The 53249-nt window shown below is 60.1% G+C and carries 64 protein-coding genes and 5 pseudogenes (2 of these 69 only partly in view); 32 read left to right on the top strand and 37 right to left on the bottom strand.

Going from position 1 to position 53249, the window contains the following annotated elements; all coding sequences use genetic code 11:
• The 3 genes in view from ASC86_RS10880 to ASC86_RS10870 are tightly spaced (at most 11 nt apart) and all read left to right on the top strand, a layout consistent with a single transcriptional unit that may run on beyond the window.
• A protein-coding gene (locus ASC86_RS10880; RefSeq protein ID WP_056320417.1) for a cytochrome c oxidase subunit 3 crosses the window boundary here: on the top strand, nucleotides 1-682 show its 3' portion. 26 nt of this gene lie to the left of the window's left edge; the window shows 682 of its 708 coding nt (coding positions 27-708); the start codon falls outside the window, past its left edge; its stop codon occupies nucleotides 680-682.
• Between the two features lie 11 nt (nucleotides 683-693).
• Nucleotides 694-1413, top strand: a complete 720-nt coding sequence (locus tag ASC86_RS10875) for a heme-copper oxidase subunit III family protein (protein ID WP_056320413.1) — start codon at nucleotides 694-696, stop codon at nucleotides 1411-1413.
• Nucleotides 1414-1424: 11 nt separating this feature from the next.
• Nucleotides 1425-1769 (top strand): cytochrome C oxidase subunit IV family protein, encoded by a 345-nt coding sequence (locus ASC86_RS10870; protein WP_056320411.1) that lies wholly within the window; start codon nucleotides 1425-1427, stop codon nucleotides 1767-1769.
• 39 nt (nucleotides 1770-1808) lie between these two features.
• On the opposite strand, the pseudogene ASC86_RS10865 reads toward ASC86_RS10870, so the two are convergent.
• Nucleotides 1809-2162 (bottom strand): annotated as a pseudogene (locus ASC86_RS10865) (DUF2189 domain-containing protein); the annotation flags it as partial.
• A gap of 273 nt (nucleotides 2163-2435) precedes the next feature.
• On the opposite strand from ASC86_RS10865, the pseudogene ASC86_RS27030 reads away from it, so the two are divergent.
• The 4 genes and pseudogenes from ASC86_RS27030 to ASC86_RS10850 form a co-directional block, all read left to right on the top strand.
• Nucleotides 2436-2664 (top strand): annotated as a pseudogene (locus ASC86_RS27030) (recombinase family protein); the annotation flags it as partial.
• A gap of 200 nt (nucleotides 2665-2864) precedes the next feature.
• A complete protein-coding gene (locus ASC86_RS10860; protein WP_056320408.1) occupies nucleotides 2865-3068 on the top strand; it encodes a hypothetical protein in 204 nt (67 codons plus the stop codon).
• 193 nt (nucleotides 3069-3261) lie between these two features.
• On the top strand, nucleotides 3262-3495 hold the full coding sequence (locus ASC86_RS10855; RefSeq protein ID WP_056320405.1) for a hypothetical protein: 234 nt from the start codon (nucleotides 3262-3264) through the stop codon (nucleotides 3493-3495).
• A 306-nt stretch (nucleotides 3496-3801) separates the two neighbouring features.
• Nucleotides 3802-4032: a hypothetical protein gene (locus ASC86_RS10850; protein WP_056320403.1), complete on the top strand. Its 231-nt coding sequence runs from the start codon at nucleotides 3802-3804 to the stop codon at nucleotides 4030-4032.
• Nucleotides 4033-4040: 8 nt separating this feature from the next.
• Here ASC86_RS10850 and ASC86_RS27025 read toward each other — a convergent pair whose 3' ends face one another.
• The 4 genes from ASC86_RS27025 to ASC86_RS10835 all read right to left on the bottom strand — a co-directional run bounded on the left by ASC86_RS27025 (nucleotide 4041) and on the right by ASC86_RS10835 (nucleotide 6561).
• Complete coding sequence (locus ASC86_RS27025; protein WP_348270766.1) at nucleotides 4041-4202, bottom strand: hypothetical protein; 162 nt, start codon at nucleotides 4200-4202, stop codon at nucleotides 4041-4043.
• A gap of 15 nt (nucleotides 4203-4217) precedes the next feature.
• Nucleotides 4218-4403 (bottom strand): hypothetical protein, encoded by a 186-nt coding sequence (locus ASC86_RS27020; protein WP_348270765.1) that lies wholly within the window; start codon nucleotides 4401-4403, stop codon nucleotides 4218-4220.
• Between the two features lie 262 nt (nucleotides 4404-4665).
• Nucleotides 4666-6126, bottom strand: a complete 1461-nt coding sequence (locus ASC86_RS10840) for a DUF1254 domain-containing protein (RefSeq protein WP_056320400.1) — start codon at nucleotides 6124-6126, stop codon at nucleotides 4666-4668.
• A gap of 216 nt (nucleotides 6127-6342) precedes the next feature.
• Nucleotides 6343-6561, bottom strand: coding sequence for a hypothetical protein (locus ASC86_RS10835; RefSeq protein ID WP_056320395.1), 219 nt, complete (start codon nucleotides 6559-6561; stop codon nucleotides 6343-6345).
• Nucleotides 6562-6845: 284 nt separating this feature from the next.
• Here ASC86_RS10835 and ASC86_RS10830 point away from each other — a divergent pair, with 284 nt between their 5' ends.
• Together ASC86_RS10830 and ASC86_RS10825 are read left to right on the top strand one after the other, a co-directional pair.
• Nucleotides 6846-7079, top strand: a complete 234-nt coding sequence (locus tag ASC86_RS10830) for a hypothetical protein (protein ID WP_082510066.1) — start codon at nucleotides 6846-6848, stop codon at nucleotides 7077-7079.
• A gap of 503 nt (nucleotides 7080-7582) precedes the next feature.
• Nucleotides 7583-7825, top strand: a pseudogene (locus ASC86_RS10825) (IS21 family transposase); the annotation flags it as partial.
• A gap of 69 nt (nucleotides 7826-7894) precedes the next feature.
• Here the strand turns inward: ASC86_RS10825 and ASC86_RS10820 are convergent.
• Nucleotides 7895-8167 carry a DUF2934 domain-containing protein gene (locus ASC86_RS10820; RefSeq protein WP_056320388.1) on the bottom strand — a complete coding sequence of 91 codons (273 nt, stop codon included), beginning with the start codon at nucleotides 8165-8167 and terminating at the stop codon, nucleotides 7895-7897.
• 264 nt (nucleotides 8168-8431) lie between these two features.
• On the opposite strand from ASC86_RS10820, the gene ASC86_RS25735 reads away from it, so the two are divergent.
• Nucleotides 8432-8851 carry a hypothetical protein gene (locus tag ASC86_RS25735; RefSeq protein ID WP_156387000.1) on the top strand — a complete coding sequence of 140 codons (420 nt, stop codon included), beginning with the start codon at nucleotides 8432-8434 and terminating at the stop codon, nucleotides 8849-8851.
• 34 nt (nucleotides 8852-8885) lie between these two features.
• Here the strand turns inward: ASC86_RS25735 and ASC86_RS25140 are convergent, their stop codons facing one another.
• Together ASC86_RS25140 and ASC86_RS25730 are read right to left on the bottom strand one after the other, a co-directional pair.
• Nucleotides 8886-9092, bottom strand: a complete 207-nt coding sequence (locus ASC86_RS25140; protein WP_056393161.1) for a hypothetical protein — start codon at nucleotides 9090-9092, stop codon at nucleotides 8886-8888.
• On the bottom strand, nucleotides 9055-9228 hold the full coding sequence (locus ASC86_RS25730; RefSeq protein ID WP_156386999.1) for a hypothetical protein: 174 nt from the start codon (nucleotides 9226-9228) through the stop codon (nucleotides 9055-9057). Before ASC86_RS25730 ends, ASC86_RS25140 begins: the two co-directional genes overlap by 38 nt.
• 300 nt (nucleotides 9229-9528) lie before the next feature.
• Between ASC86_RS25730 and ASC86_RS10810 the strand changes: the two genes are divergently transcribed.
• Together ASC86_RS10810 and ASC86_RS10805 are read left to right on the top strand one after the other, a co-directional pair.
• Complete coding sequence (locus tag ASC86_RS10810; RefSeq protein ID WP_056320381.1) at nucleotides 9529-10506, top strand: L,D-transpeptidase; 978 nt, start codon at nucleotides 9529-9531, stop codon at nucleotides 10504-10506.
• Nucleotides 10507-11018: 512 nt separating this feature from the next.
• A complete protein-coding gene (locus ASC86_RS10805; RefSeq protein ID WP_006472567.1) occupies nucleotides 11019-11222 on the top strand; it encodes a CsbD family protein in 204 nt (67 codons plus the stop codon).
• Nucleotides 11223-11403: 181 nt separating this feature from the next.
• Here ASC86_RS10805 and ASC86_RS26240 read toward each other — a convergent pair whose 3' ends face one another.
• Nucleotides 11404-11556, bottom strand: coding sequence for a hypothetical protein (locus ASC86_RS26240; RefSeq protein WP_200943802.1), 153 nt, complete (start codon nucleotides 11554-11556; stop codon nucleotides 11404-11406).
• A gap of 565 nt (nucleotides 11557-12121) precedes the next feature.
• Here ASC86_RS26240 and ASC86_RS26395 point away from each other — a divergent pair.
• The 5 genes from ASC86_RS26395 (at nucleotide 12122) to ASC86_RS10785 (ending at nucleotide 15058) form a co-directional block, all read left to right on the top strand.
• Entirely contained in the window at nucleotides 12122-12400 is a 279-nt protein-coding gene (locus ASC86_RS26395) for a hypothetical protein (RefSeq protein ID WP_056393159.1), read from the top strand.
• An 11-nt stretch (nucleotides 12401-12411) separates the two neighbouring features.
• Nucleotides 12412-12726, top strand: a complete 315-nt coding sequence (locus tag ASC86_RS10800; protein WP_056320379.1) for a hypothetical protein — start codon at nucleotides 12412-12414, stop codon at nucleotides 12724-12726.
• Between the two features lie 48 nt (nucleotides 12727-12774).
• Nucleotides 12775-13071, top strand: a complete 297-nt coding sequence (locus ASC86_RS10795) for a DUF3175 domain-containing protein (RefSeq protein ID WP_056320375.1) — start codon at nucleotides 12775-12777, stop codon at nucleotides 13069-13071.
• Nucleotides 13072-13295: 224 nt separating this feature from the next.
• Nucleotides 13296-13703 (top strand): MFS transporter, encoded by a 408-nt coding sequence (locus ASC86_RS10790; RefSeq protein WP_200943801.1) that lies wholly within the window; start codon nucleotides 13296-13298, stop codon nucleotides 13701-13703.
• Nucleotides 13704-13990: 287 nt separating this feature from the next.
• A complete protein-coding gene (locus ASC86_RS10785; RefSeq protein WP_244477589.1) occupies nucleotides 13991-15058 on the top strand; it encodes a Fic family protein in 1068 nt (355 codons plus the stop codon).
• Between the two features lie 169 nt (nucleotides 15059-15227).
• On the opposite strand, the gene ASC86_RS26615 is transcribed toward ASC86_RS10785, so the two are convergent.
• From ASC86_RS26615 to ASC86_RS10745, 8 genes are all read right to left on the bottom strand, one after another.
• Nucleotides 15228-15539 carry a UTRA domain-containing protein gene (locus ASC86_RS26615; RefSeq protein ID WP_244477588.1) on the bottom strand — a complete coding sequence of 104 codons (312 nt, stop codon included), beginning with the start codon at nucleotides 15537-15539 and terminating at the stop codon, nucleotides 15228-15230.
• 427 nt (nucleotides 15540-15966) lie between these two features.
• A complete protein-coding gene (locus tag ASC86_RS10775) occupies nucleotides 15967-17220 on the bottom strand; it encodes an amidohydrolase family protein (RefSeq protein ID WP_244477586.1) in 1254 nt (417 codons plus the stop codon).
• 42 nt (nucleotides 17221-17262) lie between these two features.
• Nucleotides 17263-17901 carry a flavin reductase family protein gene (locus ASC86_RS10770; RefSeq protein WP_056320494.1) on the bottom strand — a complete coding sequence of 213 codons (639 nt, stop codon included), beginning with the start codon at nucleotides 17899-17901 and terminating at the stop codon, nucleotides 17263-17265.
• A gap of 148 nt (nucleotides 17902-18049) precedes the next feature.
• Nucleotides 18050-19057, bottom strand: coding sequence for an ABC transporter ATP-binding protein (locus tag ASC86_RS10765; RefSeq protein WP_056320368.1), 1008 nt, complete (start codon nucleotides 19055-19057; stop codon nucleotides 18050-18052).
• Nucleotides 19054-20046 (bottom strand): ABC transporter ATP-binding protein, encoded by a 993-nt coding sequence (locus tag ASC86_RS10760; RefSeq protein ID WP_056320365.1) that lies wholly within the window; start codon nucleotides 20044-20046, stop codon nucleotides 19054-19056. The genes ASC86_RS10765 and ASC86_RS10760 overlap by 4 nt, the downstream gene beginning before the upstream one ends.
• Nucleotides 20039-20947 (bottom strand): ABC transporter permease, encoded by a 909-nt coding sequence (locus ASC86_RS10755; RefSeq protein WP_056320363.1) that lies wholly within the window; start codon nucleotides 20945-20947, stop codon nucleotides 20039-20041. The genes ASC86_RS10760 and ASC86_RS10755 overlap by 8 nt, the downstream gene beginning before the upstream one ends.
• Complete coding sequence (locus ASC86_RS10750; RefSeq protein WP_056320360.1) at nucleotides 20938-21873, bottom strand: ABC transporter permease; 936 nt, start codon at nucleotides 21871-21873, stop codon at nucleotides 20938-20940. Before ASC86_RS10750 ends, ASC86_RS10755 begins: the two co-directional genes overlap by 10 nt.
• Nucleotides 21874-21885: 12 nt before the next feature.
• On the bottom strand, nucleotides 21886-23466 hold the full coding sequence (locus tag ASC86_RS10745) for a nickel ABC transporter substrate-binding protein (protein WP_056320358.1): 1581 nt from the start codon (nucleotides 23464-23466) through the stop codon (nucleotides 21886-21888).
• Nucleotides 23467-23958: 492 nt separating this feature from the next.
• On the opposite strand from ASC86_RS10745, the gene ASC86_RS10740 reads away from it, so the two are divergent.
• Entirely contained in the window at nucleotides 23959-24135 is a 177-nt protein-coding gene (locus ASC86_RS10740) for a twin-arginine translocase TatA/TatE family subunit (protein ID WP_056320356.1), read from the top strand.
• On the opposite strand, the gene ASC86_RS10735 is transcribed toward ASC86_RS10740, so the two are convergent.
• Nucleotides 24128-25066 (bottom strand): LysR family transcriptional regulator, encoded by a 939-nt coding sequence (locus tag ASC86_RS10735; RefSeq protein WP_056320353.1) that lies wholly within the window; start codon nucleotides 25064-25066, stop codon nucleotides 24128-24130. The genes ASC86_RS10740 and ASC86_RS10735 overlap by 8 nt on opposite strands.
• Before the next feature lie 188 nt (nucleotides 25067-25254).
• Nucleotides 25255-26607 carry an IS1182 family transposase gene (locus tag ASC86_RS10730; RefSeq protein ID WP_244477595.1) on the bottom strand — a complete coding sequence of 451 codons (1353 nt, stop codon included), beginning with the start codon at nucleotides 26605-26607 and terminating at the stop codon, nucleotides 25255-25257.
• Nucleotides 26608-26823: 216 nt separating this feature from the next.
• On the opposite strand from ASC86_RS10730, the gene ASC86_RS10725 reads away from it, so the two are divergent.
• From ASC86_RS10725 to ASC86_RS10715, 3 genes are all read left to right on the top strand, one after another.
• Nucleotides 26824-27621, top strand: a complete 798-nt coding sequence (locus tag ASC86_RS10725; RefSeq protein WP_056320350.1) for a phytanoyl-CoA dioxygenase family protein — start codon at nucleotides 26824-26826, stop codon at nucleotides 27619-27621.
• Between the two features lie 332 nt (nucleotides 27622-27953).
• On the top strand, nucleotides 27954-28235 hold the full coding sequence (locus ASC86_RS10720) for a metal-sensing transcriptional repressor (protein ID WP_056320348.1): 282 nt from the start codon (nucleotides 27954-27956) through the stop codon (nucleotides 28233-28235).
• 9 nt (nucleotides 28236-28244) lie between these two features.
• The gene (locus tag ASC86_RS10715; protein WP_056320345.1) at nucleotides 28245-29561 is read left to right on the top strand and encodes an MFS transporter; all 1317 of its coding nucleotides are present in this window, start codon (nucleotides 28245-28247) and stop codon (nucleotides 29559-29561) included.
• Nucleotides 29562-29659: 98 nt separating this feature from the next.
• Here ASC86_RS10715 and ASC86_RS25120 read toward each other — a convergent pair.
• The 3 genes and pseudogenes from ASC86_RS25120 to ASC86_RS26900 form a co-directional block, all read right to left on the bottom strand.
• Nucleotides 29660-29776, bottom strand: a pseudogene (locus tag ASC86_RS25120) (DUF1403 family protein); the annotation flags it as partial.
• A 221-nt stretch (nucleotides 29777-29997) separates the two neighbouring features.
• Nucleotides 29998-30396: an IS5 family transposase gene (locus ASC86_RS26905; protein ID WP_280136977.1), complete on the bottom strand. Its 399-nt coding sequence runs from the start codon at nucleotides 30394-30396 to the stop codon at nucleotides 29998-30000.
• Nucleotides 30348-30779 carry an IS5 family transposase gene (locus tag ASC86_RS26900; protein WP_056320339.1) on the bottom strand — a complete coding sequence of 144 codons (432 nt, stop codon included), beginning with the start codon at nucleotides 30777-30779 and terminating at the stop codon, nucleotides 30348-30350. The genes ASC86_RS26905 and ASC86_RS26900 overlap by 49 nt, the downstream gene beginning before the upstream one ends.
• A 302-nt stretch (nucleotides 30780-31081) precedes the next feature.
• Between ASC86_RS26900 and ASC86_RS10700 the strand changes: the two genes are divergently transcribed.
• Complete coding sequence (locus ASC86_RS10700) at nucleotides 31082-31420, top strand: hypothetical protein (protein ID WP_156386997.1); 339 nt, start codon at nucleotides 31082-31084, stop codon at nucleotides 31418-31420.
• 239 nt (nucleotides 31421-31659) lie between these two features.
• Here the strand turns inward: ASC86_RS10700 and ASC86_RS10695 are convergent, their stop codons facing one another.
• Nucleotides 31660-32688: an IS110 family transposase gene (locus tag ASC86_RS10695; protein WP_056320334.1), complete on the bottom strand. Its 1029-nt coding sequence runs from the start codon at nucleotides 32686-32688 to the stop codon at nucleotides 31660-31662.
• A 139-nt stretch (nucleotides 32689-32827) separates the two neighbouring features.
• Between ASC86_RS10695 and ASC86_RS26895 the strand changes: the two genes are divergently transcribed.
• Together ASC86_RS26895 and ASC86_RS10690 are read left to right on the top strand one after the other, a co-directional pair.
• Nucleotides 32828-33145 carry a transposase family protein gene (locus ASC86_RS26895; RefSeq protein ID WP_156386996.1) on the top strand — a complete coding sequence of 106 codons (318 nt, stop codon included), beginning with the start codon at nucleotides 32828-32830 and terminating at the stop codon, nucleotides 33143-33145.
• A gap of 84 nt (nucleotides 33146-33229) precedes the next feature.
• On the top strand, nucleotides 33230-34180 hold the full coding sequence (locus tag ASC86_RS10690; protein WP_162244992.1) for a transposase: 951 nt from the start codon (nucleotides 33230-33232) through the stop codon (nucleotides 34178-34180).
• Between the two features lie 343 nt (nucleotides 34181-34523).
• Here ASC86_RS10690 and ASC86_RS26600 read toward each other — a convergent pair.
• From ASC86_RS26600 to nirK, 5 genes and pseudogenes are all read right to left on the bottom strand, one after another.
• A pseudogene (locus ASC86_RS26600) lies at nucleotides 34524-34696 on the bottom strand (pseudoazurin); the annotation flags it as partial.
• A 1-nt stretch (nucleotide 34697) separates the two neighbouring features.
• Nucleotides 34698-35070, bottom strand: a 373-nt coding sequence (locus ASC86_RS10685) for a pseudoazurin (protein ID WP_244477585.1), incomplete at its 3' end; no start/stop codon positions are given.
• 105 nt (nucleotides 35071-35175) lie between these two features.
• Nucleotides 35176-35871: a Crp/Fnr family transcriptional regulator gene (locus ASC86_RS10680; protein ID WP_056320331.1), complete on the bottom strand. Its 696-nt coding sequence runs from the start codon at nucleotides 35869-35871 to the stop codon at nucleotides 35176-35178.
• A 70-nt stretch (nucleotides 35872-35941) separates the two neighbouring features.
• Nucleotides 35942-36847: a formylglycine-generating enzyme family protein gene (locus tag ASC86_RS10675; RefSeq protein WP_056320326.1), complete on the bottom strand. Its 906-nt coding sequence runs from the start codon at nucleotides 36845-36847 to the stop codon at nucleotides 35942-35944.
• A 72-nt stretch (nucleotides 36848-36919) separates the two neighbouring features.
• A complete protein-coding gene (nirK, locus tag ASC86_RS10670; RefSeq protein WP_056320323.1) occupies nucleotides 36920-38056 on the bottom strand; it encodes a copper-containing nitrite reductase in 1137 nt (378 codons plus the stop codon).
• A gap of 183 nt (nucleotides 38057-38239) precedes the next feature.
• On the opposite strand from nirK, the gene ASC86_RS10665 reads away from it, so the two are divergent.
• The 7 genes from ASC86_RS10665 to ASC86_RS10635 all read left to right on the top strand — a co-directional run bounded on the left by ASC86_RS10665 (nucleotide 38240) and on the right by ASC86_RS10635 (nucleotide 44224).
• Nucleotides 38240-39463: an NnrS family protein gene (locus ASC86_RS10665; RefSeq protein WP_056320321.1), complete on the top strand. Its 1224-nt coding sequence runs from the start codon at nucleotides 38240-38242 to the stop codon at nucleotides 39461-39463.
• 167 nt (nucleotides 39464-39630) lie between these two features.
• The gene (gene napE, locus ASC86_RS10660) at nucleotides 39631-39816 is read left to right on the top strand and encodes a periplasmic nitrate reductase, NapE protein (protein ID WP_056320490.1); all 186 of its coding nucleotides are present in this window, start codon (nucleotides 39631-39633) and stop codon (nucleotides 39814-39816) included.
• Between the two features lie 4 nt (nucleotides 39817-39820).
• The gene (gene napF, locus ASC86_RS10655; RefSeq protein WP_056320318.1) at nucleotides 39821-40312 is read left to right on the top strand and encodes a ferredoxin-type protein NapF; all 492 of its coding nucleotides are present in this window, start codon (nucleotides 39821-39823) and stop codon (nucleotides 40310-40312) included.
• Complete coding sequence (locus tag ASC86_RS10650; protein WP_056320314.1) at nucleotides 40305-40577, top strand: chaperone NapD; 273 nt, start codon at nucleotides 40305-40307, stop codon at nucleotides 40575-40577. Before napF ends, ASC86_RS10650 begins: the two co-directional genes overlap by 8 nt.
• Nucleotides 40552-43056 carry a periplasmic nitrate reductase subunit alpha gene (napA, locus tag ASC86_RS10645; RefSeq protein WP_056320313.1) on the top strand — a complete coding sequence of 835 codons (2505 nt, stop codon included), beginning with the start codon at nucleotides 40552-40554 and terminating at the stop codon, nucleotides 43054-43056. Before ASC86_RS10650 ends, napA begins: the two co-directional genes overlap by 26 nt.
• On the top strand, nucleotides 43026-43520 hold the full coding sequence (locus ASC86_RS10640; RefSeq protein WP_056320310.1) for a nitrate reductase cytochrome c-type subunit: 495 nt from the start codon (nucleotides 43026-43028) through the stop codon (nucleotides 43518-43520). The genes napA and ASC86_RS10640 overlap by 31 nt, the downstream gene beginning before the upstream one ends.
• The gene (locus tag ASC86_RS10635; RefSeq protein ID WP_082510064.1) at nucleotides 43520-44224 is read left to right on the top strand and encodes a NapC/NirT family cytochrome c; all 705 of its coding nucleotides are present in this window, start codon (nucleotides 43520-43522) and stop codon (nucleotides 44222-44224) included. The genes ASC86_RS10640 and ASC86_RS10635 overlap by 1 nt, the downstream gene beginning before the upstream one ends.
• 5 nt (nucleotides 44225-44229) lie before the next feature.
• On the opposite strand, the gene ASC86_RS10630 is transcribed toward ASC86_RS10635, so the two are convergent.
• From ASC86_RS10630 to ASC86_RS10615, 4 genes are read right to left on the bottom strand one after another with little or no spacing between them, the layout of a single operon-like run.
• Entirely contained in the window at nucleotides 44230-44517 is a 288-nt protein-coding gene (locus tag ASC86_RS10630; protein WP_056320303.1) for a metal-sulfur cluster assembly factor, read from the bottom strand.
• Entirely contained in the window at nucleotides 44514-45026 is a 513-nt protein-coding gene (locus ASC86_RS10625; protein ID WP_056320300.1) for a DUF2249 domain-containing protein, read from the bottom strand. The genes ASC86_RS10630 and ASC86_RS10625 overlap by 4 nt, the downstream gene beginning before the upstream one ends.
• 12 nt (nucleotides 45027-45038) lie before the next feature.
• On the bottom strand, nucleotides 45039-46379 hold the full coding sequence (locus tag ASC86_RS10620; protein WP_056320297.1) for a hypothetical protein: 1341 nt from the start codon (nucleotides 46377-46379) through the stop codon (nucleotides 45039-45041).
• Between the two features lie 17 nt (nucleotides 46380-46396).
• A complete protein-coding gene (locus tag ASC86_RS10615; RefSeq protein WP_056320293.1) occupies nucleotides 46397-46663 on the bottom strand; it encodes a DUF2249 domain-containing protein in 267 nt (88 codons plus the stop codon).
• 156 nt (nucleotides 46664-46819) lie between these two features.
• Between ASC86_RS10615 and hemN the strand changes: the two genes are divergently transcribed.
• Nucleotides 46820-48169: an oxygen-independent coproporphyrinogen III oxidase gene (hemN, locus tag ASC86_RS10610; RefSeq protein ID WP_056320291.1), complete on the top strand. Its 1350-nt coding sequence runs from the start codon at nucleotides 46820-46822 to the stop codon at nucleotides 48167-48169.
• Nucleotides 48170-48243: 74 nt separating this feature from the next.
• Here hemN and ASC86_RS10605 read toward each other — a convergent pair whose 3' ends face one another.
• From ASC86_RS10605 to ASC86_RS10585, 5 genes are all read right to left on the bottom strand, one after another.
• The gene (locus ASC86_RS10605) at nucleotides 48244-50139 is read right to left on the bottom strand and encodes a VWA domain-containing protein (RefSeq protein ID WP_056320288.1); all 1896 of its coding nucleotides are present in this window, start codon (nucleotides 50137-50139) and stop codon (nucleotides 48244-48246) included.
• 7 nt (nucleotides 50140-50146) lie between these two features.
• Nucleotides 50147-50953: a CbbQ/NirQ/NorQ/GpvN family protein gene (locus ASC86_RS10600; protein ID WP_244477593.1), complete on the bottom strand. Its 807-nt coding sequence runs from the start codon at nucleotides 50951-50953 to the stop codon at nucleotides 50147-50149.
• Nucleotides 50954-51012: 59 nt separating this feature from the next.
• On the bottom strand, nucleotides 51013-52356 hold the full coding sequence (locus tag ASC86_RS10595) for a cbb3-type cytochrome c oxidase subunit I (RefSeq protein WP_056320283.1): 1344 nt from the start codon (nucleotides 52354-52356) through the stop codon (nucleotides 51013-51015).
• A gap of 22 nt (nucleotides 52357-52378) precedes the next feature.
• Entirely contained in the window at nucleotides 52379-52831 is a 453-nt protein-coding gene (locus tag ASC86_RS10590; RefSeq protein ID WP_056320280.1) for a cytochrome c, read from the bottom strand.
• 142 nt (nucleotides 52832-52973) lie between these two features.
• Nucleotides 52974-53249, bottom strand: the 3' portion of a protein-coding gene (locus ASC86_RS10585) for a cytochrome C oxidase subunit IV family protein (protein ID WP_056320277.1). Its footprint extends 15 nt past the window's final position; 276 of the gene's 291 nt are visible here — the last part of the coding sequence; the start codon falls outside the window, past its right edge — the gene reads right to left on this strand; its stop codon occupies nucleotides 52974-52976.

Raw genomic sequence — 53249 nt, 5'->3', positions numbered from 1 at the left:
CGTCATCCTTGCCATCATCGCCTGGTGGATGGCGGGGCAGCGCCTGGCCTCAAAGCCTTGGCTTGAATCCAGTTCGGCGCAAACGGCCACCGACCGGGAACGTCCATTCGTTCCCGCGATAAACCTTGGGCTTTATGTTTTCCTCGGCGTCGTCGCCGCCCTCTTCAGCCTCTTCATCAGCGCCTATTTCATGCGCATGGCGTCCTCGGATTGGTGGGGAATACCGGTTCCCCGCCTGCTGTGGTGGAACACCGCCGTTCTCGCCGCCAGCAGCCTTGCGCTGCAATGGGCAACGAAGGAAGCGCAGCGTGGCCGGATGGAAAGCCTGCGGGCGACACTTGCCGCTGGTTTCCTTCTGGCGACCCTCTTTCTGGCAGGACAAATCCAGGCCTGGCGGGAACTGAACGCGGCCGGCTACGTGCTTGCCGACAACCCGGCCAACAGTTTCTTCTATATATTGACCGGCCTGCACGGCCTGCACATTTTCGGCGGGCTTGTCGTGCTCGGCCGCACGACCGGCCGGGCCTTTGCGACGAACGTTCCTCCTGAGAGGCTGCGCTCGAGCCTTCATCTTTGCGCCGTCTATTTCCACTTCATGCTCGCAGTATGGCTTATCCTCCTCGCGGTCTTTGCCGGGTGGGCGAATAGCTTCGCTGATCTCTGCCTTCAACTGCTCAACTAGGAGGCTGACCGATGACACAACCGATCCAGATCCATAGTGATGCCCCTTCCCGTCCCCCGGGCCTGCGCGGCGTGGCAGCAGATTTCAGCTCCGATCAACGCTCCTTTAAAACGGCCTCCTGGGGCAAGGCGATGATGTGGATCTTTCTTCTCAGCGACACCTTCGTCTTCGGCTGTTTCCTCATTGCCTACATGACCGCCCGCATGTCGACGCCCGTCGCCTGGCCCAATCCGAGCGAGGTCTTTGCGTTGCATATTGCCGGGCAGGACGTTCCGCTGATCCTGATCGCGATCATGACCTTCGTGTTGATCTCCAGCAGCGGCACCATGGCGATGGCGGTCAACTTCGGCTATCGCCGCGAACGCGGCAAGACGGCCGGCCTGATGCTCGCGACAGCCCTTCTCGGCGCGGGCTTCGTCGGCATGCAGGCCTTCGAATGGACAAAGCTTATAACGGAAGGCGTGCGCCCGTGGGAGAACCCGTGGGGAGCCGCGCAATTCGGCTCGACCTTCTTCATGATCACCGGTTTTCACGGCACCCATGTCACCATCGGCGTCATTTTTCTCCTCATCGTCGCCCGCAAGGTCTGGCGGGGCGATTTCGACGTCGAACGGCGCGGCTTCTTCACCAGCCGGAAGGGCCAATATGAGGCAGTCGAGATCATGGGCCTCTACTGGCACTTCGTCGATCTGGTCTGGGTCTTCATCTTCGCATTTTTCTACCTGTGGTGAGGAGCATCGTCATGAGCGATACAACCGAGCATACGCACGCGCAAAGCGGCCAACAACATCCGATCCGGCTCTATCTGGTCGTCTGGGGCCTACTTTTTTTCCTCAGCGCCTGCTCGTACCTGGTCGATTATCTCGGCGTTCAGGGTTATGCGCGATGGACGCTGATCCTGCTCTTCATGCTGCTGAAGGCCGGGCTGATTGTCGCCGTCTTCATGCATATGGCATGGGAACGGCTGGCGCTGGTCTACGCCATCCTTCTACCTCCACTGCTGGTGCTGGTGTTCGTCGCGCTGATGGTCTCGGAAGCACACTATACGATCTTCACCCGCCTGGCCTTCTTCGGCGCCGCGCCATAGCCCCGTTGGAAGCGATGCGCGGCGACCGAAGAAATACCTTTAGGGCCTGCCAGCGCTGCCGCGTTGCATGCCGGGTTCGGGTGCCACGATCTTCCGATAGAGGTGCCATGTCGCATGCCCGAGCACAGGGATCACAACGGCAAGGCCGGCGAAGGCCAGGGCGAAGCCAATAGCCAGAAGCACCGCGACAATCAGCCCCCACAGCACCATTTCGACGGGGTTGACGGCGACGGCTTTCATCGAAGTGTAGACCGCGACAGCGACGCCGGCATCGCGATCGAGGAGGAGAGGAAAGGCGATGACCGTCGTGCACAACACCGCGAGCGCAAACAGGAAGCCGATGGCGTTGCCATAAAGGATCAGCCGCCAGCCCGCACCGGTGGTCAAAACCTGACGGGGGAGCCGATATTTGCACGCATGAGAAACATACACCCATACAAGAAACGTGGCTAGCAAAGGATCATGCGCATCCAGACCGGGACGCATTCATTTCGAGGCGGCATTATGGAGCTGTTGCCACAAGATTCGGACGAGGGCTGATGCTGTCTCCTGATGTACCCCCGGAGTTTTACGTATGGTGGAACTCGTTGACCAATTGAACGTTAAATCGAGCGAGATCGATACGCAGATCGAGTTGCTGCGCCGGACGATCGCCGCTCTCTACGATCAATGACCATGACCGTGCTCAATGCAGTTGCCGAGTTCGACCGAATGATGGAGCGGACGCTTTCCGGCCTCAAAGTGCGAAATCGGAAGGCAAGGCGCTCGGTCGCACCTCAACGCTGAGTGACAACAGAAGCAGGATGTGCGTGATGACCTGGCAACAGGGATGAGCGTTTCGGCGATTGCGAGGAAATTTGCCAGCAGCCGACAGACTTTTATGCGGGTTCGCGACGTAAGTTCGTGCTCCGTTCCACATACGATTTCGCACTGCTCTTGTTCTGACCCGGCGATGGCCTGGCCTCTAGGCACGATCAAGGCTTGAGAGCAGAATCGCCGCCGGCCGGATCGCACCGCATGCTTTTGCTCAAAATGATCGAGTACGCCGTGGTGGCGCGCGCACGCGCGAAAGGCATAAGCCGTTAGAGGGCTAGTTTGGCAAAAGCCAACAACATGCGCGCCGCCTTCATCTTCCACAGCCCGGACCGTGCGCGTCTGGGCAAGATGACCGTAGAGATTGCTGCTGCGGGCATGAAGGTGCTGATCGGGCGGACGGGGGCACTGAACGACATCGCCGCGACCTTCGAGTATCAGGCGGCCGGCCGCGCGCACGACAAGATCATCCTGGCCACTTCATAGAACGTGAGGGCCGGCTATGCCCCTCCTTTGCTTCCCCAATTGTGTGGTAAGGAAGCCGGGCCGTCGTCTCTGATTTTGGAAGATAGGAGGCGGCGGCTCCCGCCGTCAGCCCGGCAGTACAACTTCTCCGCACTTGTTTTGGAACGCCCTTTGGGCAATTCTAATTCAGCGATTGTTTAGGGGAGTAGAGCCGATGCCGAAGTGGCATTCGACAAGCCCGCCCGAAGGCGAAGAGATCGAATATCGCCGCGACGGAAGCGATCAAGTTTACACCGGCAAGGTGCAGCGTACACCGATCTCGGAAGGCGTCTATCGCGACGCAAAGCGCCTTTTCGTTGCCGAAGGAACAAGCGGGCCGACCTTCACTATTTCGAGCTGGCGCCGCCGGCCAGAGATCGGCACGATGTTCTTCAGCCTCGGGCACTAGGCCGAGGGCGGCGCGCGTCGGGGGAGTTTCCCGGATGGAATATCACCCTCTCTATCAGTGGCAAGAAACATGGCCGTGATGCGGAGAGTTCATCGGCCGGATACCTCTGGAAATTGGCGGCCCGCTCGGTGGTAAGTGGCAATGGAGTAGCATTGAACCGATTGTCAGGGAACGAGTCCTACCGCATCAGGGTTATGTTGAAACTGCGCGCGGCGCATCAAGCATAGTGGAGGACTATTATCACCGCCTGATGCGTCACAACGGTTTGCGCGACAGCAAGGACGCTGACTGGCGTGGGACGCGGCTATGACCCACTATGCTTGGACAATCGAGGTCAAGGGCAGGAAGCCTATCCAGAAGGTTACGACCCTGGCCGGCTTGGTTGAAGTGCTGCGCATTCTGGAACTGCCTGATGTAGCGCCGCCCGAATGGGTGACATTTGAAGGCGGGAACGCGGACCACGGCAAATACACCCACAACGAAGGCGGCGATGATGAATGGTCACTGACCTGGACGAAAGTCGGGATGAGAATTTAGGCCGCCGGTCAATCGCACCAGTTGACCTTGTGACGAGGTTGCCACTCGCGAGCAAAGCCTTTCTTCAGGAGAATCGCGCCGAACTCGCGGCCGTCCGATAGGTAGATGTTGACGAGCAGGCGCTTGTGGGCGCTTGTCAAAACCCTACGCGACGATGCGGACTTCCTCATCGGCCAGCAACTGCTTCAGCCGAGCCCGAGCGAGCCTTGCCAGCCGTCGTTCCTTCTCGCACTTCCATGTTCGCAACTCGGGCGCATCGATCCCGCGGCATCGACAACCCTCATCGAGTAATCGGAGTTTTTGGCCATCGCATTCACGGTGTCGCCGTCCACGACGGTGAGCGTCGCGCAGACTATGAGCATCGACAGCATGCGAGGGGATCTTTCATCTGGATCGTGGAGTGGCAGGGCTCGGTGCTGATCAGGAACCGAAGCCCTGCGCCGCCCGCTGACTTCCAGCGGGCGCCCCCAAGATAATGCCCGCAGGCCAAAAGAAAAGCCCCCGGCAGAGCGAGGGCTGAGTTGGCTTTATCCACACGGAGGAGTTAGGACGCACGTTCTAAAAATCGAGAGGCCCGCCCCTATCGTTATAAGCGGCTGGCGACATCTCGGTCAGACGCCGCCGGCTTTCACCTTACTGTCCGACTACACCGGGGAGCGTCTGGACCTTGGTCACCGCTGGGGGACTCCACCTGCCAGTGAGGGCGTCCGACTTCGGCGCATAGAGACGCATCGTCAGGTTGAACGGTCCCTTGGGCGCGGGCAGCCAGTTCGCTTCCTTATCCTTGCCCGGGCTCTCATTTTGGAAATAGAGATCAAGCGAACCGTCGCCATTGTAGACGAACGGCATCCACGAACTGACGGCAAAGCGTTCCAGAACGTTGCCGACCTGGAAGCCGGCCTCGTCGTAGAGCGTGATCGACCAGAACGCATTCACCGGCGGCAAGCTGCTCTTGTGGAACGTCATAGTGTATTTGGAAGTACCATCGAGCGGTTTGCCCTCGCTGTCAGCGAGGTTGAGAGGGTAGATCGCGTCCTCTACTAAGTTCGCTCCAAGGCCCTGTTGCGCGACGATCGCTCGCTTGAGGTAGTAGTTTCCGTAGACACCCATTGTATCGGTGTTCATGGACCAGCCATTGGCGACGCGCGCCAGAGTAGCCAGCTTCCAAGCCATCAGCTTCTGCGCATCGGTGGGGGCGCTCTCCAGCGCCTTGGCAATGACCGGGTCGACCTTGCTCATGTCGAACTCCTTGCCGACTTCGATGCCGATTTTCTTCAGCTGTGCCAGCATCGGCTCGTCTGTGATGTGCGGCGGATTGACCTTGATCAACTCCGCTGCCAACGCAAAATATTTGTCGGCTGGCATAGTGTCGACCTGCGTCTTGGGCGGCGTCTTCATATCCACGCTTGCGTCAATCTTGACTTCGACAGGCTTGGGTTCTTTACCCCATTCGCTGAGCGGGGTTATCTTGTAACCTCCCTGAATCTTATGCACCGCGTCATAGTCGTGCGGTCCATCCGTCTTAGTGCGACCAATCACCCAGACGTAAGGAGTTGGGGCGTCGATGCGCTGCGTTCCTTCTGGCAGTTTGAACTCGTCGACAAACTTGTCGCGCAGATCGGGACGCCAGCCAGGCGGAGTGATCAAGAAGTGACCCGCCTTTGTGCCCGTGGTTCGCCATCCTGGCGATGCAAAGACGTCGGTCCACATATCTAACATCGGGAACAGATAGTAGCGGCCATCGGTATCTGGCACCGACACCACGAGTGGCTCTTTGGTCATGTCGAGCCATCCGCTCGAATACAAAGTATCAAAGTTCGACCGCACCACGCCCTTGAAGTCAGCTGGCGGATATTCGGGCACGTTGGTAAAGGTATTCATAGGACCCTTACCCAGTTCCTTGCCCGGCGCGATATTAGTGAACGTCTGCCGCGATACTTCCATCGATACTAAGGGATAAAAATAGACATACGCATCGACGCCAATAGAATGTGCTTCGTCTGGCGTGAGTGTGTTCTGCGCCTGCGCTGTAAGAACTGAGGTTAGAGCCATAAGGCCCGCGCCAGCAAAGGTCGATAAAATCATCCGCTTCATGGAATTGCTCCCCCTATTGTCGCTAACTGAATTTTAAGTTGTAACGCATTCAGCATACACGATTGGAGCGTTCGTGGACAGTCGGCCCTACCCGCGGCGTCGCACCAACCTGTCGGTGGACGGAGCCCCGCGTGCCAGCGTGTCGCTTCTATAGTTGCCTCAGGCGTGGAGGATCAACACGGTCAGTTTGGGCGCATTCTCCGATTTACCCCCGCTTCAGGCTTTCCCGACCGTGCCGATCAAAGTGCGTAAGGCCTGAACGTCACGAACACCCTGCCGGTAAAGTTCGATGATAAGCGCCGCCAAGATGGCCGCTTCCCCAACGTCTCGGGAAATGCCCTGTTCCTCGCAGATAACGTCGAAAACACCTTGGCAAATTTCAAGATCCGCGGGGCCAAGCGGCTCATCGTGTCTCGGTCGAAAATCAGAACTCATCGCCCTTTTCTCCTCCTCCCGCAGTCTTTGGATGATCGATGAAAAGCTAGTTTCGCGAATTCTAAAATTCAAAATCGAAGGGGGCAGAGTTGAAAAGCGCGCCCGCAACGCAACGAAAGGACGATGCGGGCAGCATGTGGCGGCGACCGTTGGGATAGGAGGCCTGCCCCGAACACATGACATTGCGGGGTGGCTCAGTTTCGCCGCATGAACAAAATCAAAATATCAGAGTGAACAATTGTCGGCTTCTACGGTTTCATGGGGATGAAAACTTGGAGGAACTCGTGATCCACTATGCTTGGACGATTGAGGCCAAGGGCAGGAAGCCTATCCAGAAGGTCACGACCGTGGCCTGCTTGGTTGATGTGCTCCGCATCCTCGATCTGCCCGGCGTAGCACCGACGGATTGGGTGGCGTTCGAATGTTGCGCCTCCGACCACGGCAAATACACCCACAACGAAGGCGGCGATGACGAATGGTCGCTTAAATGGACGAGCGTCACCTTGCCGGGCGGCTGAATGGGAGGTGGCAAGGTCCGCGGCGTGCGGCATTACGAGAGGCCTTGCCGATGCGCGCGGATTTCTTCGCGAGCGAGTTTAATATTAGGAAGAAAGAGCAGTAACGAAAGCTTGGCGTCCGCCCACTATCGGCGAAGAGACCCCGCCTTTTGTGGGCGCGTCCTACACCTCTCGAGGTAGCGCGCGATTTGAGACTAACAGAGGTAGCCGATCAAGTTCAATTGGAACGCAGGTGGAAAGGCCCAGCAATTGTGGCGCCGGAACCTTGCCGGTGCTCAGAGTTCGCGCAATGAGCGAGGATACGTTATCGCGTCCAACTCCAACGGCAATCGTAGCATTCTAGGACTGCGGCAATAAGAAAAGCCCCCGGCGCGCTAAGCCTTCGCACCAGGGGCCCCTTGTCATGACGGTTGTATAATAGCGTTTGCTACGTTAACGGCAAGTTGAGCGCTTCCATTTTCTGTGAGGGTGTTAGGTCTGCAATTCGGCCTGCAGCGGAGGGGCAGCGCAAGCCCGGCGCTCTTCGCAATGGCGCAGCGTTCGCCGAGCTGCCCGATGCGTTTCGAGCCTTGCAGCAATACCTGCTCAAGAAGCCGGGTGACGACCGCGAGATGGTCGATATCCTAGTCCTTGTTCTCCAGCATGTCGAACAGGCCGTGCTCTCGGCGGTCGACATGGCGCTGAAGTCCGGCGTTCCCACGAAGACCCACGTGCTGAGCCTGCTCGATCGCCCCGTCGACGGCAAGTCCTTCAGGGTCAGCTCTTAGTGCAAATCAACAAATAGACCATTCGGCCGCTCGCACGCGGCTCGAACGCTACGGCTGCTCTCGCGTCCCAGGAGCGGCTTCGCGCTGATCTGCATCCTCTAGGTCCGACGGCACGATAAACGCGTCTGTGCCTTGCCGCTTGGCCTCTCTTATCGCGGCGAGGTTCGGTTCATCATCCGGCCCGATCTCGCCGTCTCCTTGGTCGATCTCTCGCTCTGCCTGCAGCCAATGCTCGTCGGCACTCCCTTCCGGCGAACCGGCTTCCAGCCAGAGCGCGTGTGCCCGATTACGAATTCTTGTTTCGCGGTCGTTGTCTGCCATGGCGTGCTCCCTTCGTTTGTTAGAGGCAATTAGGGGGCAGCCGTGAAATTTCCAGAAAGTTGGAAAGGAATACTGTGACCAAACATTTCCCCGATCGCCCGCTACGCGGCAGGCGGCTGTCTTAGGAAAAATTCTACAAGATGCGGCCGACCTGGAGGCGGCCAATGGCAATTCGGAAGTGCCGGGGCTAAAAAAAACCTCGCGGGAGGGGAAACCGCGAGGCTCAAATTGGTATGAGTATGGACTGATAGCCGGCAAACGAGCATGCAGCGAAAAAGCTCCACGAAGATTTTAAAAAACTCGACGGTTGCGCATCAGCCCCGCTACAAGGCCCACAACGCCCAGAGCGACGATCGCCCCAACAGCATAGCGCGCCGTTCGCGGCTTGGTGGGTATCACGCCCAACTTCTCGACCCGTCGACGGAGCAGCTTCACCTGCTTTCGCAGCCGGGCATACTCGTGCCGCAGATTCACCTCTTGCCGCGGCACTCCAACAAAGTTATGGGCGACGTCAGCGACACCCCTTGGGATGGGCTCTCCGATATTGGTCATTTCACTTTCCTCGAGTTTTATTGCTCGTCAACGGAGGCGCGGAGTGTTTGTTCCAAATGGGCCGTGCCAAAGAAAAAGCCAGCTTCCACGCGGGAAGCTGGCTTACCGACGCATTCGTTACAACGCATCTGATCTCGAGTGATGAGGGGCAGTCACTACGATACGTCTACAAGTCATTTCTTTGAAACTTGTTCCATCGCTCGATTGGTAGTTTACCTTTCGCCTCCATCAGCAGGTCCAACTCAATGCGCGACGGGCCAAAGCGGGAGAACAGGTCTTTCGCTTCATCCGCGCTGAGCCCATATCTTTTGCGGAATTGCTCGATGCTGTAGGGCTCACCTCTCGCTTGACGTGCCAAGACTCGAACGGTCATCCGTGCCTCCACTAATCATGATTTCACGACGGTTTTGGTCGAGGATCTTCTGGGCATCCTCGATCTCAATGCGATGTTTTTTCGCGAACGCGATAACGTCCTTAAGCGGCGTTGCCGCCGGCTGTTGTGTTTCCATCGGTTTTCTCCTGATTTTCGGCACGGGCGCCAAGCGCAGCGATGCCGTCAGCTTATAGATGGGGATAGGAATACGGGATTGCTAGGTGGTCGCCGCGAACGCAATGATTTGAGCAAGAAGAATTCAGCAAGCGAAGTTCTCAGTTATGCCCCTCCGTCCTGGCGAAAGGCTTAACCGCACGCGTGGCGTACCTACAGAATTCTAACCAGTTCCTATCCCCCAAATTGCCCGCGGCCAACAAACACCTCGTCACGACGCGGGCGCAGCGGAACAACAGTGGCCGCACGTGGTTTTGTCTTAATGAACAATTTACCTCTCATCGCTGCATCTATTTCCCTCTTGCTCTGCGGCTCCGCAGACGCCCGGTATCTGTCGCCTCAGGCCATCAACGGGGCGGCTCTCGACGCAATCGCCACGGAACGCCCGAAGGAAACGGCTTCGAAGCCCGATCCCGCCATTATCCGTCTTCAGGTCCTGCTCGACCGGGCGGGGTCCTCTCCCGGCGTCATCGACGGCTACTATGGGGAGAATGTCGGCAAGGCGGTGGCCGGTTTCGAGGCGCTGAAAGATCTCCCCGCCGACGGAAAGCTTGATCCGGAGGTTCTTCGGCGACTTTCGGACAATGCGCCCGCCATCGAGCCCTACCGGATTTTGAAGGACGACGCCAAGGACCTCGTCGAAAGAATTCCCAAGGACTATGCGCAACAGGCGAAAATGAAGCATCTCGGCTATACGAGCGTCGCCGAGAAACTGTCCGAGCGGTTCCACATGGATATCGACCTGCTGAACACGCTCAATCCCGGATCGACATTCTCTGTGGGAGAAACCATCTCCGTCGCGGCCGTGGGCGAGTCTGTTACGGGAACGGTCAAGCGGATCGAGGCGCGCAAGAAAACGGCCCAAGTATTTGCTTTTGCGGAAGACGGCGCGTTGCTGGCGGTCTATCCCGCGACCATCGGCAGCGACGAGTCGCCCTCACCATCGGGCACCCACAAGGTCAAGGGTGTCGCGAGGATGCCGACCTATACCTACAATCCCAAGATCAACTTTCAGCAAGGCGACAACAAGACGGTGTTAAAGGTGCCGAGCGGGCCCAACGGTCCGGTGGGAACCGTCTGGATCGATCTGTCGGAGCCGACATATGGTGTCCACGGCACACCGGAGCCGTCCCGTATCGACAAGGAGGGCTCTCATGGCTGCGTGCGTCTGACAAATTGGGACGCTGAGGAACTTGCTGCGATGGTGAAGCCGGGCGTGACGGTCGAGTTCATCGATTGAACGACGTGTAGCGACTTATAAGTTAATGGTACTGACCATCTTCGCCGGCATTGCCCAATTCGAGTGATCCTCGATCCATGAGCGCACCAGCAGCGGCCGAGCCGCCGCGAAGGCGAAGAGCGCTCGGTTCGGACGTCCCCTGCCCTATCGGCCGAGCAAATCGCGCTTGTCCGACAGCTCATCGAGGACGGCCAGACGCCCCGCGCCGTCGCTCCAGGTGCTCAAGGTTCACCCGACCACCTTGTACCGGGCATTGGAACGTGTCGGCATTGATATGTAATGGCGCATTCGAACGCGCATCATGCGGGTTCGCGACGAGAGTTCACGATCCGATCGGGCTTAACGTGTCTGGGGAACAAGGTATTGTTCGCCCCCTTTTTTCATTTCAGGATCGGCGATCACCGCCGCAGGTCCGGGACATGGTGCGAGTAGCGCCCCACCCTCAGCGTCATCCCAGGAAACAATTCCCTGTCCTCGTCGTTACCTGTCCAGACGATGAAAGGAGAACACCCATGGACTGGAACCGCGTCGAAGGAAACTGGAAGCAGGTCAAAGGCAAGATCAAGGAACAGTGGGGTAAGCTCACCGATGACGATCTCGACCAGATCGCCGGCAAGCGTGACCAATTGGAAGGCAAGATCCAGGAGCGCTACGGCATCGAAAAGGATCGTGCCAAGACAGACATCGATGACTGGTATGGCCGCCAGTCCTGGTAAGGCAACCGTCAAGGGGCCGGGCTCTGTCCCGGCCCCCTCTCTATCGGGCGAACGTTTCCTGCGCGGCGGGAGCTTTCTTCTTCACCCACAGGACCGTCGTGCGCTCCATCTCTATAAGATCTGGAGGCAAGACCAGCGTCTGAAACGCAAGCACGCTCTCGAAGCTTCCGTGAAGCCATTGCTAGTAATCGTCGCGGTCAAGCAGGGCCGGCATGCAATCATGGACCGGCGCGACCGCCTCATTGGCGTCGATCATCACGCCGGAATAGACCGGTCCCCATTCGTCGCTTACCTGAACATCCTTGGCAAAGCGGAAGGCGTCAGCGATGACCAATCAAGGCCTTGATCAAGTACATCGACCTGCGCCGCGACTTTCTCGCGATCAAGGCCCCGAACGCCGACCGACAGGATCACACGCCCGGCCACGGCTCAGAGCGGGGATAGTTGTCTATCTTCGCGCAACGGCTGTTATTGGGGCCGTGAGCGACCGCCTGGTCCTGAAAATCGGGGAGGAATGGCGACCATAGAGCGCGTACGATCTCCATGCGAGGTTGGCCCTAAGTCCAATTGCCTACCAGCCAAATCCTGCGCGATAATTGAGGAATGAGACTTGAGTGGTTTGAAACCGTCGCGCTTTGCGTGGCCGCTTGCGGAGCGACGGTCGTCATCGCCCTGGGTGTCGGTCTGTACCTGGGCTGACGCTCCCGCTCAATTTGGTGTGGGTGGCATGGCGTAGAGCGGGCTCACCGCAGCGCTCAATTCCGCGCCCAGCCTGCGGGGATGAGTTTCGTGCTCGACCACCTGCCAGCGGATGGTTCCCGAGAGTAAGGTTTCCTCAGCCAGCGCTTCGGCACTGCTGTTTCTGGTGCGGGCGGTGCGGCATAACCGGGAAGGCTCCCTTGGCCGACTTGGCGCTCGGGCTGATCCGAACATGCGCTGACGCCTCAAGATTGAAGGCGGATTACGATGAAATCACCGGCTGTCTATGCCATGGAAGTTCCCTTTCGATGTTCATGGTCAGGATATCGCCGACAAACCCTCGCCTGGCCGCGTTGGTTCCGCTCGCAAACAGCGGCTGGCCAAAACGCAAGGCGGATGACACCCGCCGCGTCCACCCAGTGAACGACGCCCGGAACTTTGCCGCGAAACCGCAGTTTTCCTTGCTTCACATCAGCTAAGGAGATGTTTCATGCCCCAAGGTGACAAGTCCGCCTATACCGATAAGCAGAAGCGCAAGGCTGAGCACATCGAGGAAGGCTACGAAGACCGTGGCGTTTCCGAGAAGGAAGCCGAGCGTCGCGCCTGGGCCACCGTCAACAAGGAAAGCGGTGGTGGCAAAAAGTCCGGCTCCGGCCGCGGCCATGCCGAAAACCATGCCTCCTCCGAAAAAGGGGGACGCAGGGGTGGTGCCGTTGCTGCATCACGGACAAAGGAAGAGCGTTCCGCTTCAGCCAAAAAGGCCGCTGCCACTCGCAAGCGCAACGAGCAACAAGACCATCATTGATCTGAAGGCGTCATCACCGACGGCGCCGCTTCACATGCGGAGGATCCGATGCCCAAAAAGAAATCCAAGCAGAAATGGTCGCAGGACGTAACCGACAATAGCGATGCGATGGACCTCGAAGGCGGAGTCTTTAAGCAGCGCAGTGCCAAGAAGATCGCGGATTCCCTGAAGCACTCAGCGGAAGAGAGCCCGGGACGCAAGGCCAGCCCTTTCCAGTCTGCTATGTCGATGCTTACCTTTTACATCAATCGCGCTGGCAAGCAGCTGTCTCGATCACGCCTAGCGACCCTCAATCGCGCCAAGGACGAGTTGCGCAAGGACTTTGGCAAGCAGCCGAAGCGCTGATGCGCCATTTATCGGATGCGGGAGGACACTTATCGTGCCGCTCATGCCACCGCCGAATGACAACCCGCGCGACGACGATCTCGAATGCCAACAGGCTTTGGAACCGTCCTTTTGGATGATCAAGCCGGGATCGGGCGGCGGTCGCATAACGGCCTGAGGCACATCGAGAGGCTGCAATGGCAGCCTCTCGTGGTCGCTGCCTACGGGAATTCTCGTCTTCGGCAGTGCCGGTTCAATTGTATCTGCTCATCGAGTTCGTGCCGCGCGCGCTTGTCCTGATGTATGGCTGGCAGGCGATGGCTGCCGCCTTTGCTGCCCCCGTCGGCAGCTATCTCGGGGGCCTGTTCGGCTGGCGCGAGGTCTTCTGGGCGCTGAGGCCCATTGTCGCGATCAACCTCGTCTGGCATATTGTCGCGCTGCCGTTGCTGCCCGCGCATCGCAAGCAGGATTTCCAGACAATGGTCGACCTGCTGAAGCGGCCTTATTTCCGGCGCGGGCTCATGGCCCGCATGCTGTCCTGGGGCTCGGCGGTCACCATGTTCACGTATCTGCGGCCGTTTCTGGAGCAGGTGACGGGCGTAGATCTAACCATGCTTTCGGTGCTCCTGCTGTTGATTTGCACTGAGAGCTGACCCGGGATTTGCGCCGAGAATTCTTACAATCCCCAGAGAGTTAGAAATCCCACTCCTCATGCTCGGTGGCCATCGCCTTGCCAATAACACCGAAGGACTGTCTCGAATTTCCGATGGCAGGCGCCCTCGAGCATCGTGTCTCGCTGCAGAAGTCTGGATCGGCCCAGTGAAGGCTGCAAAATCGTCTAGCTCACGATCCACAGAAAGAGAGACAGACTATCTCGTCGAAATTGGATGGAAATGGATGGATAAATAGTGCATGACAGCATCTCATGAATTGGATGGGAATGGATGGTGAAATGGAGCTTCTAAACGCGGCGACCGTCCGGATTACGCCCGAAATCCTGTCGCTGATCGCGGAAATCGATGAATTCAAGGGTGCGTGGCGTGCGATCGGCCGGATCGCGCCTGAGCGGCTGTCCAGCCTCCGGCGTGTCGCCACGATCGAAAGCGTCGGCTCCTCCACACGTATCGAAGGGGCACGTCTCACCGACCGAGAGGTCGAAAAGCTGCTGGCAAACATTCGCCTGGGGTCGTTTACGACACGCGATGAGCAAGAGGTTGCCGGCTATGCGGAGGTGATGGAAACCATCTTCAGTGCTTACGACGCTATTTCGTTCACCGAGAATCATATCCGTCAACTCCACCGCGACCTTCTTGCGCATTCGACGAAGGACGAGCGGCATCGCGGCGCCTACAAAACCCTTTCCAACAACGTGGAGGCGTTTAACGAACAGGGCGAGAGCCTCGGCATCGTTTTCGAAACGGCATCTCCGTTTGATACGCCGCGTCGAATGGAAGAACTGGTCGCTTGGCTGGAGGAGCAAGGAAGAGAAAAGCGGCTCCATCCACTTTTGGTCGTCGCGATCTTCGTTGTCGTTTTCCTCGAAATCCATCCATTTCAGGATGGCAATGGCCGCCTATCGCGAATTCTGACCACCTTGTTGCTCCTGAGGGCTGGCTATGCTTACGTCCCTTACAGCTCGCTCGAAAGCATCATTGAGCAAAGTAAGGAGAGCTACTACATCTCGCTTCGGCGCACGCAGGGAACGATCCGCAGCGCCGATCCCGATTGGAATCCCTGGATCGAATTCTTTTTGAAAGCTCTGCATCGGCAGAAGACGCGGCTTGAGAAAAAAATGGAGCGCGAGCGTATTATCCTCGCCGACATGCCGGAACTGTCCGTCACATTGCTGGAGTTGGCGCGTGAGCACGGCCGGATTACGGTCGCGGAGGCTGCCCGGATCACCTATGCGAGCCGTCACACCATCAAGGATCACCTCAAGGCCCTCGTCGATCAAGGGCACCTCGTCCTGCACGGTGCGGGCCGCGGTGCCTGGTACGGTCTTTCGTGATCAATCAGATTCCAGGCGCATCTGACTTGGGTTTAAGCTCTTGATGACACTCGAACCGGCGACCCCGCTATTCCGCAACCACGCAGTTGAAAGGAATCGAACCGCAGTGACTTGGCTGTATTCAAACGCCGGCTATACCCATCGAAAACGCCCACGTAACGCAGACGTATCAGAGAATGGTCCTCAGACGATTTGTGTGAGGATGGATCATCCTCAAAAAAGTAACCGGACTGCCCAAAAGCCAGGTGCGCCGCTCGCCGATGAATACCGGAGCGCGGGCTTCAGTGGCCAGCAGCTTTGCTTCTTCGTCGCTTGGGGAACCCGCGAGAAAAGTGAATTCCGCGCGGGAGAGCGGCGCCAAAGCAACGAGCCACTCGTTTGGCCCTTCTTCTTGGAAGCTCTCCTGGAGCACGGCAGGCGCTATGAGTGGATTGATAAGACGATCTTCCAATTGATAGGGCTGTCCATCGGAATAGTGCATGCAGCGCACCTGCACACCAGGTTTGACTCCGAGGTGCTCTGCGTCCTCGCGGTAGCGATCCGATTTTGACGCGACAAAAGACGGTAGCCGTACTCCGCTCCAGACGCGGCTACCTCTTGTCTGACGACCAGGATCGCAAACCGTGCTTCGCGAACGGGGTTCAGCACGACGCGGGTGCCAACCTTGCGTTTTCTTTCGACCAGCCCAGCCCGCGCCAGCTCCTGCAGCGCCCGATTGACCGTCGCGCGCGACCCCGCATTCCGCCGCGAGCGATTTTTCGCCTGGAATAAGGCTACCCGGTGCCCAGCGCCTGTGCCTATGCTCCGCGTAATCTCCTCCTTGATGGTTCGGAACGATAGCCGAGGACGCGGTTCGATCAGCGACATATAGCCTCCTTTTTTGCGCGAAAGCGCCAGGCGCGGCGGGTTTATCCTATGAGCCTGCACTCCCCAGACACCAGACGCCCTTTGTGGAAGGTCGCGGTGCGAGCCGGCACGCGGGCAACGGCCTCGGCGGTACAACTTGCCGGGGTGAGCCAGAAACCGGCCTCGTCGCCGGCCTTCGGCCAGGCGCGGTTGCCATCCTTGTCGAGCGGCAGCACGCCGCCGGTGGAAATGGCGAGGGCGCGCGACAGCTGGTATTCATCCGAGCCGCGATAGACCTGAGCGTAGAAATAGGCCTTTTCCAGCATGTCGCCGCTGCCGAAGGGAGACCAGTGGTCGATGATGCTGTCGGAGCCGGTCATCACGAAGACGCCGGCCTTGGAAAGCTGCGGCAGCGGCATCACCATCCCGCCGATCGGAACCGTTGAGGCGATCGCAATGCCGTTGGTCGCAAGCCGGGCCGCCTTCTCCTCCAACTGTTCCGGGGAGAGCGACATCAGCGGAAAGGCGTGGCTGATCGTCATCTTGCCCTTCAGTGCGGGGTTTTTCTCCACCGTGTCGAGCATGTAATCGACGGCGGCAATGCCCGCCGGCCCCATTTCATGCAAGTGGATATCCACGCCCTTGCCGGTATCGAGCGCGATCTGGAACATGGCGTCGAGCGATTTTTCCAGGGCGGCATCGACATTGGTCGGATCGAGGCCGCCGACATAATCTACGCCCATCCCTATGGCTTCGCGCATCAGCCCTTCGACCTTTGAATGCAGCAGCCCATGCTGCGGAAAGGCAACGATCTCGCAGGCGAAGCCGTCCGTGTGCTTTTCCAGCGCCCGCTTCAGGTGCTCAAGGCACTTGAGGCCGCTGACCGGATCGATGTTGCAATGGCTGCGCGCGACGGTGCTGCCCTTGGATTGCAGGAGGGCGATCAGGCCTTCTGCACGCTCGACAGAGGTCGGCAGCAGCTTGGGCAGCAGTTTTTCCTCCAGCGCGATCATGTCTATGATCGTCTTGCCGTGGCGCGGGCGCGGCGCCTGCCAGGGGCCGCCGTAGAAGGTCTTGTCGAGATGAATGTGCATGTCGCGCATGGTGGGCAGCGCAAGCTGGCCATTCGCCTGATACGTCGGCAGGCCGGCCGGCAGTACGGCTCCGGCGGCGTGCAGCGCGGCGATCCTGCCGTCCTTGATTTCCAGCGTATAGAGCCCGGTGCGGGTCGCGACGATGACGTCGCCGTCCTTCTCGAAGCCCTCTTCCAGCCTGACATCGGCGATCAGGTAATGGCTGTCTTTCAAGGTCGTCACGGCAGTCTCCTGTATGCTGCGGCATTGCAAGGCGCTCTGTTGTCACCCGAGCTTTGGGGTCAGCATCTCGAAGCGGTCGCGGATGGTCGAGCAGGTGTCGCCGCCGAGGCGGGCAATCGCATCGATGACGCTTGGATCCACATGCAGCGCCTGATCCACCGCGCCTTCTTGATAATGCGCGAACAAAATTTCTCCCCTGATGATCTGGCGGGACTTGCCGAGTTCTAGCGTGATATGCCGACGGCATTCGAAGGCGGCCGGTGCTTCCTTGATCCACGGGGCGGCGATCTTTTCGCCGGGCATGGCGGTAAGGCCGGCTTCCTTCAGTTCATCGACACCCTGCGGATATTTTGTGCCGCAGACGTGCATCGCCTCCGCGATAGCATGGGAGACGATGTTGACGGTGAAGACCTCGGTCATGCGGATATTGTGGCCCGTATCCTTGAACGACATATCGGGCTTATTTTCGACGCCGATGGCCAGGATCGGCGGGTCGGCGGAAAGACAATTAAAGAAACTGAACGGCGCGGCATTGTAGCGACCATGCTCATCGACGGTCGTCACTAGTGCGATCGGCCGCGGGATGATCGTGCCGATCATCAGCTTGTAACGCTCGTGCGCGCTGAGCTGGGTGAAATCGAAGGCGGTTCTGCTGCCTTGTTCGATGGCTGCGTTACGCATATCCATGGGATATTCTCCAGATCGTACATCAGGCGGCTTCAGGGCAGTCATGCCCTGACCTGTTCTGAGGCAATTTTGTTGTTTCCAAAACGGACGCGGATATCTCCGCGCCCGTTTCGCGACGGATGTCTTAGGTTTGATGCCGGCGCTACGCAGCCTGTATGGCGAGGGCCGAGCGGCTGCCGCGGTGAAGCTCGGCAGCGAGGAGGCATGACGCATCATGGTCTGCCGACAGGCTGATGGCCGGGGGCAGAGCCTGCGCGCAAGCGTCCACCGCCAGCGGACACCGGGTGCGGAAGCGGCAACCCGAAGGCGGGTTCGTCGGGCTCGGAATTTCACCGATCATCAACGGACCCCTGCGGCTCTTCTCGATGCGAGGATCGACTTCCGGCGCGGAAGCAAGCAGCATCTGCGCATAGGGGTGGCTGGGGTGATCATAGAGTTCCTGCGAAGGTCCATGCTCGACGATCTTGCCGAGATACATGACGTAGGTACGCGAGGCGGCCTGCCGGACCAGGGCAAGATCATGCGCGATGAACAGGCAGGCGACGCCGAGATCCTTCTGCAGCCGCAGGAACAGGTTCATCACCTGCGCGCGGATGGAGAGGTCAAGCGCGCTGACCGGCTCGTCGCAAATCAGCACCCGCGGGTTGACCGCCAGCGAACGGGCGATGGCGACACGCTGACGCTGGCCACCGGAAAGCTCCCGCGTATGCCGATCCTTGACCACCGATACGAGACCGACCTGATCGAGCAATTCCTTGGTGCGGCGCTCGCGGGCCGTCGGGTCACGAAGCCCGTCGATGATCAGCGCTTCATCGATCGCCTCGCCGACGGTCTGGCGATCGTTGAGCGAGGAATACGGGTCCTGGAACACATATTGCAGCGCCCGCCGGCTCTTGCGCAGTGCCGCCCCCGACAGGGTGCTGAGATCCACCCCGTCGAGCAAGACACGTCCGGCCGTTGCTTTTTCGAGCCCGACAATGCTGCGGCCGAGTGTCGACTTGCCGCAACCGGATTCGCCGACCAGACCGACGATTTCGCCGGGGAAAAGCTCGATCGAAACATCGTCCACGGCATGCACGAACTTGCCCCGCTGGACGCTCTTGAAGCGGGTCTGCAGATTTTCGACTTTAAGAACCGGTGACAGGTTCATGCTGCGACCTTTCCATGGTTGACGACCGGACAGGCGACGAAGACGTTGCCATCGACCTGCTCCAGCGGAGGACGGGCGAGCGAACAGGCGGGCACCGCCATGTCGCAGCGCGGCGTGAAGGCGCAGCCCTTGAACGGTGCGGCAAGTGCCGGCGGCAGGCCGGGCAGGCCGCGGAATTCCGCACCCACCGGATCTTCCCGCCGCGGGATCGCGTTGATCAGCCCACGCGTATAGGGATGACGCGGATTGACGAGGACGGTATCCACCGGGCCACGCTCGGCAGCCCGTGCCGCATACATGACGACAATGTTGTCGGCCGCACCGGCAACGACGCCCATGTCATGGGTGATCAGCACCATCGCCATGTTCAACCGCTTCTGCACATCCTTCAGGAGCCGCAGGATCTGCGCCTGAACCGTGACGTCGAGCGCAGTCGTCGGCTCGTCGGCGATCAGGAGCTTCGGCTCGCCCGCCAGTGCGATGGCGATGACGACGCGCTGCCTGAGACCACCGGACAGTTCATGCGGATATTGCCGCAGCCGTGCCGCCGGGTCGGAAATGCCGACGAGCTTCACAAGCTCGAGGGCCCGTGCCTCGGCTGCCTTGGGCGTCATGTTGAGATGCAGTTCTGCCATTTCGGCGATCTGCCGCCCGATGCGACGCACCGGGTTGAGCGCGCTCATCGGGTCCTGGAAGATGAAGCCGACGGATTTGCCGCGGAGCTTCTGGATTTCGGCTTCCGGCAAACCGATCAGTTCGCGCCCCTCAAGCTTGACGGAGCCGGAGAGCATTGTCGTGACGCCGGTCGGCATCAGGCCGAGCGGCGCGAAGTTCATCACCGTCTTGCCGCTGCCGCTTTCGCCGACGATGGCGAGACATTCGCCCTGCCGGACCGAATAACTGACCCCATCGACCGGGCGGACTGCCGATTTTGCGGTCAACAGATTGACCGTCAGGTTGCTGACGCTCAGGAGCGGTTCGTTACGCATTGGAATTCTCCTTTCCCCAGCTTGCGACCTCGGCGCGACGCAGTGCGAGCATGCGCCGGGTGAGCGGTTTCGGGATGCGGTTGAGGGCGATCGATTCCCCGAGAATGTTGAAGCCGATGACGGCCGCGGTGAGCGCGAAGCCCGGCAGAAGCACCTGTCGCGGATCGGATTCGAGATAAGGCAGAGCGTCCACAAGCATCTGGCCCCATTCCGGCGTCGGCGGCTGGATGCCGAGGCCGAGGAAGCTCAACGTCGCGACCGCCAGCGCAGCCGTACCGGCGTCTGCCGTCGCATAGACCATGACCTGCCCGATCGTGCCGGGAAGAAGATGGCCGAAATAGATGCGCCAGGGGCTGGCGCCCAGCACCCGCAGCGCCTCGATATGCGGCTTGCTCATGATGCTGACGGCGACGCCGCGGCTGATACGGCCGCTCATCGGCCACCATGCCAGGGAGAGCGCCATCACCATGGTCCAGTAGCCGGGTCCGACGATGCCGATAACCGCCAGCGCGGTAATGAGGCTGGGGATGGACAGGCCGACATCGACGATACGCATCAGCAGATCGTCCACCCAGCCGCGATGGTAGCCGGCGATCGTGCCCATCAGAATGCCGATGGTCATGGCGATGATGAGCACCGAGCCGACGCTGACCAGCGAGGTGTTGGCCGCGATGATCAGCCGGCTCAGGGTGTCGCGACCGAGATTGTCGGTTCCGAGCCAGTGCGCGGCGCTTGGTCCCCCGCCCGCGTCGAGCAGGTTCTGGGCACTCGGGTCCTGTGGCGCGATCCAGGGCGCAAAGATTCCGAGCGCGAGGAAGAGGCCGATGGTGATCAATGCCGCCCGCGGCATCTTGTTGATTTGGGCAAGGATAGTTTTGAGCATGTTCATAATCAGCTCCATTGGCGGCGAATGCGCGGGTCGGTCAGCATGACCGCCAGATCGACGACGAGGTTCACCACGATGAAGAACGAAAGGAAGAGGAGCAGACAGGCCTGCACCACCATGAAATCGCGAAAGCGCACGCCCGCAAGAAAGTAGTCACCAAGCCCCTGCCAGGCGAAGAGCGGCTCGACGATGATCGCGGTGGCGGTCATCAGGCCGACCTGGGTGCCAAGGGCATTGATGAAGATGGGGGTGATGTTCGGTAACGCCTCACGCAGCAGGATTGCGGTCCGCCCCAATCCCTTGCTCTTTGCCGTCAGCACGAACGGGCTCGACATCGCGTCTTCCAACCCGACGCGCACCACGCGGCTGAGTACGGCGGCCGGCAGCACCGCCACGGTCAGCCATGGCAGTACCCAGCTCTCCGGCCCTTCGAAACCGAAGGACGGAAAGATCCGGAAACTGACGGAGAATGCGTAGATCATCAGGGCGCCGACGAAGAATGTCGGCGTCGATGCTCCGATGAGAGCCAGACCGCGCGAGGCGCGGTCCGGCAGTCTGTAGGGCCAGAAGGCACCGAGGAAGCCGAGTATGAGGCTGATCAGGGTGGCGATGACACCGCCGCCGGCAATGAGCATTCCGGTGACCAGAATGCGCTTGCTGAGGTCCGCATTGACGGCCTGCCCGGTCCGGTAGGAGATACCGAAATCCCCCTGGACCGCGTCGCCGAGCCAATCCACATACCGCATCAGCAGCGGCTTATGCAGTCCTATCTCTTCGGCGACCTGGTCGACGTAACCGGGTGTTGCGACCGCCCCGCGCAGTTCGGCAATCAGGACGGCAACATTGCCGGGTGCCGACACGACGAGCGTGAAGCAGACCAGGGATGCCAGGAACAAAAGGACCAGGGAATGCTTCAGCCGCTTGCTGATGAAGTGGAACACGATACCCTCCCGTCAGCTCGCCAGTACGATGTTTTCGTAGGGCATATCGTATTCGGTGATCGGGCTTGCAAAGCCCTGGACCCGCTTGGAATGTGCCCAGATGCTCGGCACGTAGACCAGCGGCGCGATTGCATCGTTGTCCCGCAGCCAGTCGTAGACCTTCTGAATGGCCGGCTGGATCTGATCGCCGCTGGCGACCATCGCCGCATTGATCAGCGGGTCCAGATTGACCGCGTCGGTGACGAGCTTGCCTTCGACGTCGTTGTGGAAGGTCGACAGGCACAGCGCAACGATCGAACCGAATGGATCGTAAGGCGCGCCGTAGGTGAGGAAGAAGCCGAGATCGTACTTCTGCTCCAGCATGTCGGTGTGCTTGGACGCATGGTCGACCGAGCGGACCACCAGATCGATACCGATCTCCTTCAGCTCGGCCTGAATGACTTCGGCGATCACGCGCGATCCCGGCACGGCATCAGGGCTGACGACCAGTTCGAGCGTCAGCGGCTTGCCATCCTTCATGCGGATCGGGCTGCCGGTCCAGCCTGCCTTTTCAAGCAGGGCCGATGCGGCCGCCGCATCGCGGGCCGGTGCGTCATATTGCGTTCCGGCGTAGGGCAAGGCGCCTGAGAAGATGTTGCCGGCGGGCTTGGCATAGCCATGGTACAGCACCTTGGAGATCGCCGCGCGATCGATGGCGATGCTGACGGCCTTGCGGACCTGCTGATCCTTGAGAGCCTCGGCACGGTCGGGGTTGAACGCCATGACCAGGGTGACATTGCCCGGATCGACGACGACGTTGACGCTCTCGTCCGATTCGAGCTGCTTGCCCTCCTCCGCGGTCAAGGGCGCGATCCAGAAGCCGCCGACAAGGTCGATCTGACCGGCACGCAATGCCGCAACCCGCGAGCGCGCATCGGGAATGACCTTGGCCTCAAGGCGTTCATAGGTCGGTTTGTCGCCCCAATAGCCGTCATAGTGCTCGAAGACACTCTGGGTATCATCTGCGCTGAGCTGAACCCACGGTCCCGTTCCAACCGGGTCCTTGAACTTGCCGTCGGCATCCACCGATTTGGGCGAAAGGAAGCGAACGGGTCGTGTATAGGTAAGCTCCTGCATCAGCGCGAGCGGCTGTTCCTTGAAATGAACGGCGACGTTGTAGTCGTCGATTACCTCCAGCGACTGGAACTGCTTGGAGCAGTTCATCCAGCTGAACTGTTCGAGACCCATCCAGCGTTCGAGGTTCCACTTGCAGGCGGTAGCATCGAACTTGGTGCCATCATGGAATGTGACGCCCTGACGCAAGGTCAGATGCAGGGTCTTGCCACCGTCCTCGATCTCCCAGCCGGTCGCGAGGCACGGTTCGATCTGGCCACCCTTGCCGTATCTGACGAGCGGCTCGAACATCAGGTCCTGAATGGCCCAAATGGCGTAATGGCTCTGCGGATCGAGATTGCCCGCAGGCTTTGCGATCGCAACCCGCAGCGTGCCGGCTGCATCCTGCGCATAAACGATCTTCGACAGGGCACCCTGTGCCATAGCCAAGCCGATAGCGCCGGCCGTCCCTTGCAGGAACGTACGTCTGTTCACTGACATAAATTTTTCCTCCCTTTGGCGCTCCCCGCGCCGTAAGCAATACGAGGCTCCCACCTCATGTATAGACATTACGAGCATCGTATGCGTGCACAAATACGTCAAGTCCGAATTCATTCACTGTTATTATTGGATACATCACATACGCCGACGGAAACCGACAGTTGATCGTAGAATGTCATAAACGTCGTCCATCCGCGCAATTTCGCAATTTTCTTACGCAGGACATAACGCTTCTGATTTTTATGTGTTTTTCGGCTCACATAATCGCATACATAATTGCCATATTTTGTATGCGATCATTCCGAGATAGCATGGCGCATTCTCAAAAAGAGCGTATTTTCCGTAGTTACCGCCCTTGAGCGGGCCGATATGTCCAGTGCAAGCGGAACGCCAAATTGCACACGACAAGGCTTTGGGCTAACGACTGTGATCTTCAGACGCAAGCGCGTCCGAACTACCGACCAGGGTTCGGGTTCAACGGGAGGGACGGAAATGGGTTCTTTTAGCGCCTGGCATTGGATGATCGTTCTGGCGGTGGTGCTGCTGTTGTTCGGCCGCGGCAAGATTCCGGAACTGATGGGCGATGTCGCCAAGGGCATCAAGAACTTCAAGAAGGGTATGTCCGATGAGGACAAGTCCCTTGAACACAAGGCCGATGAGGTCAGGTGACGGCCGGGGCCGGCGGATATTCGCCCCGCTGGCTATTCCACTGCTCGTTCAGGATCGCTGCGCGGATTTTCGGCAGGGGCATCGGCTGCTCTCCGCAGTGCACCAGAACGATGGGTTCCTGTGCCCGGGAATCGGCAATCGGCACGCGCACAAGGGGCCGCCCGTCATGGCTGATCGTGCCGGCAGGATTCGTATAGCTGATCCCCACGCCCTCTCCATTGGCGACAAGGCTGCGCAGGATTTCGACCGAGGCTGCCCTGTGGGCGACATAGGGCGTGACGCCGAGAGGCCGGAACAGGCCGAGCATATGCCGGATCGACAATCCCTGGTCGGACAGCACCAGCGGACGGTCGGCGAGATCGGCGAGATCGGCGAGTGTGACCGCATCGCGCTTTGCCAGGGGATCCTGCGGGTGAAGCCAGGCCTGCGGCGACACCTGCGCAAAAACGTCGCGATGAAACCGCGCATCCAGACCGAGGTCGTAGGTCAGAGCCACGTCTACGTCGCCCGCAATCACCGCGTCTGCGAGGGTCTCGAAGATCGCCACCCGCGTCCTGATTTCGATGTCCGGATATTGCGTCCGAACCAGTCTCAGAAGCGGGGCAAGATAACCGGGGGCAAGATCCTCGAATATGCCCAGCACGATGCGTGCCACCCGTCTTTGCCTCAAGCCGTCGCGACTTTCCAGGCGGGCCGCATCGGCCAGAAGCGCTTCCGCATCCGCCAGGAAGAGGCGGCCGAAGGCAGAAAGCGTTATGGCTGCGCCCTTCCGGCGCAGGAAGAGCTTCTGACCCAGATGCGTCTCCACCTGGGTCAGAGCGACGGAGAGGGCCGGCTGGGAAACGTTTACCTGCTGGGCGGCAACCGTCAGGCTGCCGGCGTGGGCGACCGCCATCACATATTCGAGCTGCCGGAGCGAAAGATATAACATCAAATTATATTAGGCGTTCTTATTTATCAGACCGTCCTAAAACGCCGAAGGATCGGGTGATACGCGGACTCGTCTTGGACCGATGAGGAGTTCCTGGGAATTTCTCTCATTAACGCGATTGGGTTAGTAGGAGACCAAAATGAAGTACCTTAATGGATTTTCCTGCGCTCAAAACGCAGATTTCCCGATTATGCCTTCATAGCGCCTATCAGGTCCGGCATGCTAACAAGGGCGATTGCCCTTCTGATATTATAGGCGACTGCAGTTAGGCTAAACTCTCCCTGAACGTGGTTCAACCCACGCATCAGGAACGCGCCTTGGTTCATCCATTGCTTAATAGTCCCAAAAGGATGCTCGACGCTTTCCTTTCTCTGACTCATAATATTTGGACGTTGCCTTAGCCTTTCCGCCATGCGATCGAGAACAGCTTCATTCTCCAGGCGCATGATCTGTCGAAAGGCAGTTGGCGTGCATCTGTTTTTGATGGCACATGATTGGCAGGCGATGCGGTTTGCAAAATAGGTTCTTGCAAGACCTCGTTTTTTACCACTCCGCCGAGGAGACATGACTGCGCCATTGGGGCAGATATAAGCGTTTATATCTGGCTGGTAGGTGAATTTCCCCTTCGAGAAAAACCCATCATCTATTGTCGATCCACGGATTGGTCTTGGTACATAGGCGGTGATGCCAGCCTTCTCGCAAGCTTCTATGTCTTCGATCTTGTAATAGCCACGATCGGCAACTGCCTCGATCTGCTCGACACCGAGTAGCTGCATGGCTGACCCAACGGTCGGCGCGAGCAAGCCGATATCGAGAACGTTGTTGCTGACGTCTTCCTCAGCGATCAGCTTATGCTTCACGTCAACTGCCAGCTGAACGTTGTACCCAACCCCAACTTTCATCATATTCGGCATAGCCCTGCTATCTGGATCCGTCAGCGATATCTGATCCTCACCTGTGCGGTCCCGCTCGGCAAGCAAACTGCTGAACTTCTGCCGCCTCGTCCTGAGCGCCGCAATCTTCTTCTCAGTGTCACTGCTTCTACCGTTCGAATTGATATTACTGGCCGCTTTCTCCTCGTCGGCATCACCGTCATCAAGCGCTTTCACATAGTCGGAAAGTTTTTCGTCGGCGCGACGTACAAGATCCAACAGCTTTGTACGCGTTAAGTTGCGATGCCTATTATTGACCGCCTTGATGCGCGTACCATCCACGGCAAGCATTTCCCTGCCGAACAAATCGAGTCGACGACAGACGATGGCAAACTCGCGGAAAATTTGCTTGAAAGCTGCGCAATTCACTCGGCGAAAAGATGCGATTGTCCGATAATCAGGTTTTAGATGGCGCAGCAGCCAGATCACCTCGATATTACGGCGGGTTTCTGCTTCCAGCTTTCGGCTCGAACGTACCCGATTCAAATATCCGTAGAGGTAGAGTTTAAGCAGATCGGCGGGATCGTAGCCGGGTCGTCCTGTCTCTTTTGCCGTTACGCGGGAAAACCCAGCGGCGACAAGATCAATGCTATCCACAAAAGCCTTTATGAGGCGAACCGGATTGTCAGATCCGACATAATCATCAACCGCTTCGGGGAGAAGCGCAGCTGCGAGCGGTCTGAGCCAGATAAATGTGCCATGTAAACATCATACTACGGCTCGCTTACCGTTGGAATCCCACGGAGTTTTTGCACAGTCTGTTATTATTGGAAGTTAATAATGGGTCGAGGCATGGTTTGAGTACCGCCAACAGGGAAGCCCGCCATGCCGCATCCACTCATCACCCAGGACCATATCGACAGCTACCAGCGCGACGGGGTGGTGCTGATCAAGGGGCTTTTCCGCGACCATGTGGACGCCCTGAGACAGGGAGTCGAGACCAACATGACCGAGCCGGGGGAATATGCCGCCGAAAACCTCAAGGCGGGCGATAGCGGCCGCTTCTTCGATGACTACTGCAACTGGCAGCGCATTCCCGAATTCGAGGAGGTGATCCGCACGTCGGCTGCTGCCGAAGTTGCAGCCGATCTGATGCAGTCAAATACGGTGCAAGTCTTCCACGATCATGTTCTGGTCAAGGAGCCGGGAACGTCGAAACCGACCCCCTGGCACCAGGATTCCCCCTATTATTTCGTCGGGGGTGAGCAGACGATCAGCTTCTGGTCGCCGCTCGACCCGGTGCGCGAGGCATCGCTGCGCTGCGTGGCAGGTTCGCATCTCTGGGAAAAGCCGGTGCTGCCGACGCGCTGGCTGTCGGAGGAGAATTTCTATCCCGATGATGATGTCTACATGCCGGTGCCTGACCCGGATGCGGAGGGCATGAACATTGTGGAGTGGGCAATGGAGCCCGGCGACGCCGTCGCCTTCAATTACAAAACGCTCCACGGCGCCTGCGGCAATCAGAGCCAGTCGCGCCGCCGCGCCTTTTCACTGCGTCTGCTGGGCGACGATGCCCGCTATGTCGAGCGCCCCGGGCGCACCTCCCCGCCCTTCCCCGGCCACGGGATGAAGCCGGGTCAGCAGTTGCGCACCGATTGGTTCCCGGTGATCTTCCGACGCTGATCCCTTCCAAGCGCGCGCAACGATCGGTCCTGCATCTCGACTATTTGCTACCCATCAGGTCGACACCGAAGGACGGGCGTCCACAGCGGGCCTTAACGCGAGAATCCAGCACTATGTTCTGAGGAATATGACGCGACTTACCCGCCGCCCTCCTCGTTCTCGCATTTCGCCGACACAAATAGACCAACATGGCGACGCGCGCCACGACGGCGGCTACAATGTCCATGAAAATAGCGCGCGGGCAACGCAGTGAGACCCTCCTTAAGGCCACGTTGGCGGAAGACCGCAAAGACAGCCATTGAATTATCCCCTCCAGGGGGATAGGAAAAGGTATGGCAGAGCACGAACAACGTCACGGATCCCATCCAGACATCGTCAAGCGGCTCAAACGGGCCGAGGGGCACCTCAAAAGCGTCATCGCGATGATCGAGACCGCGCGTCCATGTCTCGACGTCGCCCAACAGCTCCACGCGGTCGAGAAGGCGATCACGAATGCCAAGCGGACGCTGATCCAGGATCACCTCGACCACTGCCTCGAAGACACGCTCGGCGCGCTTCCCCGCGACCGGCGCCAGTCGTTCGACGAATTCAAGTCCATTACCAAGTATCTGTAAGACAAGGCCATGCTCGACGTCCTCAAGAACCGGACCTACCGTCACCTGTTTCTGGCACAGGTCATCGCTCTCGTCGGCACGGGGCTGGCGACGGTGGCGCTCGGCCTGCTGGCCTACGATATCGCGGGTGCGGAAGCAGGTGCCGTCCTGGGTACGGCGCTCGCCATCAAGATGGTCGCGTATGTTAGCGTCGCGCCTATCGCCGGAGCGTTTGCTGAGGTTCTGCCCCGTCGGCCGCTGCTGGTCGCGCTGGATCTCATCCGCGCCGCGGTGGCGATATGCCTGCCCTTCGTCACCGAAGTCTGGCAAGTCTACGTCCTGATCTTCGTGCTTCAGTCGGCCTCGGCAGCCTTTACCCCGACATTCCAGGCAACCATCCCGGACGTCCTGACGGCGGAGAAGGACTATACGAAGGCGCTCTCCCTTTCCCGGCTCGCCTATGACTTGGAAAGCGTCATCAGCCCCATGCTGGCCGCGGCGCTGTTGGCCGTGATGAGCTTCCACAACCTGTTTGCAGGAACCGTGGTCGGCTTCTTGGGCTCGGCGGCGCTTGTCGTCTCCGTCCTTCTACCAAGCCCGAAGTCTTCCGAACGCCGTGGAATTTACGATCGCACTACACGCGGCCTGAAGATATATCTGGCAACGCCCCGCCTGCGTGGCCTCCTCGCTCTCAGTCTCGCCGTGTCGGCCGCGGGATCGATGGTCATTGTCAACACGGTCGTCCTCGTGCAGTCGGAGTTCGGTTTTGCACAGCGAGCCACCGCTCTTGCGCTGGCAGCGTTCGGCGGTGGATCGATGGTGGCGGCAATGCTTTTGCCGCGCGTCCTCGAAGACATCGCTGACCGAAAAACCATGCTGGCAGGGGCTCTGGTTCTCGTTATAGGGCTGTTATTGGGCACGATAGTCCAGAGTTACACCTTATTGCTTCCGCTCTGGTTCGCCCTCGGCCTCGGCTATTCATTGGCGCAGACGCCGTCCGGTCGTCTCCTTCGGAGGTCATCGCAGCCAGAGGACAGACCGTCGTTGTTCGCGGCCCAATTCGCCCTGTCCCATGCCTGCTGGCTGATTACCTATCCTGCAGCAGGATGGCTCGGTGCGAGGATCGGGCTTCCCGCGACTTTCGGGGTACTTGCACTACTCGCCGCCGTGGCCGTCGTTGTCGCAACCCGAATCTGGCCATCACAAGACCCGAATAAACTCAGGCATTCCCATGAGGACCTGGAGCTTGACCATCCTCACCTTCAAGGCGGTGGTAGATGGCATAGCCATGTCTTCGTCATTGACAAACATCACTCTCAATGGCCGGTTCTTCATGACGGCAGATGACCAGCGGAAGACAGACGCAGTCTCGGATGACCGGTTGTTCCGCGCCGTTCGTTGCCAACCCGCTTCTGCTGCCGTCGCAAGTTCTGCTGGCGGCGTCGTCACAGCCCATAAATCCGGAACGCGCTGCGACCGGACAGTTCACGCACCGCGCCAAGGCCATCCAGCCGGTCGAACAACCGAGTCGCCGCCCAGCGCGAGAGATTGCTGCCGAGCGCCAAAACGGTGAACGGCCTGTGTATTCTTGACATACACACCGTCGGCCAGCTTTCCGCCATGCCGAGCGCGCCGCTACCCTTCAGGGATAAGACACCACCTCCAAGTCCGAAGACCACCCGATTGGAGCGTGAGCGAAAAGATGATACAGCTTAGCCTCGAAGGAATTGGAAGGATTAGCGACTAACAGGGAGGTGTAGTTGCTATGATATATACAAGAAGCCTAGGCCATGTTGACAAAGTGGGGTAGCCATATCTTCGTCGCGGCGATCGCCAGGAATGCGGCGAATGACGTTTTGGTCTTGTCGTAGCGGGTGGCGATCCGGCGGAACTGTTTGATCCGATTGAACATCCGCTCTATCCGATTGCGATCTTTATAAGCATGATAGTCGCAAGCGGGCGGGTTCTTGCGACCTGCTCGCGGCGGAATAATCGGGCGTGTGCCGTGAAATAGAAGCTCCTGGCGGATGCTGTCGGCGTCATATCCCTTGTCCGCGAGAAGACGACGAGGCCTGTTCACCGGCATCGCGAGAAGATCGGGAACAGCGAGATAATCGGAAGTTTCGCCACCCGTCAGGACAAAGCCAAGAGGGCGTCCCTGACCGTCTGCTCGGGCATGGATCTTTGTCGTAAAGCCGCCGCGTGATCGACCAAAAGCTTCCTTATGAGTCCCCCTTTAGCGCCCGCAGCCTGTGAATGGCCCCGAACGGTGGTGCTATCCAGCATGTGCTGCCAATCATCTGTTAGGCCGAGTTCCACAAGCGTTTCCAGGAGCGCATCCCACACTCCTTGCTCAGCCCAGCGACGGAACCGGACATAAACGGAATTCCACTTTCCATATCGCTCATGCATATCACGCCACGGACAGCCCACCCGAAGGACGTGCAACATTCCGTTCATGAACTGGCGGTTATCATGGGAAGGGCGAGACTTACGTCCACGCTCTGCAGGAAGAAGCGGTTCCACGATCCGCCATTCCGCGTCGGTTAGGTCTCCACGTGCCATCGCTGCCTCCTAAAAGACAGCCTTGAATGAGACCTCAGCTGATTTGAGAAGGCACTTTGTCAACATGACCTAGATGAACGGCTTACCGACCTGATCTATTCGGCTCTACTTGGAGAAAGCACCTGGAAATCCATTCTTGACTGTTTGAACGACACTCTGCCTGACGGGAAATCTACGCTTGCCTTCCACGATATTTCGCGCGGCAGCGGAACCTGGGACTGAGTTCCGGCTTCGACGCGGATTCGCTCGGCAGTTATTCAAAACACTATTCCACGCTCAATCCCTGGATGAAGGGAGCATCGGTGAGACCGATCGGCGTTGGCGTCGTGGCCGAGGACATGGTCAGTGAGAGAGAATTTCGGAAAACCGAATTCTTCAACGACTTCTTCCCAAAGCACATAGGACAGACCGCCGTCGGCGTCACGATAACCCGAGATCAGGGACGATCCGTCCTACTGTCGACTGCGACGACACGAAGCGATCCAAACGAGAACCGCGAAGCCGCCGACAGGTTGACAAGCCTTGCTCCACACCACTCGAGAGCCTTCAAGTATCTCCAGGCCGAGGCGAAGCACCGCGCGCTCACAGAAGTAGGCGGGTCGCTCTTCGGCTCTGACTCATATGTGGAACGGCCCGGTTAGCAAGGTCGTAGTCGCGTAATTCTCCGTCGGACGGTGCAGTCATATGTCCGGCCTGTTAGCGCGGTCATCGACCGCTGGCCACGATGAGATCCGCGATGTCGATCGCCTAATCACTTTCTCGCGCTCGAAGGCGCATTGAGTCAGACGGTCTGATCGACATCGAGGTATCGCCCCTCGGGTTCATCACGCTTCGTACCTTGCCACTTTATCCCGACGCAGTAACGCCGGGAATTCTGTTCCTATGCCGTTGCCATCGCCGGCGCTTGGTACGTGCCGCCCTTGACGAGAAGCGCCCATATTGTGCGCGCCATCTTGTTGGCCAACGCCACGGCTGCCACCTTGTAGGGGCGACGCGCCATTAATGACACCACCCAACCGGGCAGCTTAGAACCTCTGCGAGCCTGTTTCAGGATCGACGTCGCTCCGACGATCAGGAGCGTTCGTAACTGCTTGTTGCCACGCTTCGAGATCTTGCCGAGCCGCTCCTTCCCTCCGCTGGAGTTTGCTCTTGGTGTAATGCCGATCCAGGCAGCCAGATCCCGTCCTGTCCGAAAGGCTGCAGGATCTGGCACAGCCGCACGGACGGTTGCTGCGATGATTGACCCTACACCGGGGATGGTCGTCAGCCGACGAGCAGCGTCATCGGCTTTCACTGCTGCGATAATCTTGCTGTCGAGCACCTCAACCCTTTCTGTCAGCCTTTCGATCTGGTCGGCCATCTCCAAAAGCGCAGCTCTGGCCGAGTTTGGTAGACGACCGTCACGATCGTCGCGCAAAATGGCGACGAGCTTTGCAATACTGGTCATGCCGGTCGCGGCGACGATCCCGAGCTCGGCCATATGAGCACGCATCGCATTCGCCGTCTGGCTGCGCTGACGTACGAGTAACGCTCGTGTCTTCAAAACCATCCCAGCGGCTTGCTCTTCCGGTGACTTGACTGGCACGAAGCGCATCGTTGGACGCGTGACCGCCTCGCAGATAGCCTCCGCATCGGCGGCATCGGTCTTGTTACGTTTGACGTAGGGCTTCACATAGGCCGGTGGCATCAACCGCACCATATGACCGAATTCACCGATCGCGTTGGCCCAGTAGTGGGCACTCCCGCATGCTTCCATTCCGACAAGGCATGGTTCGATGTGACGAAAGAACTCCAACACCTGTGATCGCCGCAAGGCACGGCGGACAGCGACGTGCCCGCCTTCAGTGATGGCGTGGACCTGAAAGACCGACTTGGCCAAATCCAGTCCGATTGTGGTACTCTTCTCTATGGAACGGTTCCTTCTGTCTTGTGGCGATTGGCGTCACCACGATAGGCATCCTTGATGCCGGTGCGAAGGGCCGTTCCACACCATCAGTTTTGCTGCGGTCTCGGATGAAAATTCTGCTGATTCACCGGAGGATCAGCTCATGCAACAGCGGTTTCCGATCGCGAGTCTCGCACCATCTGGCTTTGCAGTCGATGAGGTTGAAGTTGTCGCGGACAGTGTTCTAGTTCGGCTGCGAGCACGCCATCTCTCCGCAGTTTGTCCGGACTGCGGGCGGATGAGCCGCAGAATTCAAAGTCAGTATATGCGCCGGCCCGCTGATCTGCCCTTTGATGGTCGGCGAGTTGAGCTGGCGATCGTTGCGCGTCGCTTCTGGTGCGATGCAGTTCTTTGTGGGAGGCGTATCTTCTGCGAGCAGTTCGACAAGGACGTTCTAGCTCGCTATGGCCGTCGCACTTAGCGGCTTGAGACGATTGTCCATCACCTTGGCTTGGCGCTCGGAGGCAGGCCTGCTTCTGCGTTCGCCCATCGCCTGATGATGCCGGTGAGCAATGCTACGCTGCTGCGGGTGGTTCGCCGTCGCACGGTTGATCAGCATGGCGATCTCAATGTCATCGGCATCGATGACTTTGCCTTCAGGCGCGGTCAGACCTACGGAACAATCGTTTGCGACTTGGAGCGGCGCAGGCCTGTCACTCTCTTGCCGGATCGCGCGTTGGATACATCCCGATCGTGGCTTGCCAAGCATCAATCGATATCGATCGTCGCTCGTGATCGTGGCGGCGGCTACGGCGAGGCCATCGCGAAAGCCTTACCCGACGCGGAGCAGATCGCGGATCGCTGGCACCTGATGGAAAATTCCAGCCGGGCCTTCCTCGATGCTGTCGGCAAGTCTATGCGCCAGATCAGACAGGCAGTGGGCAGCAATGTCGTTGATCCCAAGCTTCTGACATACGCTGAAAAGCTCCAGTATGAGGGATATCTACGCCGCCGGGAAACGAACGAGGCGATCCGCGAGCTGTCGAAGAAAGGGTCCTCCATTCGACAGATTGTGCGGCAAACCGGCCATAGCCGGAAGCTCGTTCGCGACGTTTTAAGGGGGCAACGTCTCGACGTGTTCCGAACGCGGTCCAGCTCTCTGGATAGCTGGCTGCCTTGGCTTAACGGGCGTTGGGAAGAAGGGGCGCGAAACGCATTGGCGCTCTGGCGGGAAATGAAGGCAAAAGGCTTTCCGGGGCAGAGCGGTGTCGTATCGCAATGGGCTCAGCGCCGGCGTCTTGCTGAAAAAGCTAATCAGAGTGGTCTCGCTAGAACGCCATCGGCACGGGTGATCGCCCCGCTGATGACCACTGCACGTGATGACCTCGCAAAGGCAGAAGCCATCTTGGTAGCTGCAATCGAAGTGAACGTCCCAGAGCTGGTGATCGCGCGCGCAGCGATTGGTGACTTTCAATCCATGATCCGCTCGAAGAATGCACGAAAGCTCGACGAATGACTTGATGCTGCAAAGGACAGCCTGGTGTGTTCGTTTGCAGGCGGTGTCGCAAGAGACCTCGCCGCCGTCAGAAACGCGATCTGCTGCAGGCGCGATTGGTAGGCGTACGGTAGCCTTTCCGCTTCAGCAAAAGTGCGTCAGAGCCAAACTTCAATGCTTAATCACAGCCATGCGAGAATACCATCGTAGATTGGAACACGTGTTCATATTGCGCACGCGTTCAAGATATTCAAGCGTGGTCTGTGGCTACGCCGGATGTTTTGGGAGACGGCCGACGATCTGGCAACTTACCCGGAAAAAGGGCTTAACTTGATGCGTGACCGGCTAAAGCAACAATCGCGCGTCACAATCCCAGCGACTGCAGCTCTGCATCGACCCTTTCGCGCGCCTTCTTTGGCATCTTTGCCGCCTTGATGGCTGCCAGGTTTGCGGGGCTGTCATCGACGACGATCACGGCGGCCATGCCCATGCCAAAATGCGGCGCGCACTTGATGACGTAGGCACCCGACGCGCCGANCTGCCAGGTTTGCGGGGCTGTCATCGACGACGATCACGGCGGCCATGCCCATGCCAAAATGCGGCGCGCACTTGATGACGTAGGCACCCGACGCGCCGAAGGTCACCTTGACGGTTTCGTTCATCTTGCCCTTGAACGCTTCGGCTCCGACCGGCAGCAGACCGGAAACAGTCTCAGCATTGTGGCTCTTGTCGGTCGGGATGAAGGTTACGGTATCACCCTTCGTCACCTTGAGGGCGCCGGGTTCGAAGACCATCGCGCCGTCCTTGCCCTTGTTCAGCATATGAATTTCGAACTCGGCGGCACGGGCCGCAACGCCGAAGGCCGCGGTCACGATGGCGGCGGTTGCGACGGCGAGAATCCTGTTTTTCATGTTTTGGCTCCTTGCGCAAAGCCCGATCGGCTTCACTGCAAGGACCATAGGCAAAGCGGCTTCTCCGCTCTTTGCTCTCGATCAAAGAGACACGGAAAATCTCCGTCAGCGTCCGTCGCTGTCGGCCAATGCCTGCAGGCCGGCGATATCGCGCACCAGCAGTTTCTGCCGGCCGCCCTCGACGAGGCCTTTCGCTTCCCAGGCGCTCAGGATGCGCGAGACGGTGTGCAGCGTCGTGCCGGTCATTTCGGCGATATCCTGGCGAGTGATCGGGAAATCGATCCGCACGCCGGCCTCCTCCGCCCTGCCCGCCTGTTTGGTCAGCCTGAGCACCGTGTGGGCGACGCGTCGCTCGACCTCTTCCGTCGAGATTTCGCGGATGCGCGTATGGGCCTCTTCCAGCCGCTGCCCGATCGTGTTCAGGGCGCTGACCGCCAGATGCGGGCTGCGATCGATGAATTGCGGCCACAGTTCCGTCGCCCAGCACAAAGCGAGGCTTTCGATGACGGCAAGCGCCGTGCCCGGATAATCGCTGCGGCGCAGCGCTTTGGCAAAGCCGAAGAGATCGCCGGGATGCACGACCCGCACGATGATCTGCTGGCCATCGGCCGTGACCTGCGTGACCTTGAGGCGGCCGTTGAGAAGAAGAAAGAAATGCGTCGCAGCGCCACCCTGCTCGAAGAAGGCTTCGCCGGGGCCGATACGCTTGGACACAGCTTGCGACAACAGCGCGTCCACATCGGCGTCCGGCATTCTCTCGAACATCGGGAAGGATTTGACGACGCTCTTGTCTATCTTCAACGGAAACTCCAGCCCCATGAATATCGATCGATAGTGGGTAGTGTACTAGCTGCAGCTTCCGTAACAAGCACTAGGAAATTATGCCGCGGTCTCGAAGCCGTTTCAGGAGGCCCGCATACCATCGGTCATCCCTGATCAGCCTGAAACCGAGATTGGCCGGCGGAGCGCCGACAGCACAGCCACCTGTCTTCGGATCGCGGACAAAGGAACTCATCGGCGAATTGTGCTGGCCGACGGTGACGTAGATACCGCAGGCGAGATTGGTCCGGGCCGGGGTCGCGCCCGCCAGATCGACGCGGCGATGACAGGTCGAGGTCCATTCCCAGACATTACCGGCGAAATCGGCAAGGCCATGTTCGTTCTCGCCGAAATGGCCCCTGACTTTCGGCTCCGGATCGCTCTCCGCCTTTCGCCGGGTTTCCCGCTCGTAATCCGCCAGCCAGCGCAGCGCCGGATTGCCGCTGTCGGGATCGACCCCGAGCGCGTCATCGACGAACTTGCTGCCGGCGGCAAAGGCCATCTGTTCATAGGTCGGCAGAACCCAGCTCTCGCCGGTCTTTTCGCTGAACCAGCGCGCATAGGCCGTCGCATCGTCATAGCTGACGCCGGTGACCGGAAAATCCTTGCCCCGGATATGCGCAGGCGCGATGGTGGGGCATTTTCCCGCCTCAACACAGCGCCCGTATTCGCCCTCGCTGACCTGGTACTTCATCATCGAAGGCACCGGCGGCATTGCCTTCTCGATCATCGGCCCATCGACGGCGAAACCGTTCTTGTAGAATTCGCCATCGGCCCGGTAGGTGAAGGTGCCGGCCGGGATCGAGACGGTTTCCGCGAGATCGCTCGCCGCCCTCGCTGCCGGCCTTTCGAAATAGCCGAGCTGGCCGGCAATGCCCGCCGAAGAGCCAATGAGGAGAACGATCGGAAGCCCGATCGAGAGAAGCGATACGGTCTGTTTCCTGGCAGGCGTGCGCATCGGGCTATCCCCGGCATGAGTTGAAAGGGGTGTCCGCGCCGTGGCGGTGGCGCGGACGGTCTCGCCGGTTTTTTAGTGGTTGTTCGGCGTGACGATGGCGGTCATCAGGTCGTTGTTCCACTCGCCCTCGACCTTGAAATGGGCGGCAGCGCCCTTTTCAAAGGCCTCGATGAGGTTGTGGTTGACATAGGCGTAGATGCCCGGCTGGTGGAAGGTGTAGAAAGCAGCCCCCGCCGCCCCGCCCGGAATGAACCAGGTTTCCTGATCGAGATCCGGCGGGTTTGCAAACTTGCCGGTCGCCCAGACGTAATCGCCATGGCCGCCGATCAGGTGCGGGCGGGTGTCCCGGTTTGCCTGCGAATGCAGGATCAGCACCTTCTCGCCCACCTTGGCGTTCAGCGCATTGGCGCCGGTCAGGGCGCCGACCGCACCGTTGAAGACGATATGGCTCGGTGTCAGGGTCTTCATCACCTCCAGAACATCGGCATAGGCTTCACCGGCGCTGCCGTATTTCTTGTAGGTTCCGTCCGCATCCCGCGGCACGTAGAAATCCTGCTCGCCGACATAATAGGCGCGGTCGTAGACGAGCTCGTTGCCCTTGTGGTCCTTGAGGCCGTCACGCGGCAGCACGAGGATCGCGCCGTTCATGCCCGAAGTGACATGCCAGGGCACCATTCCGGGAGGTGCGCAATGGTAGACGAAGACGCCGGCCTTGGTGGCCTTGAAACGCATCACCGCCTTCTCGCCGGGATTGACCACGGTCAGCGCACCGCCACCGAGCGCACCGGTTGCCGAATGGAAATCGATATTGTGCTGCAGCTCGTTGGTCTCGGGATTGACGAGGGTAACCTCGACATAATCATCCTGATGCACGACGATCAACGGGCCGGGCACCGAGCCGTTGAAGGTCATGGCATGGACTTCCGTGCCGGCATCATCGACGACGATCTTTTTTTCCTCGATGGTCAGCGTCACCTCATAGATTTTCGGGCCGCCGACAGCCTTCTGGGTGTGCGGGTGCACGAAGGGCGGTTTTGCCAGTTCGAGCTTCACCCTTTCGAGGCCGGTTATATCGGTGGTTTGCGGCTCGACGAGGCCGGGTTCGCCGGTTGCACCGGCCGTCGAGGCAGCCACGAGCGGCGCGGCTGCGCCGGCAATAGCTGCCCCCGCAAGAATTGTGCGTCTTGTCATGAGGAATTGGCTGCTCATCGAACTTCTCCTGGTTAAAAACGAACTTGCTTCGTTCTTTCAAAGGGAAGTTAAACGCCGTCCGGATTGCTCTCTTTGTGCTGGAACAACATGGATGGGGTAAAGCTCACGCGCTATTTGTGCTGGCGCAAAGAGGAAGGGGATTTCCTTGTCCATTCTGTTCTCCATGAATGGAGACGAGATATGAGCAACACCGATCCTGTCACCGCGTCACGGCGTGCCGCCGTTCCGAGGGGACTTTCGACCACAGGCCCGGTCCTGTTTTCCTACGGGTTCAGGCCGTTTTTCCTCGGCGCCGCGGTCTGGGCCTGCTGCACCATGGTTCTCTGGATCATGGCGCTGACGGGACGGATCGATCTCGCCGGAGACTACGGCGCTCCAGCATGGCACGCGCATGAGATGCTGTTCGGCTTCGCCAGCGCGGTTCTTGCCGGTTTCCTACTGACCGCCGTGCCGAACTGGACGGGACGATTGCCGGTCTCCGGCCGGCCGCTGGTTTTCCTGTTTTCACTCTGGGCCATGGGTCGCATCGCCATGCTGGTTCCCGATCTGCTGGGAAGCGCCGTTTCGGCCGCGGCTGACGCCGTGTTCCTGCCGACGCTGCTGTTCATCTGCGTACGCGAGGTCATTGCCGGGAAAAAATGGGCGGACCTGAAGGTGATTGCCGGGCTCGGCGTCCTGTCGCTCGCCAATATCTGCTTTCACGTCGAGACGATCGTGAAGGGCGCGCCGGAGATCAGCCCGCGATTTGCCGTGGCGGCCTATATCGGCATGGTGATCGTCGTCGGCGGCCGGATTCTCCCGAGCTTCACGCGGAACTGGCTTGCAAAGCGCGGCTCCGTCGGTTTCCCGGCGCCCTATGGCGGATTCGATACGGCAACGATCCTTGTCTCCGTCGCCGCGTTGCTGGGCTGGGCGCTTCACCCGGAAGGATCGGTCATTGCGCTGATGGCCGGTTTTGCAGCCGTGCTACAGGCAATCCGGCTTTATCGCTGGCGCGGCTGGGCGACCGTGGCCGAACCGCTCGTTGCGATCCTGCATGTGGCCTATCTTTTCGTTCCCCTGGGCTTCCTGGCGATGACGCTTTCGGCGCTCGGCCTGATGGAAGGCCCGGCTGCCATGCATGTGCTGACGATCGGCACCGTCACGACGATGATGCTCGCCGTCATGACCCGCGCCACCCGCGGGCATACCGGCCGCGTGCTGCATGCATCCGCTATGACCAGTCTTTCCTATCTCGCGATCCTCGTCTGCGCGCTGGTGCGGCCGCTCACGGCGGTTTTTCCGGACGGTGCAAGCACGCTTTATGCAATCGCGGGATCGGCCTGGCTGATGGCCTTCATCCTCTACCTTTGGGAATACACTCCCATGCTGGTTAAAAAACGGCGACAGATGATCACTCAATAAGACATCGCTCAATAAGAAGAATTTCCCATTCATCTTTTGCTGCGATGCCATAATATTTGCAGGATAGACAAAAGCGGAATTTATCCTACAGTAAATTATTGACTCGATCTCTTTGATACAACCTCGGGGAGGATGTTGTTTTGGAGGCGACCCGATCGGACGACGTCATGAGTTTCCGCGCCAAGCGCCGGAAAGAATTGCTCACCTTTGCCGTTCTGGCTTTCGGCATCTGGCCGGTTGTCGCTGTCGGCGTGGTCGGCGGCTATGGCTTCCTCGTGTGGATGTACCAGATCGTCTACGGCCCGCCGGGCCCACACGATGTCGTCCCCGCGCCACCCGGCTCTGCGGAGTGAACGGATGGCGTCCCCTGCACCGACAAGGCGAGCATTTCTGAGCGGCCGGCTGGCTGAAACCGCCGCCGTCTATCCCCCCGGCGTAACAGCGCAATCGATCCAGAACTGTTCCGGCTGCGGAGCCTGCGTGGAACTCTGTCCCAGCGATATCATCGTGCTGCAGTCGGGAAGAGCGACCGTCGATTTCAGTCGCGGCGAATGCACCTTCTGCGGCCGTTGCGCGGAACGATGTCCCGAGGCGGTTTTTCCGCCCCGCTTCGCAACCCGATTTTCCCATCACGCCGTCATCGAAGACGGCTGTCTCGCCGTCAATTACGTCGACTGTCAGGCCTGTCGGGATAGCTGTCCGACCGAGGCTATCCGCTTCAAGCCGCGGCTGGGCGGACCGTTCGTCCCTGCCCTCGACGCCGATGCCTGTACGGGCTGCGGCGCCTGTCTCTCGGTCTGTCCCACCAATTCCATTTCGATGCGCTCACTGGAGGTCGTCCATGGCTGACCACATATCGAGCGCTGTCGTCGTGACGCGGCCGGAGCTGACGGAGAGCGTCTCCGCGAGGCTCGCCACTCTGGAGGGCGTCGAGGTTTACGCGGCCAAGCCCGGCAAGATCGTCATCGTCATCGAGGGGCCGCATTCGGGGGCGCTCGGCGAAACGCTCATCGGCATTTCCGCGATGGACGGCGTGCTCGCCGCCCACATGGTTTTCGAACAGGTCTTGCAGAAAGAGGAGATGAGGGATGACGAGCGAACTGACGCGGCGTGATCTCCTGAAGGCGCAAGCCGCGGCCATCGCGGCCTCGACTGCGGGTATCGCCCTGCCGGCTGCGGCCCAATCCGTGCCGGGAGGGGTCGAGGCGCTGGAAATCAAATGGTCGAAGGCGCCCTGTCGCTTCTGCGGCACCGGCTGCGGCGTGATGGTCGGCGTCAAGGACAACTATGTCGTCGCCACCCATGGCGACATGGAGGCGGAGGTCAATCGCGGCCTCAACTGCGTCAAAGGCTATTTCCTCTCCAAGATCATGTATGGAAAGGACCGTCTGACGACGCCGCTGCTGCGCAAGCGCGGCGGCGCCTATGCCAAGGACGGCGAATTCGAACCCGTCACCTGGGAAGAGGCCTTCGACGTCATGGCCGCGCAGGCCAAACGGGTGCTGAAGGAAAAAGGCCCGACCGCCGTCGGCATGTTCGGCTCCGGCCAATGGACGATTTTCGAAGGCTATGCCGCGACCAAGCTGATGCGCGCCGGCTTCCGCTCCAACAATCTCGATCCCAATGCGCGCCATTGTATGGCGTCCGCCGCCGTCGCCTTCATGCGCACCTTCGGCATGGACGAGCCGATGGGCTGTTATGACGATTTCGAGAATGCCGATGCCTTCGTGCTCTGGGGCTCGAACATGGCCGAGATGCACCCGATCCTCTGGACGCGGGTGGCCGACCGGCGGCTGGGACATAAGGATGTAAAGGTGGCGGTGCTTTCCACCTTCACCCATCGCAGCATGGACCTTGCCGACATCCCGCTGATCTTCAAGCCGGGAACGGATCTGGCGATCCTCAACTACATCGCCAACCACATCATCAAGACCGGCCGGGTGAACCAGGATTTCATCGACAAGCACACGAAATTCATGAAGGGCACCACGGATATCGGCTACGGCTTGCGCCCCGACAACCCGCTGGAGCTGAAGGCAAAGGGCGTCGCCGATGCCGCCAAGATGGACCCGATCGACTTCGAGGCCTTCAAGCAGATCATTTCGGAATACACGCTGGAAAAGACCGCCGAATTGACGGGTTGCGACAGCGCCTTTCTGGAACAGCTCGCCGAGCTTTATGCCGATCCCAAGATCAAGGTCATGTCGCTCTGGACCATGGGGTTCAACCAGCATGTCCGCGGCGTCTGGGCCAACCAGATGGTCTACAACCTGCATCTGCTGACCGGCAAAATCTCAGAGCCGGGAAACAGCCCCTTCTCGCTGACCGGCCAGCCCTCTGCCTGCGGAACGGCACGTGAAGTCGGAACCTTCGCCCACCGCCTGCCCGCCGACATGGTCGTTACCAACGAAGAACACCGCAAGCATGCGGAAGAACTCTGGAAGCTGCCGGCCGGGCTATTGCCAGACAAGGTCGGCTATCACGCCGTGCAGCAGGACAGGATGCTGCATGACGGCAAGCTGAATTTCTATTGGGTGCAGGTCAACAACAACGTTCAGGCGGCCCCCAATACCAGCAACGAGACCTATAAGGGCTATCGCAACCCAGACAATTTCATCGTCGTTTCCGATGCCTATCCGACGGTGACGGCAATGAGCGCCGACCTCATCCTGCCCGCCGCCATGTGGGTCGAGAAGGAAGGCGCCTACGGCAATGCCGAACGGCGCACCCATGTCTGGCACCAGCTGGTGAATGCGCCCGGCGATGCCCGCTCCGACCTCTGGCAGCTGGTGGAATTCTCCAAACGCTTCACCACCGACGAGGTCTGGCCCGCCGATATCCTCGACAAGAACCCGGACTACAAGGGAAAGACCCTTTACGAGGTGCTGTTCCAGAACGGTCAGGTCGACAAATTCCCCCTGACGGAGGTTACCGACGAATACGAAAACCGGGAGGCCAAGGCCTTCGGCTTCTATCTGCAGAAAGGACTGTTCGAGGAATATGCCAGTTTCGGCCGGGGCCACGGCCATGATCTGGCGCCCTACGACACCTATCATCAGGTTCGCGGGCTTCGCTGGCCCGTCGTCGATGGCAAGGAAACGCGCTGGCGATACCGCGAGGGCTACGACCCCTATGTGAAACCCGGCGAAGGGCTCAAATTCTACGGCCAGCCGGACGGCCGCGCCGTCATTCTCGGCGTGCCCTATGAGCCGCCGGCGGAATCCCCCGACGAGGAATTCAATTTCTGGCTCGTCACCGGCCGCGTGCTCGAACACTGGCATTCGGGCTCGATGACGATGCGGGTCCCCGAACTCTACAAGGCCTTTCCCGGCGCCCGCTGTTTCATGAACGGCGATGATGCCCGCAAGATGGGCATCAATCAGGGCGCGGAAATCCGCATCCAGTCGCGGCGCGGGGAAATCATCAGCCGTGTCGATACGCGCGGCCGAAACCGCATGCCCCATGGCGTGATCTTCGTCCCGTGGTTCGATGCCAGCCAGTTGATCAACAAGGTCACGCTCGACGCCACAGATCCCATCTCCAAGCAGACGGATTTCAAAAAATGCGCAGTCAAGATTCTTCCCGTCGCCTGATCAAAAGGCGAACCTGGGCGATCACGGCCGTCGCCCTCTGTCTCTTCACCGGCGGCTTCACCCTGGCGCAGGTCGTGCCGCCGCTGACCGGCAATCAGGACCCGATGCAAAGTCAGGACGCCAAGCCCCTGCCGAAATGGGTCGTCGACGACATCCGCAAGATGCGCAACTACCCGGACCAGCCGCCGGTCATTCCACATTCGGTCGACGGCTACCAGTTGTCGGTCAATACCAACCGCTGTCTCTCCTGCCATAAGCGCGAGTTGACCGAGGGTTCGGGCGCGCCGATGATCAGCGTGACCCATTACATGAACCGCGAAGGCCAGATGCTGGCCGATGTCTCGCCGCGCCGCTATTTCTGCACCGCCTGTCATGTGCCGCAGGCCGATGTGAAGCCGCTGGTGCCGAATGCCTTCAAGGACATGAGCGAACTTGGGTTCCAGCCGGCGGGTTCCGAGCAATGATTGCGCGCGTGAAAGCCATCCTTTTGTGGATATGGGCGCTGCTCAGCACGCCGGCCGCCACGCTCAGCCTCGGCTTTCTGACGCTCGGCGGCTTCGTCGGCGGCGTGATGTTCTGGGGCGCGTTCAATACGGCGCTGGAAGTCACCAACACGGAAAAATTCTGCACCGGCTGCCATGAAATGAAGGACAACGTCTATGAAGAGCTGACGCGGACGGTGCATTTTTCCAACCGGTCGGGCGTGCGCGCCAGTTGCCCGGATTGCCACGTTCCCCACCAGTGGACCGACAAGATCGCCCGCAAGATGCAGGCCTCCAAGGAAGTCTGGGGCAAGATTTTCGGTACCATCAACACGCGGGAAAAATTCCTCGAGCATCGACTGGAACTTGCCCAGCATGAATGGGCGCGCCTGAAGGCCAATGACAGCCTGGAATGCCGCAATTGCCACTCGATGGCGGCGATGGACCTGACGAAGCAGACGGAACGGGCGGCCGAAATCCATACGCGCTATCTTCTCTCCCGAAAGGCGACCTGCATCGACTGTCACAAGGGCATCGCCCATGAGCTGCCGAACATGGAGGGTGTCGATCCCGGCTGGAAGGTTCCGGCCGAACTCATCGGCAAGACCGCCTATCATCAGTGGCACGACAGCGCGAAACTGACGGCCTATCTCGACGGGACGATATCAGCCTATAGCAACGACTGATCGGCTCAGGCCCGCATCATCGCCGGCGACCACGGCGGATCGTAGGTCAGTTCGACCTCCACGCTCGGTGCCAAGCCTTCCGAGAGCGCCCGCTCCCGGACGGCATCGACGAGGAAACCCGCAGCCGGGCAGCCGCGCGTCGTCGTGGTCATGCGGATGAGCAGGCGATCCGCCTCCACCAGCTCCGCCGAATAGATCAGGCCGATCTCGACCACGCTGCGACCGATCTCGGGGTCGATGACATCGCGGAGTGCTGCCGTTATCCGATCCGAAAGCACATTGAGGGCGATCATGGCTTTGCCTCGCCGCGGCGGATCATCATGCGGAAGGCCGTGCCGGTCTTGTCGTGATTGCCGACCCATTGGTGGCCGCGCTTCACCAGCTCCGGAAACAGAAAGACCGGCTCGCGGCCAAGAACGGCAAAGAGCACGCTTCCTGGCGGCATCGTCTCCAGCGTCTGCAATATCTTCACCATCGGCTGCGGCGGGTCGAGGTCGGTCAGATCGAGTTCGATGCTCGGCTCGGCCCAATGATCGGCATCCCCGGCATCGCCCGATGTCAGCACCTCGGCGTTCTTCGGAAAGAAGCGCACCTCGTAGTCGCCGCCGGCCAGTTCCGTAAGTTCATAGAGATAGCCCTTGCGTTCCATCACCGAAAACAGCGGCTGTGGCTTGAAGGGTGCCAGCAGCCGCAAGCCCTCCTTCGGTCCGAGCCGGTCGACCGTGGTCATGATTTCGACGAAGGGCTCCACACCGGCTTCCAAAAGCGGGCGGACATCCAGTTCCTTATATGCGAGACTCATCGGCTCACTCCTTCAGATCGGATTGGCGTATAAAAGATGCGGGCGAACGGCGCCCTGCGGCAGCCCGGCGGGCGCGTAGCGAAGGCGGCGGGCGCGGAGGAATTCGACGGCAAGGCCCGCCACGGCGGCAAGCTCCGTGAAGGCGGCGAGCCGGAAGAGCATATCCGCGCTCAGGAGCAGCGCGACAACACCCATCGAAACACCCAGATGATAGAGAACGAACCAGAGGCGGCCACGGCTCTCTTTGACCAGATCCTGCACGCGCGGCACCGGCGCGCGTCCCATCACCGGCCCATAGGCCTCAAGCCAGGTCAGGAACGGCACGATCTTGTAGAGCTGCGCAAGCCCGAGCCCCGAGAGCCAGCCCATCGCCAGCGCATAGATCGCCGCGGGGCCGAGAGACAGCCTATCCGGTGCGATCTGATCGAGCGCAAACATCGCGAAGGCGACGACGAGATAGGCGAGCGCCGCAAGACCCGCTACCGTATTGAGTTCCAGTATCTTGCGGCGGCGCGCGCGCACCATTCGGGTGATATCGACGAGATAGACGATGAGCGCTATGCCGAAGAGCAGGATCGCGACCGGCGCCGCCAGCCCGACGACGCTCGGATGGACAAAGGCGAGCAGCAACCCGACCCAGAGGACAAGGAGCGCCGGAACCACGCTGGACACCAGCCGCCGTGTCGAAAAGCCGGTTTCCGGCGCCAGCATGAACATCGAAAACAACCGGTAGCTGACGCCGACCGCCGTGATGCTCATCCAGCCGGCCGTGCCCGACAGCGCATGCACCGGCAAGCCCCTTGCCAGGAGGTCAGCGCCCCAGTCGAGGTCGATCATACCGCTCAAGACGCCGGTGAAGGCAGCACCGAGCGCAATCGTCACAAGAAGCGCGGCAAGGCCGATCAGCACCAGCCGGCCGGAATGATCCATGACCGGCTGCGACAGGATCGTCGCGGCGAAGGAAAGCGCAAGGGCGATGAAGCCCGTCGCAAGACAGGCCGCAGCCGTCGGCATGATCGCAAGATCGAAATCGAGCCAGCCGCCCAGCGAGAGAAAACCGGTGAGCAGCGCCGAGAGTCCACAGATCAGCAGAATTAAGGCGGGGGCAGCGAGGCCGGCGAAGCGTGGCTTGGCGGCGGCGAGCACCGGCACGAACTGCAACAGCGCGCCGCAGAACAACAGCCCCAGCCAGCCGATGGCCAGCAGGTGGACGATGACGAGCGTGTCCGGCGCCCCCGCATCATCCGCGGGAAAGCCGAACCCCGCGCCCATCGCCGCCAGCCCCATCAGCAGGCAGATCAGCGAGACCGCGAAATAGGACATCGTCCAGCGGGAAAGGGGAGCACCGGGCATCGATCGCCTCCTTGAGCTTAGTGGCCGCAGCAGCACTCGCAGCCACTGCTTTCGGCGCGGGTGATCTGCACCTTCCAGACCTCCGGCCCCTGTTCGAGATATTCCCAACCGAATTCATCGGGGAAACGGGTCGAAATCTGGTAGTGCAGCGGGCGAGGATCGTGATCGCTGACGACGTGCATCGCATCGCCGGGCGTCAGCGTGGCAAGCATGCCGAAGATGGAGGGATGGCGCTGCGGCGGTGGTATCCTGCGCACGTCGATTTCGGGAATGGGGTCTGACATATCGGCTCCGGAAACGGTTGGTGGAAACCGCAGACTAGGAGCCATCGCACCGGCCGACATTGCGCGAGAACAAACTTCCCGCATTATTGATCGAAGACAAAGAGGCGCGTGCGGCGATGTCCTAGAAACTCGGCCATAGACCGAAGAGGACATTCCATGACCGACGACATCATTGCGAAATATGGCGACGCCCGGCTGCCGCGCTATACCAGCTATCCGACCGCGCCGAAGTTTTCGAGCGACATCGGCGCGCTGGATTATGCCGGCTGGATCAAGGGCATCGGCGCGGGCACGACCTCGCTTTACCTGCACATCCCCTTCTGTCGATCCATGTGCTGGTATTGCGGCTGCCACACCACCATCACCGAAAAGGATCAGCCGATCCTCGACTATCTCGACATCCTGAAACGCGAAATCGAGATGGTTTCCACCCATGCCGACAATGCCCTCGATGTCAGGGAAATCCATTTCGGCGGCGGCACGCCGACGATCATCGAGCCCAGCGAATTCGTCGGGCTCATGGCGCTGTTGCGGCAGAGCTACCGGGTTCACGTCAGCGCGAATGTTTCCGTCGAGATCGATCCCCGCACCCTGACGATGGAAATGGCGGCAGCACTCGGCGAAGGCGGCGTCACCAGGGCAAGCCTCGGGGTGCAGAGCTTCGACCCCGTCGTGCAGAAGGCGATCAACCGCATCCAGTCCGAGGAAACCACGGCCGCAACCGTCGAGGCCCTGCGCCGCAACGGCATCGGCGGCATCAATTTCGACCTGATCTACGGCCTACCGCACCAGACCGTCGCCTCCTGCCGCGAAACCGTAGAGGCCGCAATCGCCATGCGCCCGGATCGCTTTGCCGTGTTCGGCTACGCCCATATTCCGAGCTTCAAGAAGCATCAGCGCCTCATCGACGAAAACGTGCTGCCCGATGCGCAGGCCCGCCACGAACAGGCCGAGGCGATTGCGGAAGCTCTCGTTGCCGCCGGCTATCGCCGCATCGGCCTCGATCACTTCGCCTTGCCCGAGGACGAACTGGCGATTGCGGCGGCAAACGGCCAGCTGCGGCGGAATTTCCAGGGCTACACCACGGACAATTGCGATGCGCTGCTCGGCTTCGGCGCCTCTTCCATCGGCCGCGTCGCGGATGGTTACGTGCAGAACGAAGTGCCGCCCGGCTCCTATGCCCGCAAGGTTTCCTTGGGAGAGCTGCCGACGGCGAAGGGTTACAGGCTGACGCGCGAAGATCGGCTGCGCGCCCATGTGATCGAGCGGCTGATGTGCGACTTCGCCGCCGATATCCCGGCAATTGCCGCCGCCCATGGCTTCTCACCGGACGTGCTGCTTGGGCCGAACCAGCGCCTGCGGGACATGGCCGAGGATGGTCTGATCTCGCTCGAAGACGGCCTCATCCGTCTCGACGGTGCCTATCGTTTCCTCGTTCGCACGGTTGCCGCCACCTTCGACAGCTATCTCGCCGACAGCCAGCGTACCTTCAGCAAGGCGGCCTGAGCTGGCTCACACAATAAAAGAGGGCTCGAAGGTCCGCCGCCTTCGAGCCCTCTTCCCGCACGCCGCCTCCCCGGTCAGCGTGTCAGCCCGCGATAGATCGCCGGCAGCGCTTGCGGCAGCTTGCCGATATCGCCGACGATGGCAAAGCCGTTGCGGCCGAACATCGACGGCAGGTAACTGCGCGCATCCTTGTCGACGGTCACGGCAAAAACCGACGTGCCCTGCCGCCGCGCCTCGAAAACCGCCTTGCGCGAATCCTCAAGGGCAAAGCGGCCCTCGTAATGATCGATGTCGTTCGGCTTTCCGTCCGTCAGGATGAGCAGCAGCTTGCGGCGATTGGGCTGTTTTGCCAGTTCCGCCGAAGCATGCCGGATGGCCGCGCCGATCCGGGTGTAATAGCCGGGTTTCAGCCCGTCGATGCGGCGCTGGACATCAGGACCGAACGCCTCACCAAACGCCTTCACCGTTTCGATCCGCACCCAGGAGCGGCGGCGGGAGGTGAAGGTGAGGATCGAGTGGTTGGTGCCGCAGGCGGCAAGCCCATGGGCAAGCACGGTCAGCGCATCCTTCTCGACATCGAGCACACGCCTGTTGTCGAACCAGGCGTCGGTGGAAAGCGAGACGTCTGCGAGGATCGTCACGGCAAGATCGTGGCCCTGCGGCCGCGACAAAAGATGGATGCGATCCGTCCCCTCCCCGCCGGCGGCCAGATCCGCGCGCATGCGCACCACCGCATCGAGATCAAGTTCGGCGCCATCGAGCTGCGATTTCAGCACCTCGTTTCTCGGCCGCAGGATTTCGAACTGGCGGCGCACCTTGCGCACCAGCACCTTCATGTCCTCCGTGGGTTTTGCACCCTCGGCATCTCCGGTCGCCGTTGCTGCCACCACTTTGCAGTAAGACGGCATGTAGTCCGCCTTGCGATAATTCCATTCCGGGTAGGAGATCTCCGCCTCGATGGCATTGGGATCGACAGCCTCCGGCGGCAGATCGAGATCGAAGCGGAATTTCGAGGAGGGACGTTCCTTGCGGCGGCCAAGGGTGATTTCGTCGAGGTCGCGAGCGGCATCGCCGGCATCGTTCTCCTTGCCGTCGGTCGGCCGGTCGACATTGACCATCTCCGCCATAGCGAGGATTTTTTCGAAGCGGTTGAGAATGAAGGGGCTACGGTCTGCGTGTTTTCGCGTGGTTTCGCGATCGGCGCGGAAATGCCCCTGCCCATTGAGCGGGCTTCCGGTTCCCCTGTTGTCCTCATCCTCAGCAAGCGACGGGGCGGTTTCCTCGCGGCGCTCGAAAAGTGGCCAGACCGGCACCGCCATCATCCGTTGATACCCGGCCGGCGCCTGTTGCGGGAAGATCGCTGGCGGATGTTCTTCCGGCAGGCCGGCACCCGCCCGCAATAGGCCGATCACCCGGTTTTCGACCAGTTGCTCCACGGCCGGGAGAACGCCACGCCGTCGCTCCGAGACCAGCGCCGTGCACAAAGCGACATAGGTTTTGGCAAGGCCGGGAAAGCAGGACAGCACCCGCTGGACATTGGCCTTCGCCATGCCGATCGCTTCAAGGTCGGCCTTCAGCGGATCGGCCGAGGCCGGTGTGCAAAGCCGCATCTGCGCCATATAGGCTGCAAGCCAGATATAGAGGCCGCGATTGAGCCCGGCATCGGCAAAGAGATCGATGGCGGGCGGCAGCATGACGACACCGATATCCCGCGCCGCCAGCGCTATCTTCTCCTCTCCGAGGCCGACAAGCTGTCGCAGGCGAAGCCGGTGCGAACTCGTGCGGGCATGCGCCGGCCCGAGCTGCGCCGTCACCTCGCCGCCGAAGCCGCGAAAGCAGGTCGCAAGGATCGGCTTCACCGCCTCGAAGGTGACGGCATGCTCGGGATAACGCGGCATGCTTGCTGTCGAGCCGACCAGACGATGCCAGAATTTGCCGACGGTTTCTTCCAGTTCCAGGAACTCGAACATGGCAGCCTCAGGCGACCACGCCGTTTGCGACTTCAATCAGGGCGGCCTTCACATCCGGGTCGTCGCTCAAGGGTTCGATGATGGCGACCCGCACGGCTTCCCGCGCGCTGAGGCCGGAATCGATGAGTGCCGCGCAATAGACGAGCAGCCGCGTCGACACACCCTCCTCGATATCCTGACCTTTCAGGCGACGCAGGCGGTTTGCGAGTTCCACCAGCGGCGCGACACGCGCTTCGTCGAGGCCGCTTTCGATGGAGACAACGACGATTTCATGCGCCTTGGGCAGGAAATCAAATTCGATCGAGACAAAACGTTGCTTGGTCGAAGGCTTGAGCGCCTTCAAGAGGTTCTGGTAGCCGGGATTATAGGAGACCACCAGCATGAAGCCGGGCGGTGCGGCCAGCTGCTCGCCGGTGCGCTCCAGAGGCAGGATGCGTCGGTCATCCGTCAGCGGGTGCAACACGACGGCGACATCCTTGCGCGCCTCGACCACCTCGTCGAGATAGCAGACGCCCCCTTCCCGCACCGCCTTGGTCAGCGGACCATCGACCCAGACGGTATCGCCGCCCTTCAGCAGGTAGCGGCCGGTCAGGTCGGCAGCGGCGAGATCGTCATGGCAGGAGACCGTCGAGAGCGGCAGGCCGAGACGCGCCGCCATATGGCTGACGAAGCGGGTCTTGCCGCAGCCGGTCGGCCCCTTCAGCAACAACGGCAGCTGCCGCGTCCAGGCGATTTCGAACAGCGTGCATTCGTTGCTGCTCGGAACATAGGGCAGGATTTCCGCGTGGGCACGCTCGCAGGCCGTGGAAAGCATATTCATCGATATCTCCTGAAGAAAAAGCGGCCCCGCCGTCCCTCGGCGGGGCCAAAGGGTCACTCGGCCGCCTGCAGGGAACCGGTCGTCGCGACACGTTCCTTGCCCGGCACGAAGATCGCCCAGATGAACATGACGGCAGAGATCAGCACGAAGACACCCGAGCCGAGACGTATCCAGTAGAACAGCGCCAGCTGGTCCTGAACGTCCATGTAGCTTTCACCCAGCACCCGCTGCAGATGAACCTGCAGCACGCCGGCAAAGGTCAGCGCGAAGGTCATGACCGACATCGCCGTGCACATGATCCAGAAGCTGGCGATCGAAAGCCACTGGTTATAGGGCGCGCGGCCGCGGATCTCCGGCACGGCATAGGCCATGGCCGCGAGGTTGAGCATCACATAGGCGCCGAAGAAGGCGAGATGGCCGTGGGCGGCGGTAACCTGGGTGCCGTGGGTATAATAATTCACCGACGACAGCGTGTGCAGGAAGCCCCAGACGCCAGCTCCGAAGAAGGCCATGACCGAGCAGCCTATCGACCAGAGGATCGCGGCACGGTTCGGATGCCGGCGGCCGGCCTTCCAGGTCATGACGAAGGTGAAGACGACCATGGTGAAGAAGGGTGCAACTTCCAGCGTCGAGAAGATCGAGCCGATCCACTGCCAGTAGCCCGGCGCGCCAATCCAGTAGAAGTGATGGCCGGTCCCGAGGATGCCGGAAAACAGCGCCAGACCAACGATGACATAGAGCCATTTCTCGACGACTTCGCGGTCGATACCGTTGAGCTTGATCATCAGGAAGGCGAGTACCGATGCCATGATCAGCTCCCACACACCCTCGACCCAGAGATGGACGACATACCACCAGTACATCTTGTCCAAGGCCAGATTGGCAGGATTGTAGAAGGCGAACAGGAAGAAGATCGCCACGCCCCAGAGACCGAAGATCAGGATATTGGTGACGACCGTCTTGCGCCCCTTCAGCACCGTCAGCGTGATGTTGAACAGGAAGATCAGCGCGACAACGACGATACCCACCTTGATGGCGAAGGGTTGCTCCAGAAACTCGCGCCCCTCATGGATATGGAAGAGATAGCCGACGACGGCGATGGCCGCCGCAACGAGGAACAGCCAGAACTGGAAGATGGCGAGCTTCGTGCTGTAAAGCTCCGTCTCCGCCTCTTCCGGCAAGAGGTAATAGGTCGTGCCCATGAAACCCATCAGCAGCCATACGATCAGCGCGTTGGTGTGGATCATGCGGACGATGTTGAAGGGCAGGAGTTCGGAAAGCGTGTTTGGCAGCACATAGATCGTGCCGGCCAGCACACCGAACAGCACCTGGGCGATGAACAGGCCGAGCGCGCCGTAGAAATACAGCATCGCGACCTTCTGGGTTTGGTATTTCATGATCGTTCTCCTTTCCTGAAGGTCAGCCGGCATCGTTCGGCGGCCAATTCTGGGTCTTGATCTTGCTGGCCCAGCGCAGGAACTCGGAGAGGTCGTTGAGTTGCTGATCGGTCAGGTGGAATTGCGGCATCTGCCGGCGACCCTCGATGCCGGACGGCTGTGCGGCCATCCAGGCCTTGAAGGTTTCGCGGGTGCTTTCGACATCTTCGTCGCCGCCCATGCGCGTCCAGACATTGCCGAGTTCGGGCGCGAAATAGGCGCCCTCGCCCAGCAGGGTGTGGCAGTTGATGCAAGCGTTCTGTTCCCAGACGTGCTTTCCGCGCGCGACCGCGTCGGTGAGCGTGCTTTCGTCCGTGGAGGTGGTGCGCATGTAATAATGGCTATGCGCGGTGAGCGCGACGAAGATCGCGAAGAAGAACGCGGACCCGCCGTAAAAGACGTTCCGCGCTCCTGTTTTGGTGAGATGTTCTGACATTCGCTGTCCCTCTGGCCCCTCGGGATCGGATTGAGCGGGCGATGCGATCGATCGCCTCCGTCACAGGAGATGCGGGAAAGACGCCGATCCTTCTTTGCGAAAAGGCAAACAAATCGGCGACGGGCCTCGGGGCGGAGAATTTTTAGCCGGCGATGCCGAATGTCGCGAGCGCCGTGCGGGCTGCCGCGACGATGACAAAGAAGGCCGGCCAGGCCAGAAGCGCGATGGCGAGACGCGGGCGAACACCGCGCAAGCCCATGAAATCAAGCACGATCCATCGGGATTTCACGACCGCAAGCAAAAGGATGATCGCAAAAGCCACGAAGGGCACGGCCTCGTGTTTCCATTGCGCCGCGACAAGCCCCGAAACGATCGCCACCAGAATGACGCCGATGGCGCGGCCCAGGAGCCAGATGTC

The organism is Rhizobium sp. Root1212 (assembly GCF_001424985.1).
Classification (GTDB): domain Bacteria; phylum Pseudomonadota; class Alphaproteobacteria; order Rhizobiales; family Rhizobiaceae; genus Pararhizobium.
Note: the sequence above shows the minus strand (reverse complement) of the source record. Positions and strands in the feature narration are given on the sequence as shown.

What these genes read in the sequence shown, in the direction of transcription:
- ASC86_RS10875 (WP_056320413.1), top strand. Translation starts at nt 694, where the DNA reads ATGACACAACCGATCCAGATCCATAGTGATGCCCCTTCCCGTCCCCCG.
- ASC86_RS10870 (WP_056320411.1), top strand. Translation starts at nt 1,425, where the DNA reads ATGAGCGATACAACCGAGCATACGCACGCGCAAAGCGGCCAACAACAT.
- ASC86_RS10855 (WP_056320405.1), top strand. Translation starts at nt 3,262, where the DNA reads ATGCCGAAGTGGCATTCGACAAGCCCGCCCGAAGGCGAAGAGATCGAA.
- ASC86_RS10850 (WP_056320403.1), top strand. Translation starts at nt 3,802, where the DNA reads ATGACCCACTATGCTTGGACAATCGAGGTCAAGGGCAGGAAGCCTATC.
- ASC86_RS27025 (WP_348270766.1), bottom strand. Translation starts at nt 4,202, where the DNA reads ATGAGGAAGTCCGCATCGTCGCGTAGGGTTTTGACAAGCGCCCACAAG.
- ASC86_RS27020 (WP_348270765.1), bottom strand. Translation starts at nt 4,403, where the DNA reads ATGCTGTCGATGCTCATAGTCTGCGCGACGCTCACCGTCGTGGACGGC.
- ASC86_RS10840 (WP_056320400.1), bottom strand. Translation starts at nt 6,126, where the DNA reads ATGAAGCGGATGATTTTATCGACCTTTGCTGGCGCGGGCCTTATGGCT.
- ASC86_RS10835 (WP_056320395.1), bottom strand. Translation starts at nt 6,561, where the DNA reads ATGAGTTCTGATTTTCGACCGAGACACGATGAGCCGCTTGGCCCCGCG.
- ASC86_RS10820 (WP_056320388.1), bottom strand. Translation starts at nt 8,167, where the DNA reads ATGGCAGACAACGACCGCGAAACAAGAATTCGTAATCGGGCACACGCG.
- ASC86_RS25735 (WP_156387000.1), top strand. Translation starts at nt 8,432, where the DNA reads ATGCAGCGAAAAAGCTCCACGAAGATTTTAAAAAACTCGACGGTTGCG.
- ASC86_RS25140 (WP_056393161.1), bottom strand. Translation starts at nt 9,092, where the DNA reads ATGACCGTTCGAGTCTTGGCACGTCAAGCGAGAGGTGAGCCCTACAGC.
- ASC86_RS25730 (WP_156386999.1), bottom strand. Translation starts at nt 9,228, where the DNA reads ATGGAAACACAACAGCCGGCGGCAACGCCGCTTAAGGACGTTATCGCG.
- ASC86_RS10810 (WP_056320381.1), top strand. Translation starts at nt 9,529, where the DNA reads ATGAACAATTTACCTCTCATCGCTGCATCTATTTCCCTCTTGCTCTGC.
- ASC86_RS10805 (WP_006472567.1), top strand. Translation starts at nt 11,019, where the DNA reads ATGGACTGGAACCGCGTCGAAGGAAACTGGAAGCAGGTCAAAGGCAAG.
- ASC86_RS10800 (WP_056320379.1), top strand. Translation starts at nt 12,412, where the DNA reads ATGCCCCAAGGTGACAAGTCCGCCTATACCGATAAGCAGAAGCGCAAG.
- ASC86_RS10795 (WP_056320375.1), top strand. Translation starts at nt 12,775, where the DNA reads ATGCCCAAAAAGAAATCCAAGCAGAAATGGTCGCAGGACGTAACCGAC.
- ASC86_RS10785 (WP_244477589.1), top strand. Translation starts at nt 13,991, where the DNA reads ATGGATGGTGAAATGGAGCTTCTAAACGCGGCGACCGTCCGGATTACG.
- ASC86_RS26615 (WP_244477588.1), bottom strand. Translation starts at nt 15,539, where the DNA reads ATGCACTATTCCGATGGACAGCCCTATCAATTGGAAGATCGTCTTATC.
- ASC86_RS10770 (WP_056320494.1), bottom strand. Translation starts at nt 17,901, where the DNA reads ATGCGTAACGCAGCCATCGAACAAGGCAGCAGAACCGCCTTCGATTTC.
- ASC86_RS10765 (WP_056320368.1), bottom strand. Translation starts at nt 19,057, where the DNA reads ATGAACCTGTCACCGGTTCTTAAAGTCGAAAATCTGCAGACCCGCTTC.
- ASC86_RS10760 (WP_056320365.1), bottom strand. Translation starts at nt 20,046, where the DNA reads ATGCGTAACGAACCGCTCCTGAGCGTCAGCAACCTGACGGTCAATCTG.
- ASC86_RS10755 (WP_056320363.1), bottom strand. Translation starts at nt 20,947, where the DNA reads ATGGAGCTGATTATGAACATGCTCAAAACTATCCTTGCCCAAATCAAC.
- ASC86_RS10745 (WP_056320358.1), bottom strand. Translation starts at nt 23,466, where the DNA reads ATGTCAGTGAACAGACGTACGTTCCTGCAAGGGACGGCCGGCGCTATC.
- ASC86_RS10740 (WP_056320356.1), top strand. Translation starts at nt 23,959, where the DNA reads ATGGGTTCTTTTAGCGCCTGGCATTGGATGATCGTTCTGGCGGTGGTG.
- ASC86_RS10735 (WP_056320353.1), bottom strand. Translation starts at nt 25,066, where the DNA reads ATGTTATATCTTTCGCTCCGGCAGCTCGAATATGTGATGGCGGTCGCC.
- ASC86_RS10725 (WP_056320350.1), top strand. Translation starts at nt 26,824, where the DNA reads ATGCCGCATCCACTCATCACCCAGGACCATATCGACAGCTACCAGCGC.
- ASC86_RS10720 (WP_056320348.1), top strand. Translation starts at nt 27,954, where the DNA reads ATGGCAGAGCACGAACAACGTCACGGATCCCATCCAGACATCGTCAAG.
- ASC86_RS10715 (WP_056320345.1), top strand. Translation starts at nt 28,245, where the DNA reads ATGCTCGACGTCCTCAAGAACCGGACCTACCGTCACCTGTTTCTGGCA.
- ASC86_RS26900 (WP_056320339.1), bottom strand. Translation starts at nt 30,779, where the DNA reads ATGGCACGTGGAGACCTAACCGACGCGGAATGGCGGATCGTGGAACCG.
- ASC86_RS26895 (WP_156386996.1), top strand. Translation starts at nt 32,828, where the DNA reads ATGCAACAGCGGTTTCCGATCGCGAGTCTCGCACCATCTGGCTTTGCA.
- ASC86_RS10675 (WP_056320326.1), bottom strand. Translation starts at nt 36,847, where the DNA reads ATGCGCACGCCTGCCAGGAAACAGACCGTATCGCTTCTCTCGATCGGG.
- nirK (WP_056320323.1), bottom strand. Translation starts at nt 38,056, where the DNA reads ATGAGCAGCCAATTCCTCATGACAAGACGCACAATTCTTGCGGGGGCA.
- ASC86_RS10665 (WP_056320321.1), top strand. Translation starts at nt 38,240, where the DNA reads ATGAGCAACACCGATCCTGTCACCGCGTCACGGCGTGCCGCCGTTCCG.
- napE (WP_056320490.1), top strand. Translation starts at nt 39,631, where the DNA reads ATGAGTTTCCGCGCCAAGCGCCGGAAAGAATTGCTCACCTTTGCCGTT.
- napF (WP_056320318.1), top strand. Translation starts at nt 39,821, where the DNA reads ATGGCGTCCCCTGCACCGACAAGGCGAGCATTTCTGAGCGGCCGGCTG.
- ASC86_RS10650 (WP_056320314.1), top strand. Translation starts at nt 40,305, where the DNA reads ATGGCTGACCACATATCGAGCGCTGTCGTCGTGACGCGGCCGGAGCTG.
- napA (WP_056320313.1), top strand. Translation starts at nt 40,552, where the DNA reads ATGACGAGCGAACTGACGCGGCGTGATCTCCTGAAGGCGCAAGCCGCG.
- ASC86_RS10640 (WP_056320310.1), top strand. Translation starts at nt 43,026, where the DNA reads ATGCGCAGTCAAGATTCTTCCCGTCGCCTGATCAAAAGGCGAACCTGG.
- ASC86_RS10630 (WP_056320303.1), bottom strand. Translation starts at nt 44,517, where the DNA reads ATGATCGCCCTCAATGTGCTTTCGGATCGGATAACGGCAGCACTCCGC.
- ASC86_RS10625 (WP_056320300.1), bottom strand. Translation starts at nt 45,026, where the DNA reads ATGAGTCTCGCATATAAGGAACTGGATGTCCGCCCGCTTTTGGAAGCC.
- ASC86_RS10620 (WP_056320297.1), bottom strand. Translation starts at nt 46,379, where the DNA reads ATGCCCGGTGCTCCCCTTTCCCGCTGGACGATGTCCTATTTCGCGGTC.
- ASC86_RS10615 (WP_056320293.1), bottom strand. Translation starts at nt 46,663, where the DNA reads ATGTCAGACCCCATTCCCGAAATCGACGTGCGCAGGATACCACCGCCG.
- hemN (WP_056320291.1), top strand. Translation starts at nt 46,820, where the DNA reads ATGACCGACGACATCATTGCGAAATATGGCGACGCCCGGCTGCCGCGC.
- ASC86_RS10605 (WP_056320288.1), bottom strand. Translation starts at nt 50,139, where the DNA reads ATGTTCGAGTTCCTGGAACTGGAAGAAACCGTCGGCAAATTCTGGCAT.
- ASC86_RS10600 (WP_244477593.1), bottom strand. Translation starts at nt 50,953, where the DNA reads ATGCTTTCCACGGCCTGCGAGCGTGCCCACGCGGAAATCCTGCCCTAT.
- ASC86_RS10595 (WP_056320283.1), bottom strand. Translation starts at nt 52,356, where the DNA reads ATGAAATACCAAACCCAGAAGGTCGCGATGCTGTATTTCTACGGCGCG.
- ASC86_RS10590 (WP_056320280.1), bottom strand. Translation starts at nt 52,831, where the DNA reads ATGTCAGAACATCTCACCAAAACAGGAGCGCGGAACGTCTTTTACGGC.